This window comes from Hyphomonas sp. UBA4494, assembly GCF_002388935.1.
Classification (GTDB): domain Bacteria; phylum Pseudomonadota; class Alphaproteobacteria; order Caulobacterales; family Hyphomonadaceae; genus Hyphomonas.
In genome coordinates, this window is sequence record NZ_DGNK01000024.1 from 101,596 (window position 1) to 159,266 (window position 57,671).

General features: G+C 55.3%; 51 protein-coding genes (1 of these 51 running past the window's edge). 27 read left to right on the plus strand and 24 right to left on the minus strand.

What is annotated here, in order from left to right; translation table 11 throughout:
• Positions 1–275: TCP-1/cpn60 chaperonin family protein (locus tag B2P82_RS09485; RefSeq protein ID WP_290496894.1), on the minus strand; the 275-nt coding region annotated here is incomplete at its 3' end.
• A gap of 55 nt (positions 276–330) precedes the next feature.
• Positions 331–621, minus strand: coding sequence for a co-chaperone GroES (gene groES / locus B2P82_RS09490; RefSeq protein ID WP_034811607.1), 291 nt, complete (start codon positions 619–621; stop codon positions 331–333).
• Between the two features lie 404 nt (positions 622–1,025).
• On the opposite strand from groES, the gene B2P82_RS09495 reads away from it, so the two are divergent.
• Both B2P82_RS09495 and B2P82_RS09500 read left to right on the plus strand, forming a co-directional pair.
• A complete protein-coding gene (locus tag B2P82_RS09495; protein ID WP_290496826.1) occupies positions 1,026–1,778 on the plus strand; it encodes a GGDEF domain-containing protein in 753 nt (250 codons plus the stop codon).
• 47 nt (positions 1,779–1,825) lie between these two features.
• A complete protein-coding gene (locus B2P82_RS09500; RefSeq protein ID WP_290496829.1) occupies positions 1,826–2,971 on the plus strand; it encodes a DUF3137 domain-containing protein in 1,146 nt (381 codons plus the stop codon).
• A gap of 4 nt (positions 2,972–2,975) precedes the next feature.
• On the opposite strand, the gene B2P82_RS09505 is transcribed toward B2P82_RS09500, so the two are convergent.
• Genes B2P82_RS09505 through B2P82_RS09530 form a run of 6 tightly spaced genes read right to left on the minus strand, consistent with a single transcriptional unit; the run spans position 2,976 to position 9,182 of the window.
• Positions 2,976–3,920, minus strand: coding sequence for an RDD family protein (locus tag B2P82_RS09505; protein WP_290496831.1), 945 nt, complete (start codon positions 3,918–3,920; stop codon positions 2,976–2,978).
• The gene (locus tag B2P82_RS09510; protein WP_290496833.1) at positions 3,917–4,918 is read right to left on the minus strand and encodes a stage II sporulation protein M; all 1,002 of its coding nucleotides are present in this window, start codon (positions 4,916–4,918) and stop codon (positions 3,917–3,919) included. Before B2P82_RS09510 ends, B2P82_RS09505 begins: the two co-directional genes overlap by 4 nt.
• Positions 4,915–6,228, minus strand: a complete 1,314-nt coding sequence (locus tag B2P82_RS09515) for a DUF58 domain-containing protein (RefSeq protein WP_290496835.1) — start codon at positions 6,226–6,228, stop codon at positions 4,915–4,917. Before B2P82_RS09515 ends, B2P82_RS09510 begins: the two co-directional genes overlap by 4 nt.
• Complete coding sequence (locus B2P82_RS09520) at positions 6,225–7,181, minus strand: AAA family ATPase (RefSeq protein ID WP_290496837.1); 957 nt, start codon at positions 7,179–7,181, stop codon at positions 6,225–6,227. Before B2P82_RS09520 ends, B2P82_RS09515 begins: the two co-directional genes overlap by 4 nt.
• Positions 7,168–8,394 (minus strand): DUF4350 domain-containing protein, encoded by a 1,227-nt coding sequence (locus B2P82_RS09525; protein WP_290496839.1) that lies wholly within the window; start codon positions 8,392–8,394, stop codon positions 7,168–7,170. The genes B2P82_RS09520 and B2P82_RS09525 overlap by 14 nt, the downstream gene beginning before the upstream one ends.
• Positions 8,391–9,182 carry a hypothetical protein gene (locus B2P82_RS09530; RefSeq protein WP_290496841.1) on the minus strand — a complete coding sequence of 264 codons (792 nt, stop codon included), beginning with the start codon at positions 9,180–9,182 and terminating at the stop codon, positions 8,391–8,393. Before B2P82_RS09530 ends, B2P82_RS09525 begins: the two co-directional genes overlap by 4 nt.
• Before the next feature lie 144 nt (positions 9,183–9,326).
• Here B2P82_RS09530 and msrC point away from each other — a divergent pair, with 144 nt between their 5' ends.
• Positions 9,327–9,794, plus strand: coding sequence for a free L-methionine (R)-S-oxide reductase MsrC (gene msrC / locus B2P82_RS09535; RefSeq protein WP_206990733.1), 468 nt, complete (start codon positions 9,327–9,329; stop codon positions 9,792–9,794).
• Here the strand turns inward: msrC and B2P82_RS09540 are convergent.
• The 6 genes from B2P82_RS09540 to B2P82_RS09565 all read right to left on the minus strand — a co-directional run bounded on the left by B2P82_RS09540 (position 9,759) and on the right by B2P82_RS09565 (position 17,033).
• Positions 9,759–11,549 (minus strand): carboxylesterase/lipase family protein, encoded by a 1,791-nt coding sequence (locus tag B2P82_RS09540; protein ID WP_290496845.1) that lies wholly within the window; start codon positions 11,547–11,549, stop codon positions 9,759–9,761. The genes msrC and B2P82_RS09540 overlap by 36 nt on opposite strands.
• A gap of 68 nt (positions 11,550–11,617) precedes the next feature.
• Positions 11,618–12,733: a cystathionine gamma-lyase gene (locus B2P82_RS09545; protein WP_290496847.1), complete on the minus strand. Its 1,116-nt coding sequence runs from the start codon at positions 12,731–12,733 to the stop codon at positions 11,618–11,620.
• 101 nt (positions 12,734–12,834) lie between these two features.
• A complete protein-coding gene (locus B2P82_RS09550; RefSeq protein WP_290496849.1) occupies positions 12,835–13,827 on the minus strand; it encodes a glutathione S-transferase family protein in 993 nt (330 codons plus the stop codon).
• Complete coding sequence (locus B2P82_RS09555) at positions 13,824–14,246, minus strand: DUF1330 domain-containing protein (RefSeq protein WP_206990729.1); 423 nt, start codon at positions 14,244–14,246, stop codon at positions 13,824–13,826. The genes B2P82_RS09550 and B2P82_RS09555 overlap by 4 nt, the downstream gene beginning before the upstream one ends.
• Positions 14,247–14,256: 10 nt before the next feature.
• Positions 14,257–14,817: an NUDIX hydrolase gene (locus B2P82_RS09560; protein ID WP_290496856.1), complete on the minus strand. Its 561-nt coding sequence runs from the start codon at positions 14,815–14,817 to the stop codon at positions 14,257–14,259.
• A complete protein-coding gene (locus B2P82_RS09565; RefSeq protein ID WP_290496859.1) occupies positions 14,814–17,033 on the minus strand; it encodes a S9 family peptidase in 2,220 nt (739 codons plus the stop codon). The genes B2P82_RS09560 and B2P82_RS09565 overlap by 4 nt, the downstream gene beginning before the upstream one ends.
• 169 nt (positions 17,034–17,202) lie before the next feature.
• Between B2P82_RS09565 and B2P82_RS09570 the strand changes: the two genes are divergently transcribed.
• The 3 genes from B2P82_RS09570 (at position 17,203) to B2P82_RS09580 (ending at position 20,821) form a co-directional block, all read left to right on the plus strand.
• Positions 17,203–17,862, plus strand: coding sequence for a tetratricopeptide repeat protein (locus B2P82_RS09570; RefSeq protein ID WP_206990726.1), 660 nt, complete (start codon positions 17,203–17,205; stop codon positions 17,860–17,862).
• Between the two features lie 149 nt (positions 17,863–18,011).
• Positions 18,012–19,676, plus strand: a complete 1,665-nt coding sequence (gene ettA, locus B2P82_RS09575) for an energy-dependent translational throttle protein EttA (RefSeq protein WP_206990725.1) — start codon at positions 18,012–18,014, stop codon at positions 19,674–19,676.
• Between the two features lie 281 nt (positions 19,677–19,957).
• Complete coding sequence (locus B2P82_RS09580) at positions 19,958–20,821, plus strand: sulfotransferase family protein (protein ID WP_290496863.1); 864 nt, start codon at positions 19,958–19,960, stop codon at positions 20,819–20,821.
• A gap of 69 nt (positions 20,822–20,890) precedes the next feature.
• On the opposite strand, the gene B2P82_RS09585 is transcribed toward B2P82_RS09580, so the two are convergent.
• Positions 20,891–21,520 (minus strand): MlaC/ttg2D family ABC transporter substrate-binding protein, encoded by a 630-nt coding sequence (locus tag B2P82_RS09585; protein ID WP_290496865.1) that lies wholly within the window; start codon positions 21,518–21,520, stop codon positions 20,891–20,893.
• A 35-nt stretch (positions 21,521–21,555) separates the two neighbouring features.
• A complete protein-coding gene (locus B2P82_RS09590; RefSeq protein ID WP_206990723.1) occupies positions 21,556–22,311 on the minus strand; it encodes an MlaA family lipoprotein in 756 nt (251 codons plus the stop codon).
• A gap of 164 nt (positions 22,312–22,475) precedes the next feature.
• On the opposite strand from B2P82_RS09590, the gene B2P82_RS09595 reads away from it, so the two are divergent.
• Genes B2P82_RS09595 through metH form a run of 5 tightly spaced genes read left to right on the plus strand, consistent with a single transcriptional unit; the run spans position 22,476 to position 28,469 of the window.
• The gene (locus B2P82_RS09595) at positions 22,476–23,432 is read left to right on the plus strand and encodes an ArsR/SmtB family transcription factor (protein WP_290496869.1); all 957 of its coding nucleotides are present in this window, start codon (positions 22,476–22,478) and stop codon (positions 23,430–23,432) included.
• The gene (gene metF / locus B2P82_RS09600) at positions 23,429–24,337 is read left to right on the plus strand and encodes a methylenetetrahydrofolate reductase [NAD(P)H] (protein WP_290496871.1); all 909 of its coding nucleotides are present in this window, start codon (positions 23,429–23,431) and stop codon (positions 24,335–24,337) included. The genes B2P82_RS09595 and metF overlap by 4 nt, the downstream gene beginning before the upstream one ends.
• A 3-nt stretch (positions 24,338–24,340) precedes the next feature.
• Positions 24,341–25,414, plus strand: coding sequence for a homocysteine S-methyltransferase family protein (locus tag B2P82_RS09605; protein WP_290496874.1), 1,074 nt, complete (start codon positions 24,341–24,343; stop codon positions 25,412–25,414).
• Complete coding sequence (locus B2P82_RS09610; protein WP_290479620.1) at positions 25,411–25,839, plus strand: gamma-glutamylcyclotransferase family protein; 429 nt, start codon at positions 25,411–25,413, stop codon at positions 25,837–25,839. The genes B2P82_RS09605 and B2P82_RS09610 overlap by 4 nt, the downstream gene beginning before the upstream one ends.
• Positions 25,836–28,469 carry a methionine synthase gene (metH, locus tag B2P82_RS09615; protein ID WP_290496875.1) on the plus strand — a complete coding sequence of 878 codons (2,634 nt, stop codon included), beginning with the start codon at positions 25,836–25,838 and terminating at the stop codon, positions 28,467–28,469. Before B2P82_RS09610 ends, metH begins: the two co-directional genes overlap by 4 nt.
• Here the strand turns inward: metH and B2P82_RS09620 are convergent.
• Positions 28,466–29,305 carry a DUF5694 domain-containing protein gene (locus B2P82_RS09620; RefSeq protein ID WP_290496876.1) on the minus strand — a complete coding sequence of 280 codons (840 nt, stop codon included), beginning with the start codon at positions 29,303–29,305 and terminating at the stop codon, positions 28,466–28,468. The genes metH and B2P82_RS09620 overlap by 4 nt on opposite strands.
• A gap of 158 nt (positions 29,306–29,463) precedes the next feature.
• Here B2P82_RS09620 and pyk point away from each other — a divergent pair, with 158 nt between their 5' ends.
• Positions 29,464–30,888 (plus strand): pyruvate kinase, encoded by a 1,425-nt coding sequence (gene pyk / locus B2P82_RS09625; RefSeq protein ID WP_206990716.1) that lies wholly within the window; start codon positions 29,464–29,466, stop codon positions 30,886–30,888.
• Here the strand turns inward: pyk and B2P82_RS09630 are convergent.
• Together B2P82_RS09630 and B2P82_RS09635 are read right to left on the minus strand one after the other, a co-directional pair.
• Entirely contained in the window at positions 30,875–31,411 is a 537-nt protein-coding gene (locus tag B2P82_RS09630; protein WP_206990715.1) for a retropepsin-like aspartic protease family protein, read from the minus strand. The two genes, pyk and B2P82_RS09630, sit on opposite strands and share 14 nt — an antisense overlap.
• A gap of 9 nt (positions 31,412–31,420) precedes the next feature.
• Entirely contained in the window at positions 31,421–31,615 is a 195-nt protein-coding gene (locus B2P82_RS09635; protein WP_206990714.1) for a DUF1289 domain-containing protein, read from the minus strand.
• A gap of 200 nt (positions 31,616–31,815) precedes the next feature.
• Between B2P82_RS09635 and B2P82_RS09640 the strand changes: the two genes are divergently transcribed.
• From B2P82_RS09640 to B2P82_RS09670, 7 genes are all read left to right on the plus strand, one after another.
• Positions 31,816–32,757, plus strand: coding sequence for a nicotinate-nucleotide--dimethylbenzimidazole phosphoribosyltransferase (locus B2P82_RS09640; protein ID WP_242517322.1), 942 nt, complete (start codon positions 31,816–31,818; stop codon positions 32,755–32,757).
• A 109-nt stretch (positions 32,758–32,866) separates the two neighbouring features.
• Positions 32,867–34,063 (plus strand): acyl-CoA dehydrogenase family protein, encoded by a 1,197-nt coding sequence (locus B2P82_RS09645; RefSeq protein ID WP_206990712.1) that lies wholly within the window; start codon positions 32,867–32,869, stop codon positions 34,061–34,063.
• Between the two features lie 26 nt (positions 34,064–34,089).
• A complete protein-coding gene (locus B2P82_RS09650) occupies positions 34,090–35,244 on the plus strand; it encodes an acyl-CoA dehydrogenase family protein (RefSeq protein ID WP_290496877.1) in 1,155 nt (384 codons plus the stop codon).
• 361 nt (positions 35,245–35,605) lie between these two features.
• Positions 35,606–36,898 (plus strand): outer membrane beta-barrel protein, encoded by a 1,293-nt coding sequence (locus tag B2P82_RS09655; protein WP_290496878.1) that lies wholly within the window; start codon positions 35,606–35,608, stop codon positions 36,896–36,898.
• A gap of 72 nt (positions 36,899–36,970) precedes the next feature.
• Positions 36,971–39,367, plus strand: coding sequence for a GumC family protein (locus B2P82_RS09660; protein ID WP_290496879.1), 2,397 nt, complete (start codon positions 36,971–36,973; stop codon positions 39,365–39,367).
• A gap of 59 nt (positions 39,368–39,426) precedes the next feature.
• A complete protein-coding gene (locus tag B2P82_RS09665; RefSeq protein ID WP_290496880.1) occupies positions 39,427–40,572 on the plus strand; it encodes a glycosyltransferase family protein in 1,146 nt (381 codons plus the stop codon).
• Positions 40,569–41,870, plus strand: a complete 1,302-nt coding sequence (locus tag B2P82_RS09670) for an O-antigen ligase family protein (protein WP_290496881.1) — start codon at positions 40,569–40,571, stop codon at positions 41,868–41,870. The genes B2P82_RS09665 and B2P82_RS09670 overlap by 4 nt, the downstream gene beginning before the upstream one ends.
• Before the next feature lie 30 nt (positions 41,871–41,900).
• On the opposite strand, the gene B2P82_RS09675 is transcribed toward B2P82_RS09670, so the two are convergent.
• On the minus strand, positions 41,901–42,071 hold the full coding sequence (locus B2P82_RS09675) for a hypothetical protein (protein WP_290496882.1): 171 nt from the start codon (positions 42,069–42,071) through the stop codon (positions 41,901–41,903).
• Positions 42,072–42,527: 456 nt separating this feature from the next.
• Here B2P82_RS09675 and B2P82_RS09680 point away from each other — a divergent pair, with 456 nt between their 5' ends.
• The 4 genes from B2P82_RS09680 (at position 42,528) to B2P82_RS09695 (ending at position 48,316) form a co-directional block, all read left to right on the plus strand.
• The gene (locus B2P82_RS09680; RefSeq protein WP_290496883.1) at positions 42,528–44,003 is read left to right on the plus strand and encodes an oligosaccharide flippase family protein; all 1,476 of its coding nucleotides are present in this window, start codon (positions 42,528–42,530) and stop codon (positions 44,001–44,003) included.
• Positions 44,004–44,057: 54 nt separating this feature from the next.
• Complete coding sequence (locus tag B2P82_RS09685) at positions 44,058–45,029, plus strand: glycosyltransferase family 2 protein (RefSeq protein WP_290496884.1); 972 nt, start codon at positions 44,058–44,060, stop codon at positions 45,027–45,029.
• 198 nt (positions 45,030–45,227) lie between these two features.
• The gene (locus tag B2P82_RS09690) at positions 45,228–46,976 is read left to right on the plus strand and encodes a type I secretion system permease/ATPase (protein WP_290479610.1); all 1,749 of its coding nucleotides are present in this window, start codon (positions 45,228–45,230) and stop codon (positions 46,974–46,976) included.
• Positions 46,973–48,316 (plus strand): HlyD family type I secretion periplasmic adaptor subunit, encoded by a 1,344-nt coding sequence (locus B2P82_RS09695; protein ID WP_290496885.1) that lies wholly within the window; start codon positions 46,973–46,975, stop codon positions 48,314–48,316. Before B2P82_RS09690 ends, B2P82_RS09695 begins: the two co-directional genes overlap by 4 nt.
• Positions 48,317–48,325: 9 nt before the next feature.
• On the opposite strand, the gene B2P82_RS09700 is transcribed toward B2P82_RS09695, so the two are convergent.
• The 3 genes from B2P82_RS09700 to B2P82_RS09710 all read right to left on the minus strand — a co-directional run bounded on the left by B2P82_RS09700 (position 48,326) and on the right by B2P82_RS09710 (position 51,519).
• Positions 48,326–49,555, minus strand: coding sequence for an acyltransferase family protein (locus B2P82_RS09700; protein WP_290496886.1), 1,230 nt, complete (start codon positions 49,553–49,555; stop codon positions 48,326–48,328).
• Between the two features lie 63 nt (positions 49,556–49,618).
• On the minus strand, positions 49,619–50,062 hold the full coding sequence (locus tag B2P82_RS09705) for a hypothetical protein (RefSeq protein WP_206990701.1): 444 nt from the start codon (positions 50,060–50,062) through the stop codon (positions 49,619–49,621).
• Positions 50,059–51,519 (minus strand): GMC oxidoreductase, encoded by a 1,461-nt coding sequence (locus B2P82_RS09710; RefSeq protein WP_290496887.1) that lies wholly within the window; start codon positions 51,517–51,519, stop codon positions 50,059–50,061. The genes B2P82_RS09705 and B2P82_RS09710 overlap by 4 nt, the downstream gene beginning before the upstream one ends.
• Before the next feature lie 429 nt (positions 51,520–51,948).
• Between B2P82_RS09710 and B2P82_RS09715 the strand changes: the two genes are divergently transcribed.
• The 4 genes from B2P82_RS09715 to B2P82_RS09730 all read left to right on the plus strand — a co-directional run bounded on the left by B2P82_RS09715 (position 51,949) and on the right by B2P82_RS09730 (position 56,835).
• Positions 51,949–53,484, plus strand: a complete 1,536-nt coding sequence (locus B2P82_RS09715) for a lipopolysaccharide biosynthesis protein (protein ID WP_290496888.1) — start codon at positions 51,949–51,951, stop codon at positions 53,482–53,484.
• A complete protein-coding gene (locus B2P82_RS09720; RefSeq protein WP_290479605.1) occupies positions 53,481–54,500 on the plus strand; it encodes a hypothetical protein in 1,020 nt (339 codons plus the stop codon). Before B2P82_RS09715 ends, B2P82_RS09720 begins: the two co-directional genes overlap by 4 nt.
• A 224-nt stretch (positions 54,501–54,724) precedes the next feature.
• The gene (locus tag B2P82_RS09725; protein WP_290496889.1) at positions 54,725–56,437 is read left to right on the plus strand and encodes a hypothetical protein; all 1,713 of its coding nucleotides are present in this window, start codon (positions 54,725–54,727) and stop codon (positions 56,435–56,437) included.
• Between the two features lie 11 nt (positions 56,438–56,448).
• Positions 56,449–56,835 (plus strand): DCC1-like thiol-disulfide oxidoreductase family protein, encoded by a 387-nt coding sequence (locus B2P82_RS09730; protein ID WP_290496890.1) that lies wholly within the window; start codon positions 56,449–56,451, stop codon positions 56,833–56,835.
• A gap of 41 nt (positions 56,836–56,876) precedes the next feature.
• Here B2P82_RS09730 and B2P82_RS09735 read toward each other — a convergent pair whose 3' ends face one another.
• Positions 56,877–57,671, minus strand: the 3' portion of a protein-coding gene (locus tag B2P82_RS09735; protein ID WP_290496891.1) for a glycosyltransferase. It continues 306 nt past the right edge of the window; 795 of the gene's 1,101 nt are visible here — the last part of the coding sequence; its start codon lies off the right edge, out of view — the gene reads right to left on this strand; the stop codon is at positions 56,877–56,879.

Genomic DNA, 57,671 nt, shown 5'->3' on the forward strand with positions numbered 1-57,671 from the left:
GCGGTCGTGGTGCCGTCACCGGCAACGTCGTTGGCCTTGGAAGCCACTTCGCGCAGCATTTGTGCGCCCATGTTTTCCAGCTTGTCTTCAAGCTCGATCTCTTTTGCGACGGTGACGCCGTCCTTCGTGGTGCGCGGAGCGCCGAAGGATTTCTCGATGACGACGTTACGGCCTTTTGGACCGAGCGTGACTTTAACGGCGTTGGCAAGCGTATCGACGCCTTTCAGCATCCGTTCGCGGGCCTCTGCGCCGAAAACTACGTGTTTGGCTGACATTGTGGATTACCTCTGTTGAGAATTCTGTCTGATGAAAAAGCGAAAGTGTGGGGGCTTAGCCCTCCAGGACACCCATGATGTCGCTCTCTTTCATGATGAGCAGTTCTTCGCCATCGACGGTCACTTCCGTGCCGGACCATTTACCGAAGAGCACGCGATCACCAGCTTTGACGTCGAGCGCGACACGCTCGTTGTCGTCACCAATCGCACCAGCGCCGACGGCGACGATTTCGCCTTCCTGCGGCTTTTCCTTTGCGGTGTCGGGAATGATGATCCCGCCCTTGGTTTTCTCTTCTTCCTTGACGCGGCGCACGACGACACGGTCGTGCAGGGGACGAAGTTTCATTGGATTTAGCCCTCTTGTCTCTTTGACGAGTTCAATTGAAAACGGTCGTCAGCAAGCAAATGTCAGGGGGCTTTAGCACTCACCCGGCACGACTGCTAACGATGCTGCGGAGTTAAGAGCTGCGAACCACAGCGTCAACCGCGCCATTGCGAAATTTTTTGTAATTTCAGAACGCGAGAAAGGCTGTTGGACGGCTCGGGAACGACGGCTTCGGAGCGCTAACAATAAAAATTCAGCCAGTCCCATGCCTGATTGGGTGAGCATTGGCGCAACGTCAAGCCGTAGCGACCGGCTTGTCTGCTTGTTTCCAAAAGATGAATGGTCAGACGCTAAAATTCCTCAATCGATTGACGATAAAATATACTTCCTATGTCACAACCGCTACAGCAACCGGGAGTCGGGACGTGCAGGGTAAATTCGAAGATGTGGTCGAATCGCTGACCTTTTTCGCTTTTGTGGCGATTACGGCGCTTTGCCTATGCTTCACCTTTTCCGTCATTGTCTATTCAATGGGGTTCCCGTCTGATCCCCAGAATTTCATTGTCGCGAACCTTTTCATTGCGTCCTGTGTGGCCGTTCCGACGGCCGCAATTGCTGCCCAACACGAGTACAGAATGAGAATTTACCAGCGCACGCTGGAAGATATGGCCTCTACTGACGCACTGACGGGACTGCTAAACCGCAAGTTCTTCAAACAATTTGCCTGTGAAGAACTCGCGCGTATGAGCCGGACGGAGATGACATCGGCGGTGGCGTTGTTCGACATCGACTATTTCAAGGCGGTAAACGACCAGCATGGTCATGCAGCGGGCGACCGTGTGCTGCGAGAAATCGCGGCGGTCGCATATTCTGAACTTCGCGGTCCATTCGACCGACTTGGGCGCTGGGGCGGTGAAGAGTTTGTTGTCCTGCTCAGCAATGTCGATATGGAGAAGGCGCTTAGCGTCTGTGACCGTCTTCGTTCTTCCATTGAAGACCATATTGTCATCGTGGACGGACAACCGGTGAGTGTCACTGCGAGTTTCGGCCTGGCCATGTTACCGCCCAACTCGGATTTCGACGACATGCTCGAACAGGCGGACGGCGCGCTTTACGAGTCCAAGGCCAAGGGGCGCAATTGCGTCACGGCCGTCAAGGAACTTACGCTCGCGGCTTGATCCCAAATTGTCGGGTCCCTAAGCCTGATACCTGAGGGGGACTCAGTATGTCAGACATTAGTCCAAACAGGTTGAACGACGCTTTGACGCGCGCGCCATCCCTCGCGGCGTTATCGGGTCGTCGTACAGAGTTTGCTCAGGCTGAGCGTGTTTGGTCGGATGTACTTGAGCCCGAACTGTCCCGGCGGGAAGAGAGTCGGAAAGCCACAATACGTGCAGCGATAACGCGTTCAATTATCGGTGCTGGCATCCCGATCTTCATCATAATTCTGTTGATGATCTCTACGCTCGTGAGTGTTGATATCATCTCACCCGGACTCATATTTCTGGTCTTGGTGTCAGGCGCGATTGTGTCGGCGACCGCCTGGGTCAAGGTTTTTACAATGAAGTCGCAGACCAAGCAGTTGATCCTTTCAGCTGCCTGTGAACCGTTTGGCTTCACCTATGACACATTGCATCCAGACCTGTCCGGTATTGTCGATTTGAAGACGCTGGCTTCTCGGGCGAAGGAGTTGAATGCGGCCTATTCTGGCAAGATGAACTCGACAGTGAATACGCCGTTTGGCGCGATCAACATGAGTTCCACGAACGGTCCTGACGCGCCGACGCCAGCTTTTGAAATACTGAAAACTGTCAAATTGCTACCGGGTCACTCGCGTCTCAAATTCGAGGATCTGATTTCGGGTGAGCGTGCGGGGACTCGCTTTGCATTGGTTGAAGCCAAACTTGAAACCGGTGGCAAGAATAGCAAGACCGTATTTCAGGGCATACTGGTTCATGTCGAATACCCGGAGCGCTTTCTTGGTCGAACCGTGATCGCGCGGTCTGGATGGTGGAAGCGGGGCAGGTATTCGGGTGACCTGAAGAAAGTGGATCTGATTTCCCGCGAGCTCGAGGAAGCTTTTACCGTCTATTCGACAGACCAGGTGGAGGCCCGGGCGTTGTTGTCCCCAGACCGTATGGAGCGCCTGATCGCATTGGAGCGGCACTTTTCCGGGGGCAAGCTTCGCGGTGTGTTCGAAGATGGTCACATGACTCTGGCGCTGGAAGCGGAGGATCAGTTCGAAGCAGGTTCGATCTTCAAAACATTGGTGGATTCACGTCGCTATGCGTCTGCGCTGGTTGAATTGGGTCTCGTGTGTGACCTGATCGACGGCTTTCTGACCCGGGATTGGGTGCAGGGGCGTTTGTAGTCAGTCAGCGCACGTCGAATTTGTCGGTTTTGCGTTCGCCCAAAATCATGCGTTGTTCGAGTCGCCTTCGAAGGGTTGCGTAATAAGCTTCCAGAAAGGCGGTATCGGTCTCGCCCGGCTGCGCCTGCCATCCGATCTTTTGCCGAATGCGAAGCGCGACCTGCGCCTTCACGTCTTGCGTTGATTGGCGAAGGACATCTTCCAACACGTGCAATTCATGAATGCCATAAGCTTCCGCTTGTTGGGGTGTGAAGGCAAATCGCTCATGTGTGGTAGTTTTGGCCGACGACGAGATATCGCCCATCAGCTTGGTTTTGGGAGTCTTGATTACCCATGTGCCGGCAATCAGGTCGCCAACGCGCATCTTGTCCTTGTTGAAGATTGGGAAGAGCAGGAAGATGCCGGACCAGACCAAGCCAAGCAGGGCTATCCAGCTGGTCACTTGATCCCCGTCCATCATAAGGAACTGAAAGGGTAGACCGATTTCGATTTCACGAATGAAATTCCGGGCTAGAACCGAGTTCGCAGTCAGACGCCCGCCATTGCGAGAGGTGACCCGGATGCCAAGGGCGCGCTTGCCGGGCGTGGCGGCCTTCGTACCGAGCTCGAAGAAGATGTAGTAGAAATTTCGGACGAAGAAGAAAAAGACAATCCAAACCGCCCAAGCGATATTGGCACTCTCGCGGTCCATGGCCCCCATTGCAAAATAGAGCCCCAAAGCGGTCGCGATTACGATGGCCCATTGTATTGCAACATCGATCAAAAACGCGCCTGCACGCTCGGATGCATTAGCCAGTTTAAGCTGTATCGCGGCACCTTCCGGCGTAACCAGTTGCCGTACAAGTTTCGACTGACGTTCTTGCTCTTGCATGCGGGCGCGGCGACGGCGCGCAGCTTCAACATTCGCAAGGTTCACGGTGCCTGGTGCCGGAGGAACGGTAGAGCTCATACGGTGTCCGTTCGTCTTGGCAGATAAAAATATGCGCACCACAATCCGAGAATGCTCAGAGCGATCGTATAGCGGATCGCGTCACTATTGATCATCTGCCGCCCGAAGCCTTCTAGCAAAGCCGCGACGATCAGCATGATGACGCATCCCATTGCAATCGTGGCGGCTCTTTGCCCGGCATGGCGCGCCGAGTTCAACCTGGTCATCTGGCCGGGGAAAGCGACTGCGCCCCCAATCACGAAGCCCGCTGCTCCTGCCAGTATGATGGCAAACAACTCGGTTGTTCCGTGGATCAACAGCCAACCGGTAAATTCGTAGCCAAGCCCCTTGTCCCAGAATACGGCATGAAGTGAGCCCATCATGACGCCGTTGTACACGAGCAGCCATGCGGTGGGGATACCAAATGCAAACCCAAGTGCGAAAGCAAACAGAGCAACCCGGGCATTGTTGTTGAACAGGAAACTCGCAAAGGAGGTCAGCTGGCCGTCGCCGAGATCTCCTTCGTCGGTATAGATTGTGGAACGCAGATAGTCGACGGACGCATCCGGGTTGCGCCCGTCCCAGAAGTTCTGGCCATGAAAAGTCCAGAACCATTCCATGTCCTGCATGCACAGAAAGAATGCGAGCGCCCATCCGCCAAACAGGAACAGAGCTGCCAGCAGAGTTGGCCCGATGGCCGAGGAGACACAGGCAGGCCAGTCGCTTCGCAGGAAATCCATCATGCGCTCGCCGATGGAGGTCCGGGCGCCGTAGACGAAGAAATAGGCCCGTGTGCAGAGGCTTTCGAGGTAGGCGATTACATTTTGGTCGAGCGAAATGGAGCGCGCCACCGACAAGGAAGAAACCGCCTGCCTATATAGACGAGGCAAAGCTGTCATATCGTCATCGCTGAGCGCTTTCACGCCGGAGTTTTCAGCTCGTGTCAGGATCAGGTCCAGCTTGCGCCAATCGGACTCACGTTCTTCGCGGAAGCGGTAAGATTTGAGAAGGTCGCTCACAGCATGTCCCTCTGTTTGATCTGAAGATACCGGGAGATCAGCTCCGCGCCGAATTGTTCCGGTCTCGTCTCAATCACTTGTACGCCCATGCGCTGAAGCCGAAGCAGGACGGTGTCGCGTTCAGCCATGAGCGTGTCTGCAATCACGGCGCGGGTCACAGATTCCGTTGAACTTGGCGGCGCATCTATCATTTCTGCGAGCGATTCATCCTCGAATGTGGCAAACATCACGAGATGCCGATCAGTCAGGCGCTTCACATTTTCGAGCATAAGCTCGGCTGATATCGTGTCGACGAAGTCAGAGAAAATGATGATGAGGCTGCGTCGCTCAAGCTTGCTCGCGAGCGAGGAGAGTGCCAGCGTGAAATTGGCCTCCTCAGCGGAGTAGTCCAGTTGAGCCGCCAGATCCTGAGCTTTTGTGAAACTGCGTTGACCAGACATGAACCCGCTCATGAAACCGGGCTTGGCATCAAAGCCATAGATCATGGCGCGGTCGCCGCTGCGAAGAGACACAAAGGACAGGAGTAGTCCGGCATTGATGGCGCGATCAATCTTGGGCACGCCGCCAAGCGGCTCGCTCATCAATCGCCCCGTATCAAAAGCGAAGACGATATTATGGTTGCGTTCAGTTCGAAATTCCTTGGCAAGCAGGTTGCGGTGGCGTGCAGAGTGTTTCCAGTCGATCGCGCGTCGATCCATGCCGGTCGTGAACTCGCGCAAAGCATCGAATTCGCTGCCATCGCCGCGCTCGATCTGCATCTTCACGCCGAATTCCGCATCACGAGAATAGATACGGATAGCTTCGTCTTTCACCCAGCGGATATTGGGTGTGATCGGAATATCTCTATCCAGCACGGTAGTGTGTTGTTTTTGTATCAGCCCGAGCGGACCTTTCCAGCGGCTCCAAAGTTTGACCAGCCTGGCGAGACCCCGTCGTGTTGGCGTGAGCGGCAACGAGTATGACCGGGCCCGGTCCTGCCAGCCTCTTAATCCTGCGGGTGGAATGGTCTGCAGGAAAGCGTTCACTTCCAATAACACCTCTATTCGTCTGGGAAGCGGACCTCGCGCGAACCGCAGCGTCAGGTTCGCTGGATCAGACCCGCCGACATAAAGCAGTGCCGGCGCGTCTACGTCTGCCTCATAGGCTCGCAGGGATGCGGCCAAGACGGCATCCGCAAAGATCAGGCTGGCGATGCCGCCGACCCAGCCAGCGGATATTACCCAGAGTTCAGGACGCAGCAGAGCTATAGCTACCATGAGCGGCACGCCGAGCAGCATCAGGAAGATGGCGCGAGGTGTGGGTGAAATCACCGCGGTGCGGCCGTCTGTTCGATGATAGCTGAAAGAGTTTCGTCGGTCGTCTTGCCTTCGATTTCTGCGGCGGGGGATAACAAAACGCGGTGGCGGAGTGCTGGCAGGGCCAGCAATTTCACGTCGTCTGGAATAACAAAGTCTCGGCCGTCGAGCGCGGCGCGGGCACGGGCCGCAGTGGCCAGCGCGGCAGCGGCGCGCGGCGAAGCGCCAGTTTCCAGGGCCGGGGTTGTCCGGGTCGCGCGAATAATATCCACGATGTAGGCAATGATATCGTCCTGCAGCCGGGCTTCAGCAACCGAATTGACAGCTTCACTGAGTTCTTCTGCCGAGACAACGGGCTCGATGCCGAACGCTGCTGCGGTTCTCATGCCCGTGCGTGTGCCATGCTTGGACACAATTGCGAGCTCTTCTTCACGACTTGGATAGTCCAGCGTGTGCTTGAATAGAAAGCGGTCCAGCTGCGCTTCCGGCAGGGGATATGTGCCTTGCTGTTCGATAGGGTTCTGGGTCGCGATCACCGTGAACCGGTCATTCAACGGGTAGGTGTCGCCATCAATCGTCACCTTGCGTTCCTGCATGGCCTCTAGCAGCGCGGCTTGTGTTTTCGGAGGTGTTCGATTGATCTCGTCCGCCAAAAGGAGATCTGTGAAAATTGGACCCTTGGTGAGGGCAAACTGATTGGTTTGAAAGTTGAACAGGTTCGTGCCGAGAACATCTCCCGGCATCAGGTCGGGTGTGAACTGAATGCGACCGAAGTCGAGTGAAATCGATCTCGCAAAGCATTGCGCCAGTAGGGTCTTGGCTGTTCCCGGTGGGCCTTCAAGAAGGACGTGCCCTGACGAGAATATCGCAGTCAGAAGAACATCAACCGTTGTGTCCTGTCCCACGACTGCCTTGCGCACTTCGTTGCGGATCCGGTCCGCCAGCGCCTTGATGTCATTCACGTTCATTCATGGATCTCCCGATAATTCCCTTGCGCCAGCGAAACAGCTCGCGCGCCTTGTTCATGAGGTCTTCACGGCTGGTGGCAGGACCGCGCAGTCCCGACGCCATGTCTGTGAAGTGTTTGCCGGACTCTTCTTCCGGGCCAAGCCGGTCGAACAGGGCGGTGAGTTGGGTTTCATTCAATGTCTTCGGAGCGCCTATATCCCGGGATACACGACGGCGGATCATGTGGAGATATGCGGGTGCTATACGAGTCTCCCGGCGCGCCATCGTAATCAAGCCTGCGGAGTTGTCAGCCAGCGCCTGTTTTCCAAGCGCAATGGCGCGTCCTTCCTTCACAGGTGGCCCAAATCGTATGAGCGCGGCCCAGCCCAGCAGGAAAGCGGCCGCCAACGCAGTCAACGTCGCGCCGATAAAAGGGATGTCGAAAATCATCTGCAGCAGATTCTCGGACCGAACGAAACCATGGAGAGTCGCATCAAATACAATGGGCTCGTCGTAGTCATTACGAAGAAAGTCGATCATCTGAGTCGCAAAGCGAGCGTTCTCAAACTGCGACAAACCGAAAGTGTTGATCATGTCGGGGTCGGACAGAACATACATGTCCGCATCGGGCGCCCAGGCGAGCAGGATCCCATCCTGTGTCTCAACAATCGGCGTAAGCGAGTCTCCGCGTAGCACTTGCATCTTCACGTCTGGTTTAAGCGCGATTGATCCGAAGGGGGTTGAGGTTTCACTTGGCACATCGATACGTCCGATTTCCGCATCGATAGCTATCGTCTCCAGTAAGTCGTTCAGGACGCGCGCATTCATGAAGCGCGTATCCTTTTGATGGGTCTTGTTAAGAGGATCAGTCATGCCGGTCCATTTCGGCAGGACGAGCAAAGTAGTCCGCTGTGGCTCGAAGTCTTCGAGCGCCTTTGCTGCACCCCATTGGGGGAGTGTTAAGACGAGTAGGCCCCAATCACTGTCTTCAAGCGTGCGCTCCAGCCGGGAGACTTCCGCCGGATAGCCTTGTTCCTGAAGGAGTTGCACGAAGCCATTATAACCGAGCGCCGAGGTTGAGAACGGGTGCGCACCGGCCACATTCCGGTCCCGCAATTCGGGTGCCCAGCCTGCGAGCACCATGATTGCCCCAAAGGAAAAAAGCGCCACTGCCAGCAATATGCCGACGATCTTGCCACTGAACGGGGAGTCGACGTGAGAACGATCCTTCATGTCCACTGCTCCCCAAATGCGAAGTCTTCGTAGGAAGCCCGCGCCGTATGCCAGCCGCTTTCGTCGACATCCCGGCCGCCAAAGAAGCTACGTTCGACGATGGCGATGATCGGGCTGAGGGCGGTCCGCGCGCGATCTGGCAGGAAGCCAAGCTTGCCGATCTCACGTGCCGTGAGTGAGCGAGGCACTCCAATCTCGATGCGCGTCTGAATGTCCTCGATTGACCGGAACAAGAGTAAGTGCACGGCCTCTGCGAATTTTCCTGCGCGGGCCAGCGCATCGGCCTCTTCCAGTAGAGAGCGGGCGACGGATTCTTCCGGGCGGAAGTCCGGGATGACATCGTCGCCCACTTTGTCGGCTTTGCTGCCAACTTTGCCAAACCGGATACGCAGCGCCTCTCCGAAAAGGAAGTACAACACGCCCAAAATCAAGGCGGCGATAGCTACATAGAAAATGAGCGTTAGAAGCGGGCCCAAATGACTAAGGAACTCAAACAATCCTCGTAGCCAGTTAGGCGGAGGAGAGGGCGGATCGAACTCGACAGGATCGGCTTCCGGTCGTTCGAGCTGGAGGGTCGATTTTCTAAGATAGTCCCGATGCGCCTGTTCAAGTGTTTCAATGTCTGTTTCGGGATGGTGGGTGACCTCGCCCCAATCATTCGAGTCGGGAATCTCGATTGGGGCGTCCAACGTGAGGTCGTCATAGTCGTCGCCTGTCTGCGCCCCCGCAGGGACGGTGAGACAGGCTGCGATCAGCAAGGCGGCGCTTAGGCGTCCCGTCAGGCTCAATGACTGTCTCCCTCATGGCAGCGGCCCCGTCCACCGCCTTGACTGCTCCGACTATTTCAGAGGTTGGTGTCAGCTTCAACGCCCTATTGCGAAGTGCCTGCATCCAGCCGATATAGCCCGCTCAAGGCACAGATGAGGCAGAATATGGACAGGGCAGAACGCTACAAGGAATTGAAGGCGGAAATTGATAGCGTTGTTGCGGGAGAAACATCGATCACTGCGCGTTATGCGACAGCGTCCTGTATCCTGTCACAGGCCTTTTCACCCCGCTTCTTCTGGACGGGATTCTACATGGTTGACCCCTTGAAGGAGTCCGAACTGGTTGTTGGGCCGTATCAAGGCACGCTTGGTTGTCTGCGCATCCCCTTTGGCAAAGGGGTCTGCGGGCATGTGGCGGCGACGCGCGCGCCGATTATTGTTCCGGATGTTCATGAATTTCCCGGGCACATCGCGTGCGACTCAGCGAGCAATTCTGAAGTTGTCGTTCCGGTGTTCGACGCAAATGGCGATCTCGCTGCCGTACTGGATGTCGACTCGACAGAACTGAATGCTTTTGACGCTGTCGACCAGGCGGGCCTAGTCGCTATTTGCGAAACGCTCCTCACCGCCTAGCCCGGCGGCAGTCGATAGAAGTGCGGTATTCTCGATCAGCTCAAACGGTGTTTTTGATCGCTTGATCGCGTCGATCCGCAAATTGAGATGGTCTTCCAGTATGTCGAGTTTGCGCGCGCGAAGGCCGCTGATGCGTTTGATTTCATGGTCCAATTCCAGCCAGATATCGGCGTCCGGATCATAAGCTGGCCACTCAGGCAGGTCTTTGCCATTGGGGTCACCTGTCTTGGCAAAATTGGTCCAGTACGAAATCATTCTGTCAGTCAGGATTTCATCGTCATCAGCTGCCGGAAGGAAGCCGTTGTGGCTATCGAAGACAAACGCGATCTCGGCCCCGTGATATGCACCGAGCGTTTGAGACTTTCCTGGCGGCGTCCGGCTGAATTGGTAGAGCCAGGTTGGCTGGCCAGCAGCTACATTGGCTTTGGCCAGAAAACGCGTATGGACGCCGAACAAGTCATCGCCCAGCATTTTTTCGGCGCCCCGATCCCACGTTTCCAAGGATGTCATGCCATAGAGGGCTTGCAGCGCTTTCGATGAGTTCACACCAAACACGCCTTCCAGCATCGCTTCGCGTTGTGTGATGGAACCAGAGATGTTCGCCAGCAGGGCTGTCGGCGATTTGCGCCGACTGTAAAATAGAGTGCCTTCGTCAGCATTATAGCCTGCAAGGACTGGAACCCGATTGGCGCCACCGTCCCGAATAGCTTCGCCGATTGGCACGGGCAGGACGTTACCATCCACTGTCGGCAAGAAGTACTTGACCAAATCCTGCCTCAACAGAACACGGTCGATGATCGCCCCCGACGGGATGGCGCGAAGCCGGTCTGCGGTAGCGGTGCCATCGGCCAGCGATGAAAGGAACTCGACACCGACTTCTTCGGAGCTTTGCACATTGGGCAATGGCGAGTGGGACAGGTGAAGCGCATTGTAACTGCTGACGCCACTCTGCAAGATGGCCTTGTCATACAGGCCGTCAGCAAGAGGCGTTGCCATCAGCTCACTGACAGATTGCGCGCCTGCGCTTTCGCCAAATATGGTGACATTGTTTGGATTGCCGCCGAAGCGCGCAATATTCATTTGAACCCAGCGGAGTGCTGCAACTTGGTCCAACAGGCCGTAATTGCCGGATGTTCCGGCTTCTTCGGTCAGGGCAGGGTGTGCCATGTAGCCGAATGGTCCGAGCCGGTAGTTGATTGTGACCAGAACGACGCCTTTATCCACAAGGCCATTTGCCTGGTAATATGGCGCCGAACCCGCCCCAGCCTGATGAGAGCCGCCGTGAATCCATACCATTACCGGCTGTAGCCGAGGCTTGCCGCGATTTGCCGTTCGGACATTCAGGAACAGGCAGTCCTCAGCTTCAGCGGGCTCAGGCTGGGCAGCGAGGTATTGCCTGGCGGCCAATCGTTTCCACCAGGGCAAGCCGTTACCATCGATGATACGGTCGACAACCTCATTCATATGTCCGCGGGGTTGCAGGCATTGCGGGCCGAATCCCCTCGCATCCCGGGTAATGGCGCCCCATTGCGGCGGGGAAGTTGGCGCTGACCAACGACGGGCGCTGGCATAGGGAATCCCGTTGAAAACCTGGATTTCCGGATTGTCTGGATCAACACCGCCCTGGATCTCGCCTTGATCGATCCGCAGGGGCTCAGTCAACGCCATAGGCGGCTCAGGCTGGTTCAGACGGAACCAGCCCCAAGCGCCAAAGCCCAGCAGGGCGAAGAAAAGGACTATACTCAGTCGCTTCATGAAACGAGACCCCTGCTCGTTGAGAGCAAACGCTATACCACTTGTCCGTGAAAGTCACTTCCCCAGCATCAAACCGGACTGATATCTCGTAAAGCATTTTCCGTAGCTTTTACAAGGTCTTCACTGGGCTCTATTCCGCACGCTAAGCGGACGAATCCGTCGGCGACGTGGTCTCCCCAGCGGACTCGGCACTCAGCAGAGGTGTGAACACCTCCAAAGCTCGTGGCGGGCACTATTAGTGGATTGTTATCAATAAACTTTTCTGCGCTTGCGCGATCTTTTAACGTGAAGCTCACGATTGGACCAAAGTCTCGCATCTGGCGAGACGCAACTGCGTGGCTCGCGTCTCGCGGGAGACCGGGATACCGGACGGTCTGCACAGAGGGGTGCGAAAATAGGTGATTTGCCAGAATTAGAGCATTCTGGTTTGCCCGCGAAACGCGCAATTCCAGGGTCTCAAGCCCGCGATGCAGCAGATACGCGTCGAACGGGCTTACCGTGGCGCCGCCCAAACGACGGTAGCCACGCACCTGATTCATCAGGGATGTGTCCCGACTTGCTACATGTCCGCAGAGAACATCTGAATGGCCTGCCATGGCCTTGGTGTCAGCCATCACGACCATATCCGCCCCAAGATCGAGAGGTTGCTGGCACAGGGGTGTTGCAGTCGTGTTATCAGCCACCAGCAAGGCTCCGGCTGATTTTGCCCGATCAGCCACAGCCGCGATGTCGCAAACTTCGAGGCCCGGATTTGACGGTGTTTCAATCATTACGAGCCGGCAGCCCGACAGGTCAGCATCCGCCATCTGGGCGGTAGGACAAGTCTCGACGGTTATGCCCCGGGGTGCGAAGTGTTCATTCAACAGGGCTCGAACATTGTAGTAGCCGTCTGCATGCACCAAAACCTTGTCTCCCGGGCGCAGCACTGTGTGAAACATTGCGGCGATAGCGGCCATGCCGGATGGGAACAGCACCGTCTCGGCATTTTCCAGAATGCCTATCTCCGCTTCGACGCTTTCGACTGTGGGATTTCCATTGCGCGCATAGAAATGGCTGCCGTCCGGATCTCCTGGCAACAGGAATGTCGTACTCGCCATGATAGGAAGCGATACCGGTGCACCCTTGGAAAGGTTGCGGGCGCGGTGGTGCAGCAATTGTGAGATGGGAGACGGTTTCTTCGTCACGGATAATATGCCTCGCAGTGGGATTAGCGCTGACTCTGCGTTGAGCCGAGCCACAAGAAAACAGAATATTGTTCTTCAGGCACAGTCTTGTACCCGAGTTGCTAAACGTTTGTTGAAAGGATGCTTGCGTTTGGTCCAATCCACTCAGCAAGTTTGTCTCGCGAGACAACATCCAGATCTTTCCAGGCATCGCCCAAGGTTTGCAGGCATCTTGCCTGATACTTGAATACGCCCTGTTCATAGCGCCCGCGCTCTATTTCAAGCGAAAAACTGTCTGATCCGGAATTGAGCGCATCAAGATTGGCTTTCAGGAATGGCAAATAGGTTTCCCCTGCTATTGCGAGAAGGTCGTGTACAACCGGGCTGATACTATCAGACCAGCTACCTTCGACACCGCTCGCATCATCGGCGTGATCAATCCAGCGATACAAGTACGGTGTGTCCGCTCGCAGCCAGGTCATGGGAGTGGGGTCAACACTCATGACTTTCAACTGACCGTAAAAGCCAAGATCCGCGAGCGAAATGCGATCTCCGAACAAGAAGCGTGTTGGCCCGGTTGCCATCGCCTCCAGAACTTTGCAGATGCGCTTCCAGCTGGCCTCTATCAGAGGGGCAGTCTGGGGTGTGCAGCCAACAAGAGCCATGCGGCTGATTTGCCGTTCACGGATGGTGGCAGCGGCTTCTTCCACGCCAAGGCGACTTGTGTTGGGAAGCGTGTCATAGATCAGCCAATTGGCGCACCATTCCGCATCCAGGTCATATGCCCATCTGTAATGGAACATGGCTTTCATGAACCATTCGTCGGCCATGTCCTCAAGCAACAGGCAGGCAAACCGGGCCACCGGATCGGGTGGCAAGAGGTCTCGGCCTTCGCCTTCGAGTGACAGCAAGAAGGGGGTTGAATCATTCACCCAGCTGCCGTCAGGCTGGCGGATGACAGGGATCACGGGTGCCCGCACATTTGGCATGACGCTTTGTCGGTCGTCGGCTGTCATACCGGTCCAGGTATGGACAAGGCGTTTGGCCCGCAGGGCGGCGCGCACTTTCATGGAATAGGGCGAGCCGAGCGCGCCAAAGATTTCGTAGCGGCTCACAGCTTTCTCCCGTTTATCCAAGTGGGACGGGTCACGATCAATTCCTGGCAAAGCAGGCCTGCCTCGCGATGGCGAGACATGGATTTGTAGTCCGGATGGTTGAGCGTAGCGATGAAAGCCTGTCGATCTGGGAACTGGTTGACCAGCACGCCATCCCAATCGCCCTGACCGATGAAATAGCGTTCGGTCGATGCAAGGAGCAATGTGGAGCCGCCGACCTTTTTTGCCGCGAAAGTGAAGGCTTCGGAGTAACGAATATAGGCGTCTTCCCCGCTGATCTCTTCCCCAAATTCGGGGTCATCCGGCTGATACTCAGCTTTAACTCGAAACTTCAGCAAATTTACCTGGGTAATGGGGCCATCGTTCGGGTCGTCACGAAACGCCCTGAATTGGTCGGCAGTAGGCTGGAAGGCAGGCATGGGCATTTCCTCACGGTCGTTTTTCGGGATGTTTCCCGAAATACCGCTCGGTGTAAAACAGTGCCGCCGCGTGAAGGCCGTGTTGAGTCTCGAATGCTTCGTATTCCAGGAAGTCTTTGTAAGGCATCTCGACGACCTCGATTTCCTCGTTTGCGTCAAGAGACTGAGCATCTGTCTTCTGGCAGCCCGTGGCCAAAAAATAATGAAGCTGATTATTCTGGGTTGCCGGGTTCGGATAACAGGTGCCAACGGGGATCAACTCGCGCGCCGTGTAGCCGGTCTCCTCGCGTAATTCCCGCCGGGCTGCTATTTCCGGATCGGATTCTCCGGGATCCAGGACGCCGCCGGGTACGCCCAAGAGGACGATCTCGCCGGCGTGCCGATACTCGCGGACCAGCACAATATTGCCTTCGTCAGTAATCGGGATAATCGTGGCCCAATCTGTGAATTCCAACACATGATAGGCGGGCACTACATGGCCGTCTTCACGTTGGCAGACATCCGTGCGCACCGAAAGGAAGTCGTCTTTGTAAGTTTGACGGCTTTCCAGGACTTTCCAGGGTTTGATCATTCTGATGGTCTCTTCAGTTTGCGGTCCAAAAAGGCCATACGCGTTTGCATCAGGTGGCGTTGCAGCGCTTCTCCCCGAATGCCGTGGCGTTGGCCCGGATAGGTCATCAATTCAAACGGTTTGCCCAATTCCTGAAGTCTGGCCATCAGTCGTGTGGCATTGTCGAAGGTGACGTTGTCATCTGCCATGCCGTGAATGAGGAGGAGGGGGGTCGAAAGCGCGTCGAGGTTTGGAAAAACACTGGAGGCTTCATAGCCGCCTGGGTTGTTTTGTGGTGTCCCCATATACCGCTCCGTGTAGAATGTATCATAGAGGCTCCAGTCTGTAACCGCAGCTCCCGCGACAGCGCACGCGAATGTATCGGCTGGCGCTTGCAGAATGGTCATCAGTGTCATGTATCCGCCATAGGACCAGCCCTGAATGGCAATTCTGCCGGGATCGACAAATGGTTGTGTCTTGAGCCAGTCCACGCCCATCATCTGGTCGCTGACCTCATGCAGGCCCGTGCGGTGATGGATCACATCCTCAAACTTCTTGCCGCGATTCCAGCTGCCTCGATTATCGAGCCTGAAGATGAGGTATCCCTGACGGGCGAGATATTGATCTGACAGACTCCCCCAACTGCGCGTGACAGTTTGGACATGTGGCCCGCCATACACTTCCACAATAACCGAGTAGCATTTCCTAGCATCGAAACCGGGCGGTTTCAGTAGGGAATAGTGTAGAATCTGACCGTCATCGGCGGACAGGACTCCGAACTCTGGTGTGACGTGATCCGGCAGAAAGGAGTGATATGGATGGTCTGCGTCGAGCGCATTCTCCGAAATCCAGGAAATCAAACTGCCGTCAGAAGCATACAGACCCGTTTGAGGGGGGTGGTTTGGGGATGATGATGTTCCGACAAAGGATCGCCCGTCTGGCGCCATGGCAATGGACCATGTTTGGCCTATGGAGGTGATGCGCTCGACCTCTGGAGGAGTTGCTGAGCCAGAAGTTGCTGGCTTGGCGCGATAGAGGTGGCATTCAAGCGAAGTATCCAGAAACCCTGTGAAGAGTATTTCGGACATGTCGGCTTTTACATGCTGCAGCTTGTCGACAGCCCAGTCACCGCCAATCAGTTGTCTGGGGTGGGTTGTCGAAGGCGGTAACAAACTGATTTGGCGGTAACCACGAGATTCTTCCGTGAGAACAATGCCTGTATCCCCCAAGCTCACGAAATCTGAAGAAAGATTGATCCAATTGGGTTGCTCATCAAGCTGAGCGACGGTGGCTTCATAAAGGCGCAACCCTTTCTCGGAATGCTTGAAGGCCATGAATTGGACCATTTCGAGCTGTGTCTGAGCCCGATTGACGCGCTGGACGTAGAGGCTGCTCTCAGTCCAATTGACCCGCGCGAGATATTGGTCGGTTGCATGTCCCCAGTCGTTGCGCCGCCATCCAATCTCCGTGACAATGCCGGTTTCCACCTCCAGAACGAATAGGTCCACAATGGCGTTGGGGCGACCCGCGCGAGGATAGCGCTGCTCAATAACGGCAACATTTTCTGCGGCGATATCAAAGCGTGGAACGATGTCCACGGATGTCTCATCCACACGCGTATAGGCGATGTACTTATCGTCCGGGCTCCACCAATATCCGGTGTATCGGCTCATCTCTTCCTGTGCGACAAATTCGGCGACGCCATACGACAGTGATTTTGACGGCTCGGCCGGGGGAGAGGCGCGTTTCTCGTCGCCCGTCGCAAGATCAACTATCCAGAGCGCCCCGTCGCGAATGAAGCTGGCATACGTGCCTTTGGGTGAAATGCGCGCATCATAGTCAAAGGCATAGGTATCGGTTAGTTGCCGAACTTGCGGACTGTCTTCAGTAAGGGTGACCAAGTGCAGGTTTCCCCCTAGTGGGACGAGTATCGTCGTGGCTGTACCCCATGAGTAGTCAAGGATGCCTGTTCTCCCCGCAATTCGCTTGCGCTCGCGTAGGGCTATTTCTTCCTCTGAGAGAACGATTGCTTCTGGTTCAAGCAATAGGGAATCCACAAGGAGGGACGGCGCGCCTGTCTTAACGTCGAATTGCCAGAGATCGTGTCTTTGCTGGTCGTCGGGCCGAGGCTTGAGGAAGGTCACCCGCGCAGCATCGGGAGAGTACTTGATGCCCAGTGTTGCTTGGCCAGTTAGGGAAGGCGACGCAAAGAGGCGATCCAGGGTCAATTCTGTCATGGATGGATAGTGTCCTGAGGAAAGTTCGTTGAGATTGATCGAAGTGTGCCCTGAGTATTCGTGCTCGCCACTCATGCATGCAGATTCAGTGACTATCGGACAGCTAACCAATCGCCAAAACTAAACACTTGTTTCAACTTTTGTGAGGCAAAAACTGCCAAAAGTCGCTATGCAAGTAGTGGTTTATGCATATCGTGCACTTATGGCGGAAGGGGATGTTCTGTTCGAACAAGCGGTCGCCTTGCTACTCGATAGCGAGGGCGGAGAGAGCTTGATGAAATCCGCGGCGTTGATGCGCCGGGCTGCGGATTCCGGACATGCTGCGGCTGCCAACAATTTCGGCGCAATGCTACATCACGGGCGGGGCGTCCATCAGGACTTTGCCGCTGCCAGAGCATATTACGCACAGGCTGCGGAGGCTGACCTGCCACCCGCATTGTTCAATCTGGGGTTCATGAAGTTACGAGGCCTTGGTGGCGAACGTAACGAGACGGATGCGCGCCGTTTGTTTGAGCAGGCCGCGCATATGGGCGAAGTGAACGCGATGACATACCTCGGCGTGATGATGATGACCGGCGCTGGTGGCCCTAAAGAGTTCAAAACCGCGCAATCGTGGTGGGACAAGGGCGCAGAGCTCGGCGACAATCGCTGCGCATTCAATCTCGGAATTGCTCATGCTGGTGGGCATGGCCAGGACCAGCCCGACTTTGTCGAAGCTTGGCGCTGGTTCAGTCGGGCTCAGGATATGGGAAATCAAAGTGCTGAAACCGAGCTTGAGCGTCTCGCAAGTGTGCTGACCGACGACGAGCGCAAACGCATCGAAGGCTAATCGACAATTTGGTAGAAGAGGAGGTTTCTGGCTGAGCGAGGTTTGCCAGAGATGTTTCTCAGAACAGGTTGCGCTTACCCGCTTGATTTTCGGCCACGTCCGCGTAACTGAGGCGACATATTCCCCCAAAGTTTCAGGAGACGCTTTCAATGGCCGGTCCCCAAATCGTATTCCAAATGCAAGGCCTGACCAAGGCATATGCCGGTGGCAAGAAGGTGTTCGAGAACATTCACCTGAATTTCCTGCCGGATGCCAAGATCGGTGTCGTCGGTGTCAACGGGTCTGGTAAGTCCACGCTGCTGCGTATCATGGCGGGTGAAGACAAGGACTTTCAAGGCGAAGCCTGGGCGGCCGAGGGCGTGAAAGTCGGTTACCTGCCGCAGGAGCCGAAACTCGACCCCAAACTTAGCGTGTTCGACAATGTCGCTTCAAAATGCCCTGAAAAGCAGATGCTGGACGAGTTCAACACCATTTCAGAAAAGCTTGGCGAAGACTATTCCGACGAGTTGATGGAGCAGATGACGGCGCTGCAGGAGAAGATCGATGCGGCTGACGCATGGGACATCGACTCCAAGATTTCGATGGCGATGAACGCGCTGCGCTGCCCCGATGATGACGCCGATGTGGAAAGCCTGTCCGGCGGCGAGGTTCGCCGTGTCGCGATCTGCCAGCTGCTTCTTTCAAAGCCCGACATGATCCTGATGGATGAACCGACCAACCACCTCGATGCCGAAACCGTCGCGTGGCTGCAAAATTATCTGATCAACTTCCCGGGCTGTGTGATCCTCGTGACCCACGACCGATACTTCCTTGATGATATTACCAGCTGGATCCTCGAACTCGACCGTGGCCGCGGTGTTCCCTTCCAGGGCAACTATTCCGGCTGGGTTGAGCAAAAGGCCAAGCGGATGGAGCAGGAGGCGCGTGAAGAGTCCGGTCGCAAGCGCACCCTAGCGAAGGAACTTGAGTGGGTTCGTTCTGGTCAGAAGGCGCGTCAGGCAAAATCCAAGGCGCGTATCAACGCCTATGAGGAAATGGCATCGCAGGCTGAGCGCGAGAAGGTCATGACCGCACAAATCCGGATTCCCCCCGGCCCGCGCCTTGGTGGAGTCGTTCTGGAGGCGGAAGGGTTGCGAAAGGCATTCGGCGACAATCTCCTGATCGAAAATCTGGACTTCAAATTGCCCCCTGGTGGTATTGTTGGTGTCATCGGCCCGAATGGTGCGGGTAAATCGACTTTGTTCAAGATGATCCTTGAGCAGGAGAAGCCAGACCAGGGTAGCCTGCGCATCGGTGATACGGTGAAGATTGGCTATGTTGACCAGAGCCGCGACAAACTCGATTCCGACAAGAATGTCTGGGAGGAAATCTCCGGGGGGACGGATGTCATTGACCTGGGAGGAGTTGAGGTTATGTCGCGCGCATATGTTGGCGCGTTCAACTTCAAGGGCACAGATCAACAGAAAAAAGTCGGGCTCCTGTCTGGTGGTGAGCGTAATCGTGTCCATCTCGCCAAGATGCTCAAAGGTAGCCACAATTTGCTTCTGCTAGATGAACCGACCAACGATCTCGACGTGGAAACCTTGCAGGCGCTCGAAGAAGGTCTCGACAATTTCCCCGGCTGCGCGGTGATCATTTCGCACGATCGCTGGTTCCTGGACCGTATGGCAACGCACATTCTCGCATTCGAGGGCGATTCCCATGTTGAATGGTTCGAAGGCGACTTTTCTTCCTACCTTGAAGACAAGAAGCGCCGCTTAGGTGAGGATGCCGTCAATCCCAAGCGTCTGAAGTTCAAGAAATTTGCCCGCTGATTGGCAAGATTTTCGGCCCGCTGGAAGTCGGGCCGTACTTGTTGGCCCAAACTAAAAATGAATTGTCATCGCATTACTGATGAGCGTTTGCTTTGCGGGTAGTGAGAAGTGTGATCGAATTTTGGTATAAATTCGAATTTTGTTAACATTGGTTAACGAAATGCTTGCGCATTGTCATTCCTTTGCCGATAAGAGGCTCACCCTTTGAAGGGTGGGGACAGAATGTGCGTATATGCTCGAATTGGGCATTTGTGCCCATGACAATGCGGGAATGTTCGACGATGATCCAGACCGGCGAACCAGGGGACAAGACTGCGGCTGACGCAATCGTCATTGGGGCGATGCGAGCTGGCACGACCGCCCTGTACCGAGTATTCCTTGAAAGCGGTCTAGTGGCCGTGCCGGAATGCAAGGAAACCGACTTTTATCTGTCCAAAGAAAATTTTGCGCGAGGCCTCGGCTGGTATCGCAAACAGTTTGGCAATTCGGACCTTCCTTGGGTGGATTTTTGTCCGAACTATACAAAGCGGGACATGTTTCCAGGCGCACCAGCGCGGACCTATGAAAATGCTCCGAACTCGAAGCTGATCTTTATCGCCCGGGATCCCGTTGCGCGGGCCGAGTCCCAATACAAGCATACATTCATGCATTCAGCATCTCTCGCTGAGCCGGCTGATGTGTTCGACACACATGAGGGTGAGCACATACTTATGGTTAGCAAATATGCTTACCAGTTGGAGCCCTACTTTGAGTATTGGTCTAAAGACGACATTTTAATCGTAGATTTCAACGATCTGCTTGCCAACTCTTCCTCCGTGCTCAGGCGGATCGCAGAGCATATCGGTCTGGCACCTTCGGCCGTCGAACATTTGAGCAATCTGCCCGAGGCAAATTCGGGAGAGGAAATTCGCAAAATGCCTCGTTGGTGGGGGCAAATGCGAGATACAGGTATAGGGAGATACGTCCGTTCGCGCACGCCGCGAGTCCTCATCGACTCCCTGCGCGCAGCGGTCAAAACGAGGAAACCCGTCGAAGTTCCAGAATTCGACGACAGGATTCGTTCTAATCTGGCGCAGAAGCTGAAAACTGATGCGAGTCGCTTTCGGGAGCTGACTGGAAAACCGTTCCGCAGCTGGAGCGTGTAAGCCACACGTAAAAAAGCCCCCAACCAGCCGTCTGGTGGGGGCTATTGATCTTTGGCTGATTTCAGACGACTAGCTTCGCTTCTCGGTTTCCAGCTTCCGCTTCATGCTTTCGATCTTGTCAATCAAGGCCTCGGCCGAGCCGTTCGAGCGGTCTAGCAAAGCGAGGAATTGGGCGCGCTGTTCGATTGCGAGCCAGATCAAATTACCGTCCAGATTCAGGGCAACGTCTACGACCTGATACTTGCCGTCGCGGGTCAGAACGCGCCACCGCACATCCATGTCTTTGCCGTCCTGACGCTTAATGACCGTGTTGACGATCGAATCGGTCGCAGATCGATCCACCGAATCCTTTACGATCACGGCTTCTCCGCGATAGGCGTCGAGTTCATTCTCATAAACTGCGAGTGCATACTCCCGAAAAACTTTCCGGTAGCGAGCTAACTCATCTTCGCTGAAGCGGCGTGCATACTTGCCAATGGCAAAGTTGGACACCGCAGTCATGTCGGTGAACTCATCCATGTAAGTATTGAATTTTTCTGTGCGCTCTTCTGAGTCCAGGGACGGATCGTTCAGCGATGCCAATACGTCACTGGCATTCTCCTGAACATAGGATTCTGTCTTTGCGTCTGCCCGGCTGGTTGGGGCAAGCATCAATACTGCAGCGCCAGCCAATGCAAAATATCGGTAGTAGCGTTTCACATTTCGCTCCTGTTGGTGGTCATCACGCCCCGGACCTACTCTTCAAATTCGTCAAAATCAGGGAGATCCTCGTAAGCATCTTCCTCGTCTATGCGACCATTACGTATTTCTGCCTGACGCTGGGATGAATAAAGTCTCCGCAAAGCGATGTAGGGCTCTGGCTGAGCATTCAGTTGCTCCAGCGCATCATCGAGGGCGACGCGGGCATTCAGCCCTCCGAGAATTCCACGACCCATTTCGATGTGATCGTCGAGGTCGGGATTGTTATCGAACTCTGTCCAGACAAGCGGATCTAGCGCACGATCCACACCGCTACCGAACAGGTCACGCGGCGTTGTTGGACCCATGAGGGGCAGGATCAGGAAGGGGCCGCTGTCGACACCCCACACAGCAAGGGTTTGTCCAAAATCCTCATTGTGCTTCTCAATACCGGTATACTCAGCAACGTCCCAAAGTCCGGCGATACCCAGCGTCGAGTTCAGAAAAAATCGAGCAAATGTTTCGCTAGCGCGATCACTCTCGCCCTGCAGGACATCGTTCACAAAGATCACTGGAGACTTCAAGTTGTGAAGGAAGTCGCTCAGTCGGTCGCGACCGTACTCGGGGGTCACCGTCTCATACACGTCTGCTGCGGGGCCGAGCGCATACTTGTCTACGCCACTATTGAAGGCGAACATCTGACGGTTGAAGCCTTCGTAAGGATCGGGAACGGTGCCGGATTCAAGGTTTTGTGTGGACGCACAGGCTCCTAGCCCCATGGCAAGAACCGCAGCAAAGAGTCGCTGTGTCATGTGTGGATAACCCCGTTGTGGAAGCCGGTAGATGGTAGTTAAGCGCTGGCGCTTCAACTCTCAATCTCTACCGAAACACGCATAGGTGATATTTCTGTAAAGCTGTGTTGCAAAAACATATAAATCAATGTTTATATCATTAAATGACTTCACGGCTGTCATCCATGATTGAGGCTCTGCGCGCAGCAGGGGAGCCCACTCGTTTGAGGGTGTTGGCCCTGTTGCGCCAGCGCGACCTGTCGGTCGGGGAACTGGTGCAGGTATTGGAGCAGTCCCAGCCTCGCCTGTCTCACCACCTGAAGGCGCTCACGGCTGCAGGTTTGGTTGAGCGTTTGCCTGAAGGTTCATTTGTCTTCTACCGCGCTTCAACCGGGTCGTATGGAAAAGCATTTCTGGATTCCTTGTTTGCGCAACTGGATCGAGACGAGCCGGAACTAGCTCGTGATGCAGCACGTCTGGACGAAGTGAGCGCTGCGCGTGCGGAATCAGCTGAAGCTTACTTCTCAAACATCGCTGAGACGTGGGACCGCTTGCGGTCTCTTCACTATCCCAACGATTTGATCGAGGGGGCTCTAGTCGAACTCGCGGGGAAGGGACCATTTGGGCGCGTCCTGGATTTCGGAACCGGTACCGGACGTATGCTGAGCCTATTTGCACCTTTGGCCGAGGAAGCAGAGGGCATTGACCTAAGTCATCATATGCTCACTGTCGCGCGGGCAAATCTGGAACAGCAAGGCGTGCTTGGTGCCCGCGTGCGTCAGGGGAACGTGACAGCTGTACCGTTTGACGACAACTCTGCTGATTTGGTGATCATTCATCAGGTTCTTCACTATATGGACGCGCCAAATCGGGCGATCGCGGAGGCTAGCCGTGTGCTGAAGCCCGGCGGCCAGCTCCTGATCGTGGATTTCGCACCGCATGATCTGGAGTTTTTGCGCGCCGAGTATGGCCATCACCGGTTGGGTATGGCGCACGAAGCTATGGCTGTGTGGTCTGCCGATGTGGGCCTCGACCTCTTCGAGCCGCGTTCCTTTGCGCCTCCCGAAGGTGAACAGGATGGTCTCACCGTAAATATCTGGAAGGCGGTCAAGTCCGCCAAACCCAAGGAGCATGTCGCATGAGCTCGCTCGCTACCCCTCGGCAGGCAGGCTCGCCGTCTGTTTCATTCGAGTTTTTTCCGCCGAAATCCGAAGCGATGGCTGATCGCCTGTGGGAAACGGTTGAGCGCCTCGAGCCGATGACTCCGAATTTTGTTTCCGTCACTTATGGCGCCGGGGGATCTACGCGTGAGCGTACCCACGACACTGTTCGCCGGATTGCTCAACAGACCCATTTGCGACCGGCTGGTCACTTGACGTGCGTCAGTGCAACCAAGGATGAAGTGCTGTCCGTTGCGGAAGATTACTGGGACGCTGGGGTAAGGCATATTGTTGCCCTTCGCGGTGATCCACCGAGTGGCATGGGCGAGAAATTCGAACAGCACCCCGGTGGGTTCAGGGATTCAATCGATTTGATTGAAGGCATTCGTGCCCATCGGCCCGATCTCGGTCGCTGCTTCGAGATTTCTGTGTCCTGTTATCCTGAGCTTCATCCTGAGAGTCAGGGGTGGGACGCCGAAATCGCGTTTCTGAAAGCAAAGCAAGACGCAGGTGCGGACCGAGCAATCACGCAATTCTTCTTCGAGCCGGAAATCTATCTGAATTTTCTGGAAAAGGCTCGTGCAGGTGGTGTTACCATGCCCATTGTGCCGGGCATCATGCTGCAACCGAATTTCAAGGGCTTGAAGCGTATATCTCAACTGTGTGGCGCATCACTGCCGACCTGGCTGCATGAGCTCTATGAGGGCCTTGAGGATGATCAGGAAACGCGGGAACTAGTAACAGCTAACGTTGCGGCGGACCTTTGTCGGAAATTGTCCGATGAGGGGGTCTCCGATTTCCATTTTTACACGCTGAACCGGGCTGGGTTGGCTTTGTCCACCTGTCGCCTGCTCGGACTGAAACCCAAACCAGTTGAGGCCGCTTGAGCCATGAACAGACAAGATCGCATCAGCGCCCTGAAGGCAGCCGCCAAGGAACGAATTCTCATTCTCGATGGATCGTGGGGGGTCATGATTCAGAGGCGCGGCCTGGAGGAGGGAGATTACCGAGGGACTCGGTTCAGCGAGTCTGATTATCCCGGCCAGATGAAAGGAAACAATGATGTTTTGTGCCTGACGCGGCCGGATATCGTGACCGACCTGCATGATGCCTATTATGGAGCAGGTGCCGACATTTCCGAGACCAACACGTTCAGCGCAACGGTCATCGCGCAGGATGACTACAAGCTGGACCCGCAATCTGTCTGGGACATCAATCTGGAAGGGGCGAAGCTCGGCCGGGCTGCGGCCGATGCGTGGACGGCGAAGACGCCGGACAAGCCGAGGTTCCTGGCGGGCTCCATCGGGCCTCTAAACAAGATGTTGTCCATGTCATCGGATGTGAACGATCCAGGCGCTCGGTCTGTGACCTTTGATGAGGTCTATGAAGCCTATCGCCAACAAATCCGTGCGCTGAACGAGGGTGGGGTCGATCTCTACCTGATTGAGACGATTACAGACACTCTGAATTGCAAGGCGGCGATAAAGGCGATCATGGACCTTGAAGAAGAGGGCATGGACCAACTGCCCATCTGGATTTCCGGCACGATTACTGACCGGTCTGGTCGTACACTGTCCGGCCAGACGGTCGAGGCGTTCTGGAACTCGGTACGTCACGCGAAGCCTTTTGCTATCGGATTCAATTGTGCGCTTGGCGCTGACTTGATGAGGCCGTACATTGCGGCTCTGTCACGCGTAGCGGACACGCTTGTCGCTGCCTATCCGAATGCTGGTCTGCCGAATGAAATGGGCCAGTATGATGAGCAACCTGAAGAAACATCCGGTTCTGTAGGTGGTTGGGCGAAGGATGGTCTTGTGAACATTCTGGGTGGTTGTTGTGGTACCACCCCGGAACATATCGCGGCGATCGCCAACGCAGTCGACAGCATAAAGCCACGTGACCCGGCGCCGAGCAAACACACGATGCGCCTGTCGGGGCTGGAGCCATTCGAGGTGGCCTCATGACGGCCAGAGCCGTGGAGGTCGGAGACCTTTTCGTTTTCTATGGACTGCTCAAGCTGGGCGCGGCCGGGCAACCCGCCGATCTGCCGCTGGACAGTGCGGGTGTCTTCGGGGCGCCCTGCCGCTTTCGAGGGCGGATGATCGATCTTGGAGGTTTTCCGGGCGTCATCGAGGGTAATGAGCTTTGCCGTGGTATTCGCTGGCGGATCGGCGATACAGCGATCATGTCAGCAATGGATGCCTTCGAGGACGTAACCAACGACCCGGTGACCAGTCTATACTTGCGTAAACGAATTTCCCTGTTGGATGACACCGGGGCTGAGTCAGGCGAAACCGCCTGGATTTATTGGTATAATCGTCCTGCAGACGGGTTTCCCTCTGTGGTCGATGGCAACTGGCCGCTAGACGCCGGGAAAACGAGAAAATGACAATTGCAGCTTCCCAATCTTTTGTGAACATTGGTGAACGTACCAATGTGACAGGTTCTGCGCGTTTCCGGAAAATGATCACCGAAGGTCGTTACGCGGATGCCGTTGAGGTCGCGCGACAGCAGGTCGAGAGCGGCGCGCAGGTGATCGACGTAAACATGGATGAAGGCATGCTGGATGGCGCCGAGGCCATGCGCACCTTTCTGAACCTGATCGCCGCCGAGCCGGACATTGCCCGTGTCCCGGTCATGATCGACTCTTCCAAATGGGAGGTGATCGAGGCTGGCCTGAAATGTGTTCAAGGCAAGGCGATCGTCAACTCCATTTCCATGAAGGAAGGCGAAGAGACGTTCCGGAAGCAGGCGCGAGCCTGCCTCGCTTACGGCGCGGCCGTCGTGGTTATGGCGTTTGATGAAGTGGGTCAGGCCGACACCAAAGACCGCAAGGTCGAGATCTGCCAACGTGCTTTCAGAATTCTCACTGAAGAAGTCGGGTTCCCCGCTGAAGACATCATCTTTGACCCGAATGTCTTTGCCGTCGCAACGGGCATAGAAGAACATAACAATTACGCGGTCGACTTCATTGAGGCGACGCGCGAAATTCGCAAAACATGCCCGGGATGTCATATATCCGGTGGGCTCTCGAATGTCTCATTCAGCTTCCGAGGCAATGAGCCCGTTCGGCGCGCCATGCATTCTGTCTTCCTCTATCATGCCATTCCGGCAGGCATGGACATGGGCATCGTCAATGCCGGCCAACTCGATATCTATGATGATATCGAGGCTGACCTGCGCGAGCGCGTCGAAGACGTGATTCTGAACCGTCGCGAGGATGCCACTGAACGGCTGATCGAGATAGCTGAAGGCTTCAAGGGCCAGAAAGGAAAGACGGCCGAGAAGGATCTGTCCTGGCGCGAGGCGCCTGTCGCGAAGCGGCTCGAATACGCGCTCGTGCACGGCATTACCGAATACATTGATGCGGATACCGAGGAAGCGCGCCAATCGGTCGAGCGTCCGCTGCATGTCATCGAAGGCCCCCTGATGGACGGGATGAATGTCGTTGGCGACCTGTTCGGCTCCGGCAAGATGTTCCTGCCGCAAGTGGTGAAGTCCGCGCGCGTCATGAAACAGGCTGTCGCTTGGCTCGAACCTTACATGGAGGAGGAGAAGCAGCGCCTCGGCACTGTGGATGTTTCGAATGGTAAGGTTCTGATGGCGACTGTGAAGGGAGATGTTCACGACATCGGCAAGAATATTGTGGGCGTGGTTCTGGCCTGCAACGGTTATGAGATCCTGGATCTTGGTGTCATGGTGGCCGCAGAAACCATTCTGGATACGGCCGAAAAAGAGGGTGTCGATATCATCGGGCTTTCAGGCCTGATTACACCAAGTCTTGATGAGATGGTCTATGTTGCTTCCGAAATGGAACGGCGTGGTATGAAACAGCCACTCCTGATTGGTGGTGCTACGACCAGTCCCGCTCATACGGCGGTCAAGATTGATCCGGTCATCCGAACAGCCCCTGTTGTGCATGTGTCCGATGCGAGCCGTGCCGTCGGCGTCGTCAGCACGCTATTGAGCGAAGACGACAAACCGGCCTTTGTAACGCAGACCAAAGCACGCTATGAGCGGATGCGCGAAGCGCGCGCGGGCGGTCCGCCGAAACCGCGACTGCCGATAGGTCAGGCGCGCGAGGCCAGGCTCAAACTAGATTGGAAAACTTACACGCCGCCACAGCCAACGTTTGAGGGCGTGCGGACTTTTGAAGATTTTGATCTCGCGACGTTGGCGCGCTATATCGATTGGACTCCCTATTTTTCGGCATGGGACCTGGCGGGTCAGTATCCCCAGATATTGGAAGACAAGATTGTCGGCGAGGCTGCGACCGGCCTTTGGAATGACACTCAAGCCATGATGCAACAACTCGTCGGGGAAGCGTGGTTGAAGCCGAAAGCTGTGGTGGGCTTCTGGAGGGCAAATTCTGATGGCGATGATATTTGCCTCGATTCAGGGGATGTCTTTTATACGCTTCGCCAGCAAATGGTGAAGGATAATTCCCGCGCCAACTTCGCATTGTCCGACTTTGTTGCACCGGAAGGCGATGACTGGATCGGAGGATTCTGCGTTACTTCAGGTCCGCACGCGGAGGAAATTGCGCAAGACTTCATTAAGAGAGGCGACGATTATTCCTCCATTATGGTCAAGGCGCTGGCTGACCGGTTTGCAGAGGCGATGGCGGAATATATGCATGAGCGTGTCCGCAAGGAGTTGTGGGCTTATGCTCCCGATGAAGACCTGTCCAATCCTGAACTGATCAAGGAGAAGTATCGCGGCATCAGGCCGGCTCCCGGCTATCCGAGCCAGCCGGAACACACCGAGAAGGAAACCCTGTTCCGCCTGCTCGAACCTGAGGCGCGCATTGGCGTTTCGCTGACCAGCAGCTTCGCCATGACGCCTGCAGCCAGTGTTTCGGGACTCTACTTCGCGCATCCCGACAGCGTATATTTTGCGGTTGGACGTATCGAAAAAGACCAGGTCGAGGATTACGCGCGGCGCAAGGGGTGGGAGACGCGCAAGGCGGAGCGTTGGCTTGCGCCGATTCTCAATTATGATCCGTTTGCTGTCGACTAATCGGTGAGGTAGGGGGTGGCTTCGACCAGTTCGAAGCCGGGCGTTTCCTGCGCGAAGTGGCGCAGCCAATAGTTGTGTCCTGATCCGTATACGATGAGGATCCGATCTCCTGGTTCTGCAATTTCGGTGATGTTTGCGAAGATTTCGGCATTGCGAGCATACCAGCCATAGTTCAGAACGGCACCCGCAGCATCTTCGATATCCGACATGTCGAGCAGGCCATAGTAAAAGTCTGAATGCATGGTGCGGATCACAGCCGGGTCATTCTGTCGGGCCAGCAATTCTGCGATGGGGGTTGAGGGCTGGTCTTGCATAAGGAGTTCGGCTTGGGTCTTGATTGTGTCGATCAGACTGGTGATCTTGTCTTCCCGGCCCGTGCGTGCAGCAAAGGCTTCCACTCGATCGAAGGGAAAGTAGGCGATTTCACCATCCTGAGTGTCGACTGCGTAGACCCGGTCAATTCCGGTCTCGTGCGCGATGCGGTAGCCGATCTGGACCCTCTCGTTGCGCTTTCGGGTCAAATCCTCGGGGACGAAGTCCACAAAGTTCGGGTCGAGCGCATCATCGGTCTGGCGGATGCGCTCCAGGGCGATGGCGGTGGGGCGAAACGCGGTCAGCCGCTCGGCCAGGTCTTGCAGTTCCGCCTGGCGGTGCGGCGCCAACACATCATCTGCATCCGTGTTCACCAGATCCAGGCCCGGATTTTCGAAATGATAGGTGCCGAGCACCATGACCTGGACAGGTTCGACCCGATCTTCGGTGGGCGGCGTTTCGGCTTGTGACAGGGGCACGGCGCAGGCGGCCAGGACAGACAGGGCCAAGAGGGCTGATTTCATGCTCGATTTCTCCTTTTGCATAGGAAGATGCATCGACTTGGTCGATTGGATGCACGCACATGAAGTTTTTGTGTATTGAGCGGGGGAAAAACAGATCGGCTGGCATACCCGAAGGGACTCGTATAGGACCGGTGTCAACCTTGTCATAGGAGGGCGGAATGACTGAAAATCGGCTAATTGGTGAGAACGCAAAGATTGTCGCAACACTCGGTCCGGGCAGTCGCTCGCCGAAGGAAGTTCTGGCATTGGCCTATGCAGGCGTTGACGTCTTCCGCTTGAACTTCAGCCATGGCGAGTACAGTGCACACAAAGATGCCCTGGATGCTGTGCGCGCCGCTGAAAAAGAAACGGGTCGTCCCCTCGCTACGCTGGGAGACCTGCAGGGGCCCAAAGTACGCGTCGGATCGCTGCCGGGTGGAGAGCTGCGACTGCGGTATCAGAAGGAATATGCGGTCGTTGCCGCTGAGACGACCGAGGCGGAAGATACCATTCCAGTACCGCACGCCGAGATTGTCGAAATCCTCGAAGAAGGCGACGTTATCCTGGTGGATGACGGCAAGCTGATGTTCACCGTAACTCAGGCAGGCAGCAAGCCGATGGTGCGAGCTGACGTGCCTGGCAAGTTGACCGACAAGAAGGGCTTCACGGTTCGCGGCAAGGCCCTGCCGGTGCGAGCATTGACCGACAAAGACCGCGCCGACCTTGATTTCGCGCTCGAGATTGGCGTTGATCTCGTCGCATTGTCCTTTGTGCAGACAGTTGAAGACATCGAAGAAGTGAAGGCCATCATTGCTGGTCGGGCACCGCTTGTCGCCAAACTCGAAAAGCCTGCCGCCATTTCAAACCTGGAGCCTATTGTTGCCGCGGCCGACGCTGTGATGGTCGCGCGAGGGGATCTCGGTGTTGAGTATGCGCCTGAAGACGTGCCTGTCATCCAGCGCCGGATCGTACGTTGTGCTCGCGGACTGGGCCGGCCGGTAATCGTGGCGACGCAGATGTTGGAATCCATGATTGAGAATGCCGCCCCGACCCGCGCCGAAGCTTCCGATGTGGCCACGGCCATCTATCAAGGCGCAGACGCAGTCATGCTGTCAGGTGAGACCGCAGTCGGACGCCATCCCGCCACCACGGTGGCCATCATGTCCCGGATCATCCGTGCCACAGAGGGCGCTGAGGATTATCGGCGGTCGCTGGAACAGTTTTCGGGTGACATACCTGCGCAAAGCGCAATCGATGTTGTTGCAGAGACGGCCCAGGGTATGGCCGAGGCGGAAGGTGCGACAGCGCTGGCCCTACGTACTGGCGCTTTTGATCGGCTCGCCCGTTTTGCCAGAGTCCGAGGAACGGCACCGATTCTTTACGGGTCATTGGACGATCAGCGCTTGCGCACGGCCTGTCTGCTCTGGGGCGTGCATCCGCAAAGGCTGAATGCCGGGGCTGACTACTGGTATCGCGACCTGATGGATGCAGCGGGACTTGAGGGTCGCGTGGCCTATGCCCGATGGGCCGGCGATGCAGAAAGGTTCGCGTGGGAAGTTGGTGTCGGAAAAGGCCAGAACGGTGAGAAAATTACCGGCGTATGATCAATTGGCTTTGCTTGAACTCGTATGAATAGAGTTCGCCAAGATAGGTCATACCCAAGAGCGATTGTTCGAGCCCGTCCTTGAGGATCATGGCATCGACACGTTCGATTTCGACTTGGCCTATGCGAATATTATCCAGCGTGACGGCAGCGCCATATGTGATGCCGCCAGCCGTACGAATTTCCCATTTGTAGTCCAGCGTTTCCGGTTTCAAACCAATCCGCTGAGCATCACGAAAGGTCAAGGCGACGGTGCTGGCTCCGGTATCGACCATGAACTTGACCGCTGTTCCATGCACTTCGGCGCGGGTCCAGTAATGGCCATCTGACTCGCGATCGATAATGGCGGCATCCGCAAAGTTTACCGATGTGCGCTTCTCGGACGGGGCCGGTGCCGGATCCGGTTGCATTGTGGCAATCTCTGCCTGATGCTGCTCCAGCCTAGGGACGAGAAAGAAAGCGACAGTTGCGGAAATCAGCACAGCTGCGCCAAATCCGGATACGAGGGTCTTTCCTATGGACATCGAGAAATCCTAGCGTTTGCCGAGCGCTTCAAGCCGGGTGATCCGCTCAGGCAATTCGGCCATTATCTTCTCGCGTCCGTCTGGTCCCAGTCTTACCCAACTTCCGATTTCCTTAAGTGACCGTGCACAACCGAGACAGAGTCCTGTAGAGGCGTCTACAGCGCACACTTTGATGCAAGGGGATTTTATGGGTTGAGTGGTCATGTATTTAGGTTAGTCAGCTCACGAGAGGACACAAGTATCTCATAAACGAGGTAACAAAACCTTGTCGCAGTTAACATGTGTTGTCTGCTATAAGATGAAATCGATTTCAAATGCATTGGGAGCAACCTGCTTTGAGTGAGCCGGCACAACAAACTTCACCATTGGCGGATGCCAGGTCTCTAATTAAGGCGTCGGTGGATGTGGATCCGGCCCCTGGCCAGAAAGTGCGTGCGGCATTGCTCGAAATGGGCCGTGAGGGAGATTTCGGTCGTCTCGGCAAGGCCGCAGAATGGCTTGCTAATTGGCAGCATCGCTTTCCTCCACGTATCGAAAACCCGGTGTTGGCAGTGTTCGCCAGTTCACACGGCCTTCAGTCAGAGGGTGTCTCGCTCTCAAGTCAGACGGATACGCGCGCACATGTTGATGCACTGCGGGAAGGCAAGGCGCCGCTGTCGGCAATAGCAACACAGGCCGGAGCCGCCATACGCGTGTTCGATCTTGCCATCGACAAGCCAACTCCAAGTATTGCGGAGGAGCCGGCCATGACCGAGCGGGAATGTGCCGCGACCATCGCATACGGGTTTGAGGCCACCGAGGAAAAGCCGGATCTGCTCGCGCTTGCCGTCTCCGGAGCAGGGGTCGGCACCGCCGCCGCGGCTGTCGCGTGCGCATTGTATGGCGGAGCGCCGGATTACTGGGTCAGGCCGGACAATCAATCCACGGCCAATTTGGTAGAGCGGCGAGTGGACGTCGTATCGCGCGCGCTGGCTTTGCATCGGGGGCATCTGGCTGATCCGTTACAAGCTCTCAGATATCTTGGCGGTCGGGAATTGGCGGCCTGTGTCGGCGCAATCATTGCGGCGCGGCATCAGGGAATCCCGGTGGTTCTGGATGGATTTGCAACCACTATCGCCGCCGCGGTTGTGCATTCAATCGAACCAAAGGCCATCAGTCACTGCATAGCATCGCACGTGACACGGCGACCAGCTCATGAGGCGGCAGTCGAGCGGTTGGGCCTGCAACCCCTCCTTCAACTCGAGTTTCAAACCGGGGGCGGACTGGGTTCCGCTACGGCAATTGGGTTGCTCAAGACAGCGTGTGCCCCTTTCATTGCTGAGCCTTCAGCGGCAAATGCGACCTGACGCGACGAGAACCTGACGTTTACGCTCACGTCACCTTGCCTTTAGCCGAAAATGGCTGAATTAGAGGGGATAAGTACGATGCGCATCAAGCGCACAGTGAGGAGCCGTCATGAATCTCGATTTTTCGCCGGAAGAGATTGCCTTCCGCAATGAGGTCCGCGAATTCATTCGCGAAAACTATCCGAAAGAACTTGAGGGTATCGGGTCGCGTGAGGATCTTACGCGCGAAGAATTCCTCGCCTGGCACAAAGTGCTCGGTAAAAAGGGGTGGTCAACACCTGCATGGCCTGAAAAATACGGCGGCACCGGCTGGACCTCTACCCAGCGTTATATCTGGTCGGAAGAGAATGCTCGCGTTGATGCGCTGATGCCTCTGCCATTCGGTGTGTCGATGGTTGCGCCAGTTATCTACACATTCGGCAATGAAGAGCAGAAGGCTCGTCACCTGCCAGGCATTCGGTCCGGCGAAGTGTGGTGGTGCCAAGGCTATTCCGAGCCAGGCGCAGGTTCTGACCTTGCAAGCCTCAAGACGACAGCGGTTCGCGACGGCGACCATTATGTTCTGAATGGCCAGAAGACCTGGACCACACTGGCGCAGCACGCGGATTGGGGATTCTTCCTCTGCCGTACGGACCCGACGGCGAAGAAACCTCAAGAAGGCATCAGCTTCATCCTTGTCGACATGAACACGCCGGGCATCGAAGTGAAGCCGATCAAGTTGATCGATGGTACGCACGAAGTGAACGAGACGTGGCTGACAGATGTCCGCGTTCCGGTTGAAAACCTCGTCGGCACGGAAAATGAAGGCTGGACCTACGCGAAATTCCTGCTTGCTCATGAGCGCTCCGGTATCGCTGGCGTTGCGCGCTCCAAGCGGGGCGTTGAACGCTTGCGCAGTATCGCGTCAGAAGAGCTGGTTGATGGTCAGCCATTGCTTCAATCGCAAGATTTTGCGCGCAAGATCAGCCAACTCGAAATCGACCTGACCGCTTTGGAATTCACTGAACTTCGCACGCTGGCTTCCGAGGCAGCAGGCAAAGGCCCCGGGCCCGAAAGTTCGATCCTGAAAGTGAAGGGAACCGAGATCCAGCAGCGCTTGACCGAGCTTACGCTCGAGGCCGTTGGAAACTATGGTGCTCCGTATGGCTATGGCATGGAAAATACGGGGAATGACGGATTTGGCGTCGGTCCCGACCATGCGAACTTTGCGGCTGAAACGTATTTCAACATGCGCAAGACATCGATCTACGGTGGATCCAACGAGATCCAGCGCAACATTATTTCAAAGATGATCCTCGGCCTTTAGGGCGCACGAGGCAGGGAGGATAGAAGATGGACTTCAATTTCACCGAAGAGCAGAACATGATCCGCGACAGCCTCTCGAGGCTGATCCGCGAGCAGTATGATTTCGACACGCGCCGCAAGGTGGTCGAGTCCGAAGCGGGCTGGCGTCCTGAAATGTGGGCACAGTTTGCTGAGCTTGGTCTCTTGATGGCACCGTTCAGCGAAGAAGATGGCGGCCTTGGTGGCGGCCCGATTGATGCGATGGTTGTTATGGAAGAGTTCGGCAAGGGCCTCGTGGTCGAGCCTTACGTGCCGAGCGTTGTTTGCGGTGGTGGTTTCCTCAAGCGCGGCACGGATGCGCAAAAGGAAGAATACCTTAGCGGCATCATGTCGGGCGAGAACATCTTTGCATTCGCTTACGCAGAACCGCGCGGTCGCTATAATCTGGCCGATCTTGAGACGACCGCCAAGAAAGACGGCGCCGGCTTTGTCCTGAATGGGCACAAGGCCGTGGTCATTGGTGCGCCTTGGGCAACCCACTTCGTTGTGACAGCGCGCACGTCAGGTGATCGCCGTGACAGCAATGGCGTTTCAGTCTTCGTCGTTGCCAAGGATGCGCAGGGGGTAAGCACCCGCGATTATCCGACGGTCGATGGTCGCCGCGCGTCGGAAGTCTACTTCGAGAACGTCGCGGTTGGCGCAGAAGCGGTGATTGGCGAAGTCGACAATGGTCTGCCGTTGATCGAAACCGTTACCGACGAGGCCATCGCCGCGATCTGCGCCGAAGCCTGCGGCGCCATGAAGGTGGCACACGCCATGACGGTCGAATATTCACGCCAGCGTAAGCAGTTTGGCGTTCCGATTGGAAAGTTCCAGGTGCTGCAGCACCGCATGGTCGATATGTTCATGGAGCATGAGCAGTCGATTTCCATGACCTACATGGCCACGCTCAAGCTTGATGAAGACCAAGTCACGCGCAAGAAGGCGGCATCCGCTGCCAAGGTGCGTATCGGTCAAGCCGGTCGCTTCATTGGTCAGGAAGCCGTGCAGATCCATGGCGGCATGGGCATGACAGACGAACTGGCTGTCGGACACTATTTCAAACGCCTGACGATGATCGATTCCGAGTTCGGCAATATCGATCACCATCTGAAGCGGTACACCGGACTGACAGAGATGGAACTTCCGGCAGCGGCGGAATAGACCACAGAGTCCAGTAACTGTGCAGGCTGAATATTGGGCCTAGGGGCTTTTTAATAATTAATATTCTGCCGAATTAGTCTGACGAGACGGCCCGGGACGCGAAGACAGCGTCCCGGGCCTCTTCTTATGTCTTGATTAATTGAGAAATTATTGCCGACAATCCGCCTCTCGGTCTTGCGGGCCGCTGAAACCTTCCAATAATTCGCTCGAATTTGCCTAACTTTGATTACTTGACTGACACCGTATTCCCCTATGAAGCCCTCACTCTTTGTAAGAAAAGTGGTATGGGTCTTGCTTTGGGACCTTTGGTAAACATGGCGGTTCGAGCAACCGGAATACATAATCCAGGGAAGAGGTGGAAATGTTGTATACTAAGCGGGTTAGCCTTGCAGGAGTCGCGACAGGCGCTCTGATTGCGGCGATGTCTGGGACGGCGTATGCGCAGTCGAGCGACTATTACAGTCGGGACAAGTATGAGGCGGTTACAGACCGCCGTCAGCCCGAATATGATCCGGAGCCCATCCGGCTCGGAGCATTTACGGTAAATTCCAGTCTGTTCGCTGGCCTTGGTTATACCGACAATGCGTTGGGAACGAGCGACAACGAAGAATCGGATGTCATCGCCCGCATCGGCGCTGATATTGCGGCTCGTACAAACTGGAGCGTGCACGAAGTGGCCGCCTCCGTGTCTGTCAGCCGTGACGAGTACCAGGATTTCAGTGACCAGTCAGCCAATGATGTCAATACGCGGCTGCGGGGCCGTCTGGACGTCACGCGCGACGTCGCACTTGGCGGCGCGGTCTTCTACCAGCAATCTACGGATCAGCGGTCCGACCCATCGAACACATCCGGACTGGGCGAGCCGATCGAGTATACCCGTGCAGGCGTCGAGCTGAGTGCCAATTATACAAATGACCGTATTCGCTGGACGAACTCTGTGACATTTGCGGAAGTCGACTATGACGACACGGTCTCCCTTGACGGTACGCCGATCGATCAGGACTTCCGTGACCGGTCTGACACGCTCTTCAATTCGCGCCTCAGCTATGCGATTTCGCCGAACGTAGCTGTTTTTGGCCAAGGCATGATCCAACAGCGTGAGTACGATAATCTGCTGGTCGTCGACGGTGCGGAACGGTCCAGGGATTCAGATTCCTACACTGTTTACGGTGGTGTGGACTTCGAGCTGAACACGCTGATCCGCGGTGACGTGGCCATTGGCTATCTGAGCGAAGAAAAGGATGACAATTTCTACGAAGACACTGACGGTCTGGCCGTCGATGCGAATGTAGAATGGTTCCCGACCCGTCTCACCACTGTGAGCTTCAATGGTGCACGCCGTACAGTCGATAGCGGCATTCGGACCAGCGCGAGCTCCATTCAAACGACGCTAGGCGCCCGTGTTGATCACGAACTGTACCGCAATATCATCCTGTCAGGATATGGCGAGCTCACCAGCTATGAATACGATGAGACCGACAGGGATGACGACATCACCGAATTCGGTGTGATCGGTACGTACAAAATGAACAAGCGGGTGCACCTGAACGCCTTCGCACGTCGCGTTGATCGTGACCGGAGTGGTACGGCGTTTGCGGCCGATGAGAGCTTCTCTGCGAACCTTCTCGGTATTTCGGTTCGTATCCACCCTTAATTTCCATACCAGGCGACCGACCATCCGGCCGGTCGCCTGAAAGCTTCCAACCCCAACGCGCGGTATATTATCTTGACCAAGACATTCAGTTTTGAACTTCCGTCCCAGGTTCCCGCAGAAGCGGAGACCGAAGGCAACAACATGCCGACAGATCTGAAGTCGCTGTTGGGGGCTGTGTACCGGCGCTTCTGGCTGATTGCGCTGAGCTTCCTCTCGGTCTTCACGCTGGTCGCGTACATGACGTTCAACCAGACGCCGCTCTACCAATCGAGTTCTGTGGTCCAGCTGGATACTGAGCAGCAAAACGTGATCGACCTGGGCAGTGTTCTCAGTGGTTTGGCGGTCAGCACGGCGGTGATCGACACCGAAGTCATGATCATGAAGTCAAAGTCACTTCTGACGAAGGTTGCCGTCAAACAGAAGCTCATCGAGGATCCTGAGTTCAACTGGACACTGCGCGAGCGAAAGACCAGCGCACTGGGCAAGCTGAAGAACCAGGTCAAATCACTGGTCGGCATGGATACGCGCGTGATCGACCCGTTTGAAGGCATGAGTGTCGATGAGCGCGAGAGCGCCATTCTGGATAGCGTCGTCGGCACGTTGATGGGGCGTGTTGGTGTTTCGCGTATCGGCACCACCTATCTTATCAACGTTGAGGTCACGAGCACCTCGCCAGAAACATCTGCCCGCCTCGCCAATGCCATCGCAGATCAGTATCGGGTTCAACAGCTTGAAACGAAGCTGGACGCCACACGGCGCGCTACCGAATGGTTGTCTGATCGTGTGTTTGCCCTTCGTGAGGAAGTTGAGGAAAAGGAAAACCGCGTTGCCAAATTCATTGCCGACAACGACATGGAAACGGCGATGGGTAACACGCTCACCGAGCAGAACATTGCCTATCTGACCACGCAGAAAACACAGGCTGAAGTCGAGCTGAACCGTGTCCGGTCACGCTTTGACAGTATGCGCCGGCAGATCAATAGCGGCGCTGGCGTGGATGGGATTTCCGAAGTTCTGGAATCTCCTCTTATCACGAGCTTGAAACAACAGCTCTCTACTGTCCGCGGCCGGGTGGGTGACCTCGAAACCCGTCTGGGGCCGCAGCACCCTGAACTGATCGGTGCGCGCGCCGAACAGGCGGATATCGAGCGTCAGATCCAGAACGAAATGACCCGGATCGCCACAAATCTTGAAAACGAAGTTCGTGTTCGTCAGGATCAGGTTGGCCGGCTCCAGTCACAAATCAGCAACTCGAATTCCAAGCTTCGCGGCAACAGCCTTGCAATGGTACGCCTGCGCGAGCTGGAGCGCGATGCGGAAACCAGCCGCGTATTGTATGAAGAGTTCATTGCGCGCTCCAAGGAGACCCGGGAGCAGGACGGTCTCGTCCAGCCGGATGCCGTCATCCTGTCCAATGCCTCAGTGCCAAAGTTCCCGAGTTCACCTCGTACGACGCTGAACCTCTTGATTGGTGCGATACTTGGCTGTTTGCTGGGTGGTGCGCTCGCCATCATGGCCGAAATGTTCGACATGAAGATTTCATCTTCGGAAGACATTGAAAAGAAGCTTGCTCAGAATGCCCTTGGCACGGTGCCACTGATCCGCACCGGCAACGCCCTTGGCTTCGCTCAGACCAATCCCGCCGATTATCTCATAGAAAACCCGTTATCAGCGTTTGCCGAAAGTATTCGCTATCTGCGAGCAGCAATCGCTTTCTCGGACTTGGACAGCGAAACGAAAACCGTGGCGATCACTTCATCCCTGCCGGATGAAGGCAAGACAAGCCTGACCCTGGCGCTCGGTCGTATGTCGGCCATGTCGGGTGCGCGGACGCTGGTCATTGATGGTGATTTCCGCCGTCGCCAGTTGACTGACGCAGCTGGCTTGAAGCCTGAGATTGGTTTCATTGAGTATCTCTTCGGCGCAGGACAGCTTTCTGATGCGATCTCCAAGGATCCCAAGAGCATGCTGGACATTCTGCCGCTGTCTCTGACGGGCCATACACCGCATGACGTGTTCGGGACGCGTGCCTTTGACGATCTTCTGGTTCGCTTGCGCTCCATGTACGATCTCATCCTGATCGATACGGGGCCACTGCTGCTGATGGCTGAGGCGCGGGTTGTTGCAGGCAAGACAGACAAGGCCATTCTGGTTGTGCGCTGGCGTCACACGAACCGCTCAGCAGCACGTCAGTCATTGGCACTCTTGCGATCCTTCAAGGCCGACCTGCTGGGTGTCACGCTCAACATGGTGAACCTCAACCGCCGCCGCCATTATAGCGACCCGGGTGCAGGATATGATGCCTATCGCAAATACTATCAGATGGAGACGAAGCCTTCTCTGTTCAGCTTCATGCGCCGGGATCCGAACAAGCCGAAGAAAGGCGAAATTCGCCCTACAGCGATCCAGACTCCGCCAAGCCTCGCGGAGCATAGCACCGAGTCTCCTGAAAAAGTTGACGCAAACTAAGGTGTGAGACGAAGCGCTCATGCGATGATCGCTTCCCTTACCCTGAATTGGATCGAGCGATGACGACAATTGCATTCTTCGGACATGATGCGGCAGATGCCGCTGTGCGCCGACGTGTGAAGTCGTTCGTCGGCGACGGAATGGATGTTGTTGGCTTCATGATGCGCCGCCGTGATGTCTCTCCGGAATGGAAGAATGTCGATCTTGGCATGACGCGTGATGGCGCCTTCATCCAGCGGATCAAGCAGGTGTTTGCTGGCGCGCGGAAGGCGGCTGAGCAACGTGAGCTATTAGCTGCAGCTGACGTCATATATGCGCGAAATCTCGACATGCTGGCATGTGCGTTCCTGGCAAAGCGCCATACAGGACTGAAGACGCCCGTCATCTACGAGAGCCTCGATGTGCATCGCTTGCTGACGCGCTCCGATTTTGTGGGTCGGATATTTCGCAGCCTCGAACGCGCTCTGCTGAAGCGGACACGAGCGCTTGTTGTGAGTTCTCCCGGCTTCTTGCGGAATCATTTCGAACTTCACTACGGGGGCGACTTCACGGCCTATGTCGTAGAGAACCGTTTGAGTGCTGACAGTAACTTTGGCCCACGGCCGGATACTGCGCTCCCGGTGGAGATTCTGGAAGACCGAAAACTTGTACTCGGATGGGTCGGCATGTTGCGGTGCCAGCGTTCGCTGGACCTGCTATGCGCTCTGGCTGACGCGTATCCCGATACATTGGAAATTCGGCTACATGGAATCCCGGCACGCACCGAAATTCCTGTGTTCGAACCCGAGATTGAGCGTCGACCAAACATGACCTTCTTTGGAAAGTTCCGGTCACCAGAGGATCTATCCAGCATTTATGCCTCGCTGGATGTGGTCTGGGCAGGGGACTTCATGGAGGCTGGGTACAATTCGGTCTGGCTGTTGCCGAACCGGATCTATGAGGGAGGCTATTATGCGACGCCCTCGATCGCGCCGGCCGGTACAGAGACAGCGGCCTGGATCGCACGGAATGACTGCGGGTTCGTGATTGAGGAGCCCCTTGAGCGCTCGCTGTCGAAACTGGTGGGACATTTGTTGACAGATCGCCGGGAGATTGCCGCTTACGCCATGCGACTTGCAAGCTTGCCAGAAGACCTGTTCGTGCAGCCGGCTGGATTCATGCGCGACATGATCTCGACCAGTCTTGGCCAGGAGGCTGTCGCATGAACATTGTAAGTCGTATTCCGACTGACCGCGATTCATCTCTTGTCATGGCCAAAGTCTATGAGGAGCCGCGGAAAATCCCATACTGGGAGCAGGCGCTTATCTCGGTTTGGTTCCTGAATTCATTCGTGCCACTGCCGCTTGAAACTCCACTACGCTATCTGATGGTTTTGTGGTTTCTGTGGCTTCTCGCCTTGCATAAGGAGCAGGTCATTCCGATCGTGCTCAAGGCGTGGCCTCTTTTCCTCCTGCCGATATTCGGTTTCATTTCGATTCTGTGGTCACCCTATATGGGGGCAGCCATCCGGAGCGGCGCACTTTACCTTCTAACCCCTCTGGTCGCTGTCATTATCATTACGCGATTTGATATCACCACTATCCTGCGATGCATGTTCTTCGCAGGTGTGATGGCGATCATTGTGTGTATTCCATTCTATGATTCAATGCCCTCCGGCGGGCCGTATCCGCAAAAGAACTATTTCGCCCAGCAAATGTTGTTCGTGGCATTGCTCAGCTTCATGACATTGTTGAATGAAAAGTCATGGCCTTGGACACGGCTATTGGCCGCGCTCATTTTCCCAGTTGCTTTAATCTTTATGCTACGGGCGCCGTCGGCAACGGCACTCGTGTTTGCCGGAGTGGGGATCATCGGCCTGTTTCTGGTCAAGTTCGCGTGGCAATCCATTAGCAAGGTGCGCCACTTGCGATCCATCATATTCATTGCTGGCGTCAGCGTGGTTTTGATAGGCGCCATGATTGTGCTGAACCAGACTCACCAAGACTATGTGGCGGACTTCCTGGGCGCGCTAGGTAAGGATACGACTTTCACTGGGCGAACTCATATCTGGTCTGCTGGGCGCTTGGCAGCGGAAGAGCACCCAATTATCGGTTTGGGGCTTGAGGGATTTTGGAACCCGTCAAATGGCGCGGCACAATCGATCAATGAGATGGATTTCAAGCCATACGGGACTAAGCTGACCTTCCACAATGCGTATCTCGAAGTGCGCGTGCATCTCGGATACATCGGTCTCGGACTTTACATGTTGATGTGGGCGTGGTGCGGTTATCGTCTGCTAATGCAGTTCTTCCGAGATTCGTCTTTGGAGATGTCTGCGCTGCTCGTCTTCGGCGCGATCGTATTCATTTCGACGTTTACGGAGTCTTTGGCGTGGGCGAGTTTCAACACCCCCCTTAACTTGCTGTATCTTGGCGCCTTGGCGACACTATCGCCGGTGCGTCGCACATACGTAGGGAAGGCGCCTGTTTACCTGAGTTCCAGCCCGGGCTACGCCAAGGCGTAGCGACCAGGTAACCACTTTTTGGGGGCTGTATTACAACAGGGCGCCGATGGCGAAAATGATGCCTGCCCACAGCGAAGCGCTAAGACCAACGATCAACGTGATGCGCAGCCAGACGGGCCATTTGCCGAAATTCTCGATATCGGTCTGGACGTCACTCTGATAGTGGCGAATTGTGGTGGGCTCTGCAGTCAGATGCATCATGGATGTATTCCTTGCCAGAGACGAATTCGCATTGCGCATACTTCTTTTTTGGCGACCAACTATTAAAGGTGACTTAAGCCGACACGTGATTTCACCCATAATCATTGACTCAGTCTCGACGTCGAATCCGGCATCAATGTGGTTGGTTTGGGACGGTATCCCGCCGTTACTGGGGATTTGAGCAGGCTGACGAAACACCAACAGGCTGCAATGGGCGACCAGTATATTAACCATCTGCGCAGATAGCTGAATTCTCTAGGAATTTTCTCTCGTTTGTTGAGCATTGCGGGACAGTAATCTTACCGCTCGCCGGTACTGCAATTGGCAAAATCTGCCCTTTCAGGCACCATCCTTGCAAGGTTAAAAGCCGAATCCAGCTTTTGAGTGCGTTCAGCTTCCATGGGAATAGCAGCCATTTCTTCCGACGAAATTCCCTCGAGCCCATCGCAAGGCCTGATGAGGTCTGCTGGCAAAGCCGCCATCTGGGTAGCTTTCAGTAAGTGGTTGGGCTTGCTGAGCGGTCTGGTGTCGCTTGTTGTGGTCGCTCGGTTGCTCACGCCAGAGGATTTTGGCGTCTACGGGTTTCTTTTGATTGTACTTGTCATCCCGGAAGTCTTTTCGAGCGACAGTCTCAATGAGGTTCTCATTCAGAGGACCGATTTGAAAACAGAACATTCCAACTCAGTCTTTCTGTCCTCGCTGTGCTTCGCAGCCCTGTTTTTTGGACTGATCCAACTGAGTGCTCCCTACATTGCGGTGCTCTTTGATGTGCCGCCCTTGGTCGACTACCTGCGGGTCATGTCGTTGGTTCTGTTCATGGGCGCGCTGAGTGCGGTTCCAGCTGCCTTGCTACAGCGACATATGCAGTTTCGCGAAATTACCATTGTGGATGTCGTGGGTTACATCGTTGGCGCAATTGTCGGCGTAAGTTGCGCGATCCTGTTTCAGAATGCCTGGGCGCTGGTCGCGATGGAAATGTCCCGTCGTTTCGCGAGGATGCTGGCTTTCCTGTATTTTGCCAAATGGTGGCCGTCTTTCCGGACAAATCTGATTGAGTTCAAGTCCTTGCTCCGATTCAAGATGGCATCAATCGGATTGAGGCTGGTAGCAGCAGGGGATTTGGGTCTGCCGCGATTGTTTGTGGGTTTGTTTCTCGGGCCGGCGGCGCTCGGTATGTTCAATCTTGCCATGCGGATACAGAGTCAGGCGATGCAGGCGCTCGTGTCGCCGTTTGGCGCAGTCGCATTCCCGGTAGCGTCGAAAACTCAGAACGATCTTCCGACGCTCTACAAGACGATGTCTACCGCGATCTGGCTCGCCGGATTTATTGCGTATCCGGCATTCATCGGTGCCGCCGCTGCCGCTCCGGTCATTGTGCCGGTCGTGTTTGGTGACCAGTGGAATGATGCGATCATCGCGATTCAGATTTCCATGTTGATGGGTATTCGCCTTCCGTCTTCCGCGTTCAATGGCGGGGTGCTTCGCGGTGTCGGACGACCGGGCCTTTTGCTGAAGGTCAGTGTTTTTGCGCTGCTGGTTCTCCTGGTGATGCTGCCTTTCGCATCGCGGGTGAGTTTGGAGGCCGTAATGATTGCCTTGGCTTTCCAGAAATTCCTCGGCTGGTTCCTCAGCAGTTGGGCCGTTTACCGTGCTGTGAAATTCCCTATCACCCGTCAAATTCTTGCGGGGTCGTCAGTTTTAATTGCCGCACTCGTAATGGGCGGCGGGATATGGTGGGCCGCTGGCCACCTTCCTGATGACTGGTCCGACCTCACCAGGGTTGCGGCGATCATCGGGCTCGGAATAGCGCTCTACGTCGCAGGCCTTTTGATTGCGGCCCCTGCAATGGCGAAGCGCGGCATGTCGTCTATGGTAATGCTGCTGAAGGGGGACCGGAAGATGGCGATCGCGAATCTCCGGAAAGTGTCATGAAAATCTATTCGGACACTGAATATTTTCAAGGGTTTAGATATGGAGGCAAGACCAATGCTTGATGAAAACAAGATTGCGATTGTTATTCCCCTCTACAATGACGCCCCCAATATTGAACGTGCCATTCGTAGTGCCGTCGAACAGAAGGTTCCGGACACTGTTGCGGTTGAGGTGATCGTCGTGGACGATTGTTCTTCAGACGATGGACCAGAGATCGCCAAGCGAATGGCGCGGACAATTCCGAACCTTACATTTGTCCAACAGGCTCAGAATTCCGGGCCGTCGGCCGCTCGAAATTGCGCGATACGGCAAACAGATGCGGCCTGGTTCACGCCGCTCGATAGTGATGATTTCATGTTGCCGACGCGCATTGCCGGCCTGCTGGACGAAGCGCGCGCGAGAGATCTCGACTGGGTGGCAGACAATCTCCTGATGAGTTCCGAGGACACTCCGGAAGAGGTCGAGCGTGTCTTGTGGCCCGATAAGCCGGAAGGGGCTGTCCGGTTGACGACTGAGTTGTTCGTCAAACAATCCTACGATGTAGACATTGAGCGGTCGGAACTCGGCTTCATCAAGCCCCTGATCAATCGACGCTGTCTTGGCGACGCCTCGCGACCTTACAGAGACCAGTTGAGGTTCGGCGAAGACTTTGAATTGTATACGCGGTTACTGATGTCAGGTGCCAAGGCGGATCTTGTCGATCCCGAGGGCTATTACCTTGTTCGCCGGAGAGGATCAGCTTCCCATTCCCAGTCGGGCAGGGATCATCAGCGCTTGGTTGAAATCAGTCGGGAAATGCTGAATTATCCGAGCCTGACGCGTACGGACCGGCGCGCGCTTCTGGGTCACTTGAGATACTCGGAAAGAGAGCTGGCCTGGTGGACAATGATCGAGGCTGTTCGCGAAAGAAATCCGGCCAAAGCCATCAGAGCTCTGGTGATTTCACCATTGGCAACGCTTCACGTCATCGGGAATCTTGCAAGACAGGCCGGCGCGCGCGTGAGTTCACGAACTCCGACAGCGTAAAAATTAAGTAACATCTCCGAGAAGTCGTTGTTTTCAAAGGCTTGGTAAATAGAGATTCAACCAAATTCCATGTATGGTGAATAGTGCCTGGAAACTCGCGCATTCGTGCGAACCGGTGGGCACAAGATCAGCGAGACGGTGCATGTCTGCTTGATAGAGCGCTGACGTGACGACGTCTCGCACGGAAGAGGTGGATGCGTGTCCAATCAAAGACCGAACCAGTTGGGTCATGAAGAAACCCTGATCGAGACGGCGCGGAAATCCCGCAGGGCTATTCTCGCAGTCGGGGGCTTCAGTGTTGCCCTTAATGTGTTGATGCTGGCAGGTCCGCTTTACATGCTGCAGGTTTACGACCGGGTGCTGGTCAGTGGATCCCTGCAAACGCTGATCGCGCTCACAGCTTTAATCGCCGTACTGTTCATTGGATACGCGCTCATTGATGCGATCCGGTCTTCGATGCTGGTTCATGTGGCTGCCCGGATTGAGCGCGAAATGGCCCCCTTGGTTTTCGATGCCATTCATCGTCGGTCACTCCAGGATTCAGGGGCCAAGGACGGTCGGGCAATGAAAGACCTGGCGGAACTTCGGCAATTCATGGCTGGCCCGACGGTCAAGGCGGCTTTTGACCTGCCGCTGGCGCCACTCTATTTTTTGATCCTCTTCCTCATGCACTGGACGCTCGGTGTACTGGCCCTGATTGGTTCAGCCGTGATTTTTGCGCTGGCTCTATATACTCAAAAGGCAAGCGAAGCCTCGTTGCTGACCTCTGGTGAAGTCAGCAATACGGGCGCTGTCTTCGCCCAGAATGCGTGGCGCAGTTCTGAATCGGTTCACGCGCTGGGCATGCAAAAGACAGTCCGTGACAAATGGGTTGATGCCACCACCGAAGCGGATGCCACAGCTATTCGAGCATCTGACACAATCAATACCGCCGCCGCCGCTACACGTGCTTTCCGGATGTTTTTGCAATCCGCCTTGCTTGGTGCCGGCGCCGTGCTCGCCATTGCTGGTGTTGCAACGCCAGGTGTGATCATCGCAGGCTCTATCATCGGCGCGCGGGCCATCACTCCAATTGAGCAGATAGTTTCGCAATGGCGTTCGATTGTTCGTGCCAGGGCCGCGCGAAAACGGCTTGCGTCTTTAACGGGCGCTACCGAGCAGAAGGCAGCGCCGATGACCCTTCCGGCCATCACCGGGAAGCTGTTGGTAGAGAATGTTTTTGCAGCTTTGCCAGGCCAGCAAAAACCTTTTCTTCAAGCAATCTCGTTCTCGGTTGAGCCGGGCGAGATTGTCGGTGTGATCGGAGCGAGCGGCTCGGGCAAGACGACCTTGGCCCGGGTGTTGACCGGAGTCTGGCCCTATGCGCTTGGGGCAGTGCGACTTGATGGTGCCGAGATCAAGGAGTACCAGCCGGACCAGTTGGGACAACAGCTTGGCTACTTGCCGCAGGCGGTCGAACTTTTACCCGGTACCATCAGTGAGAATATTGCCCGCCTTCGTCCAAACGCCGACCCAGAAAAAATCGTGGCTGCGGCCAAACGTGCGAACGCCCACGACATGATCCAGTCTTTTGCAGATGGCTACAACACTGAGTTGGGTATTGGTGGCGAACGTCTTTCGGCCGGTCAACGCCAACGTATTGGGTTGGCGCGCGCATTGTTCTCTGATCCCAAGCTGGTGATCCTGGATGAGCCGAATGCCAATCTCGACCATGAGGGCGATGAGGCGCTGAATGACACACTCAAGCTGCTCAAGGATGAGAAGGTGGCTGTTGTGATAATCGGACACCGCCCAACCACACTGCGCCATGTCGACAAAATTGTGTTGATGCATGAGGGTAAGGTGCAGGCGCTCGGGCCGCGAGATGAAATTCTGTCGAAGGTTCTGAGAACTCAGAAGCGGTCTGCTACCGGCATCAAGCTGATAGAGAAGGGCAAGACGCAATGACCACGGGTCCGATCGTATTCGAGGATAGCGACCGTCTGACGCTGATCGACCTGGGCCTGCGTAGGCTCATGGTACAGGGCCTTGTAGTAGTTGGTGTGTTGTTTGGTGGCTTGTTCATCTGGTCGGCGGTCGTGCCACTCGAAAGCGCCGTTGTCGCTCCGGGCACGGTGCAGGTTTCGGGTGCCAACAAGACGGTCCAGCATCTGGAAGGTGGGATCGTGAAGGAGATCCTGGTCGCGGATGGAGATACTGTTGAAATCGGTCAGCCACTGATCCGCCTGGATACTTCCGGTGTTGCGGCCTCTCTTGCCAGCCTTGAGGCCCAATTGTTCACCCTGGCAGGAGAAGAGGCGAGGTTGCTGTCGGAGCGGGAGGGACGTGACGTCGTTGTCCGGACCCCCACAATCGAATTTCTGGAAACTCTAGAGGACGGCAAGCGACGCGTGGCGCGCGTTATTGCAACTCAGCAGGCCATCTTGGATACGCGTACTCAAGCACTCGAAACCGATGTCCAATTGCTCTCATACAAAATAGATCAACAGGGTGAACGCGTTGCGGGTCTGAAAGACCTCATGAGTTCGAATTCCCAACAGATATTGATCCTTGAAGACGAGCTTAACGGGCTTGAGGCATTGTTCGAAAGAGGGCACGCGCCAAAGAGCCGAATGCTGGCGCTGAAGCGCGAGAAGGAACGTCTTGCTGGCCAACAAGCATCTCATAGAGCGGAGATCGCTCAGATACGTACGGCGATGGCGGAAGGCCGGCTGCAGATATCGAGATTGGAAACCGATACGCGTGAGACTGTGCTGACTCAGTTGAAAGAGATCCAGTTGGGTATTGAAGACCTTATGGAGCGTCGCCAGTACGCGGCTGACCAATTGGCTCGTACTGAAATTGTTGCGCCTTATGCAGGGCAGGTTTTTGGTGTGAATGTGCATGCGGTCAATGGCGTGATTGGTGCGGGCGCGCCTTTGCTATCCATCGTCCCGGATGACGAGGAGTTGGTGATGATCGTCCGAATATCCCCAAGCGAAATCGACCGGGTGCAGAATGGGGATTCCGTGCGGATACGCTTTCCCTCGCTCAATGCGTCTCGCACGCCCGAAGTCAGAGGCACTCTGAAGACCGTGTCGGCTGATGTCCTAGTCGAACAGGATGGCATCGCGCCGTATTACCGCGCTGTCGTCGAGCTGACTGAGCAGGAGAAGGCGCGCGTCGGCACCGAGCTGACGCCCGGGATGCAAGCGAACGCCATGATCCAGACAGGTCAGCGCACGGCTCTGTCATACTTGACCAAGCCACTTGCAGACTTCACGGCCGTATCGTTCAAAGAAGAATAGGCGAGCATTTCAGGGCGTCTCGACAGCGGGCCGGGTGTTTGCCGCCGACAGTTCTGCGGTCTTGTCAGCCGATTGAATTTGCTTGGAATATTTTCTTCCGAGGTCCTGCAGCGGGCGTTCGAGATAGTGATAGCTCAGCGTTGCAAGCGGAATGGTCACTGCCAGCGTCAAGGCTGCAATGAACGCCATCATGGCAAGTGCAGAGACAGGTGAAGGATCGGCACCAAGCATCGGCCCAAGCAATTCTGCGAATGCGAACAAGATGATGAAATGCAAGAGGTACAGCCCGTAGGAGATATCTCCGAGGAAGACGAGCTTCTTGGAGGCCAGCCAGCCTTCACTACGACCATAAAAAGTTATGGTGACAAGAAATGTTGCGGCAAGAGATACGACCAGAACAGAAGACGGGTCCACGTGAACCCATGGCCGGAAAATCCGCTGGACGAACATGCCAGCGAAAAGTGCACCGGCAATGAGAAGGTAGCGAAACCATTTCGGAAACCGAAAATATAGGTCGGCGACCATGCGTCCATAGTTCGGTATCAGAGCACCCAGAAAGAATGCGATCAGATAGACATTCACATGGCCGATGTGCAGCGGTGCGTACATTAGCGCCACCAGCACAACAAGCGTAGCGGCTATAAGGGCCGGCCGACGCGTCAGAACGACAAACAAAGGCATCAAAAATGATGCAATGATCTCTGTCCGGATGGTCCACGCCGGAGAGTTCAGGCTATTGGAGTAGCCGACGGCATTGAGAAGCGTTTCTATGAAACCGGGGTCCTGGTTGAAATATCCATTCATCCAGCTCGTGGCCCCAGCCGTGGGCGCATCACTGAAATACAGCCAGTGCATGGCCGCAGCAAACAATGTCACCGCGATCAGTAGCGGATACAGGCGAAAGAGACGTCGAACATAATAGCCAGCCAGATGAGCAAGTCCTTTGCCCTTCGACCGGCGCAGGGAAAGCGTGAGAACTGTCCCGCTCAACACGAAGAAGAGAACAACTGCGGCAGGTCCGTTGAAAAAGCCGATCAGGCCGTGAACCAGCATGTGGAACGGTTCTGAAAAATTGAGACCGTGCCGTTGCGGTGTATCCAGTCCAGAAACCTTGAACAACAGGAATGCATGATAAATCACGACGAAAGAGGCGGCAGTGCCTCTCAGGCTCGCAAGACTGTTTGAGAACGTCACCTGCTCAGACGAAGAAGGATTTGGGAGAATTGGTTGTGAAGTCATAACGCAAATCTTTTCAAGGTATTGTGCAAGCACCGCATGAGCGCCAGCATACAGGTGCCTGCCCTAGGCAAACTCGGCATATGGATTGAAGCAAGCCGTCATGGAGCCGAGATAGGTCGTGGGTTCAGTGGCGGGCTCATCAAGCAACGTATAGTCGGTGCGCACGATAAAGGCGGTGAGCAGGGCGCGTTCGAAATCGGCTTGATGATCAGACAATTTCGGAATTCCGCCCCCGGATACAGTTGATCCGAGTCCAATCAATTCCAGTCCGCGCAGCGTGGCCGACTTGATGAAGGAAGGTGCAGCCTCAGCCTCCCGAAAGTCTCGTACGAAGGTCTCAAATTCCGCTTTGTCCATTTTGAACGGACCGACCAGCCGTCTCAGCGTGCGCCGGATATGCCCCTGATCGGTCGTCAGCAGAACCGTGCCAGCCCCAGCTGCTGCGGCCACGCCAACCCCACCCAAAATCATGGCCCGGCGAGAAAGTGAGAGTCTGTTCCGGGTCATATGGTCACCTTCGCTGTCAGCTTTTCAGCTGCCCTCAAGCTGAGAGCGGCAACGGTCAGGCTGGGGTTGCCGGTTCCACATGTTGGGAACACAGACGAGCCGACCACAATGAGATTTCGGTATTTGTGGTGAATGAGATCTCCATCCACCACAGAGCTTGCCGGATCGGATCCCATGCGCATCGTGCTTTGCAGATGCGACTCCGTCCGGCGTATCCGGCGGAACACAACCTCTTCGACGGGTAGGGGTTGAAGGATCTCGTCCAAACCGTCGATGGCTGCCTGCAAACCTTTCTTGGCGTAGTCGCTGGCGCCCATGAAGTGAACGATTGGCTCTCCGTTCTCGCCGAGTTCGACGCGATTTCCGTCTTCAAGCATCTCTTCGACAACGATAGAGATTGGAAGCGTTTGCCGCCATTTCGAGCGCTCTGTCCGAAGGCCAAACTTCCAACGATTTTCAAAGTAGATAAGCGCTGCGCCGCGATCGGCGCGGAAGTTGCCATCTGCGAAACTATAGTCCAAGCCAGTCGTGATAGTGGAACCGTCGAAATTCTCCATACCATCCAGCAGGATTTCTAGATCAGCCCCATAAGTCTCGTTTAGGCCGGCACCGGTCAGCGCATCGGCCATTCCAGATGCCTGCATGATAGCAGGGCTATGAATGGCATTTGCGCCGAGTACAAACACGTCTCCGGTAACCGAGAATGTCTTTCCCGCGGACTCGAAACTCGCGCTCTTTACCGTATTATTCGTCGAGTCAAAGCTGGTGACGCGGCTGTTCAGGATCACCGTCACGCGATGGTCGTTATACACATCCATCAGGCCGTTCTGGGCCGTGAACTTCGCATCGGCCGGGCAAATCATGCATCGCAAGGAGGCGCAGCAGGGGCCGCGTCCTTCCGTGGCAACTCGGGCACGAGCAGTGGGAATAATAAAGTGTGTGTCGGGTCGCGCTGCCTTCATCACCTGATCGGGCGTAGAAGGATGATGCGGTGGTTGTGGAAACGGTTTCGAACGTGGCGCGATGCCGTGCATGTCCGGATCGCCTGAAACCGACATGATGGTTTCTGCATCGCAATAGTAGGGTTCCAGCTCATCATAGCTGACAGGCCAGTCCTGGCCGACGCCGTACTTGGACTTCAGCCGGAAATCATTTGGCAGAAATCGGGGCGATTGGGCGAACCAGCAATTCGTCCCGCCGCCAAACCCGATGGTGAAGTTCCACGGCTTGTCGCTGTCGGAATGATAAGTCGTTGCCCGGTCGATCGAGCTGTTCCGGTTTTCGTTCACTTGCCACGAATGGGCATTATAATCCCCGCGTTCGATGACGAGCACTCGACCGGTTATTGTCTGCAGTAATTTCGACAGAAAGAAACCGGAGCCAAAGCCGGAGCCGACCACGACAAAGTCGTAATGCTGTGAATTCACAGTTTCCGGCTGTGCCAGATTTTTTAGCATGACCCCACCTTTGATCCCCATTCATGCAGCGCTGCAGCATGGGTCTGAAAAGAGACCCGATAGCGCCGGTATTCTTTATTCATCTGGCGCTATATTTGCAATTCGCATGCTAGAGGGGATCGTCCCCAAATAGTCAGGCTCTCCATCTAACATTTCTACACGGGGGCGTCTCCCGAAACCCGGGCGTGTTCGCGCCGGAAACTTGGGACATGACCGAAAAAGGGGAATTGAGGCAAGGCAAGCGCCATGGGTGCACAACAAGCGAGCATTCCAATGACGAGTGCAATGAAAATCAACCGGATCAAATTATCAAAATCTAGATAGAGATCCGGCAGTGACGTCTTTGTACTATTAACCAGCCACAATTTCGCACTGTACCAGCCTGCAACAGTATCGAGAACGAGCCAGAGAAAGCCTCCATTTCAGCACATGTCCAAGAACGACACGCCTCCCGAGGATGACGACCTCAATAATATCAATACGACTGCGGCGGGCCTGGCGAGTGGAGCTGCGATCACCGGGGTCGCTCAGGGCTTTCGAGTTGTGCTGGGGTTTGTTCAGGGTATCGTCTTGGCGCGCCTGTTGCTGCCAGCTGACTTCGGTCTCGTCGCCATGGTTGCGCCCGCCGTCGCCTTCGCGGCCATGGTCAAGGAGCTGGGTCTGAACCAGGCGACCGTACAGCGAGACCAGATATCGCAGCAGATTGTGAGTAATCTTTTCTGGCTTAGCGTGTCGATGAGCATTCTGCTCGCCATCATCATGGCGGCGTGTGCACCTTTGCTTGCCGATTTCTATGGAGAGCCTGAAGTTCAGGCGCTCGCGGTCGCGTATGCTGCAACGATCGTGGTCTGGGGCCTGCAATCCCAGCCGGCTGCGTTGTTGGCTCGCAAGCTCGCCTTCAAGACCATTGCGATCATCGAGGTCGTTTCGTTGCTCGCCGGATTCACTGTCGCGGTCGCAACCGCCTATCTGACCCGAAGCTATTGGGCGCTCTTCTGTGGCACGATTATTACGGCGGCTGTTTCCACACTCGCCAGCTGGATGGCCAGCAAGTTCAAACCGATGAAGATAGGCAGTGCGGAAGGCATGAAGGAAATGATCGGGTTCGGCTCCAGTATCGCCGGATTTGACCTTCTCAATTTTGCCTCACGAAATGCCGACAATATTCTAATCGCGCGCTTTCATGATGCGGTCGAACTCGGTCTTTATGACCGGGCCTACAAGCTTTTGCTCTTCCCATTGCAGAAAATCACTTATCCGCTCTCCCGGGTGATGGTGCCGTTCCTTTCTCGTAATGTGAACCAGCCTGAGCGCTACAAGCGTGCTTACTTTGTGGCCGTCACCATTATTCTTGTCGCCGCGCAGCCGGGCGTTCTGGTCGGCATACTGTTCGCCGACGAAATTTTCCTCGTCCTGCTGGGCAAGGAGTGGGTGGCGGCGGCGCCGGTTTTCATGTGGCTCGGAATTGCTGGTCTTGTTCAGGTCATGACCTCGACCATGGGTTGGCTGTTCGTCAGCCAGGGGCGAGGCAAGCACTATCTCATGGTCGGTGCCGTTACTGCCGTGATTTCCATAACCTCCTTCGTTGTGGGATTGCCCCAAGGGGCCGTAGGCGTGGCTGCGGCGTATGCCATTGGCGATCTAGTGTTCAAGACGCCTTATGTCTGGTTCATGGCATCCCGCAATGGGACCGTCAGGTTCGAAGATTTCGTGCGTCTGCTCATGCCGCACCTGTTGGCGTTGGCAGTCGCAGCTGCTGCACTTTATTTCACGGGGCAGTCGTTCCAGCAGATCGGCTTTTTACAAATTGGCCTGCTTCTGGCGCTCTCTTATGGCATATACCTTGCTGTTCTGACCTTGTTCAAAGAAAAGGTTTCGATGGCGCGAGAACTGCTTGAAATGATCTGGAACAGCATTCAGTCCAAGCGACAGGCTCGAGCGGCTCAAAAGGGAATGCAGGAATGAACTATCGCTCTCTCGCAGATATGTATGATGCCATAACGATGGGGCTTGGCCGGTTGCCGGACAACATCGATCTAATCGTGGGCGTTCCGCGCAGCGGTTTGATTCCGGCGAACTTCCTTGGCCTTTTGCTGAACCTGCCCATCACGGATGTTGAAGGTTTGATTGAGGGGCGCGTCATGGCTTCGGGACGCACGCGTCGCGGTGCGGCGGTGAACAAGACCTTCGCCGAGATGAAGAATGTGCTGGTGATTGATGACAGCGTGTTCCACGGCAATTCCATTCGCGCTGTAAAGGAGCGGCTGGATGTCGAACTTGAAGGATACAATCTAACTTATTGTGCCGTTTTCGGTCCCAAGATGACGCACCCGGATATCGACATTGTTCTGGACGCTGTACCCCAGCCGCGAATTTTTCAATGGAACCTCTTCCACCACGGACTGCTTAAGGAATGCTGCATCGATATTGATGGCGTCCTTTGCCTGGACCCCACCGCCCAGCAAAATGATGACGGCGACCGCTATCGCGAATTTATCCTCAACGCGATACCGCTGAATCGTCCGACAAAGCCATTAGGCCATCTGGTAACGAGCCGACTTGAAAAGTATCGCCCGGAAACAGAAGCTTGGCTCGAGAAGTGGGGCATCCAGTACGAGTCGCTTAACATGCTAGACTTGCCAAACAAGGAGGCCCGCCAGAAAGCAAAGGCGCATGGGTCGTTCAAGGCGGAAGTCTATCGCAACAAGAACAGCATTATGTTCATTGAAAGCGAACACGACCAAGCGGTTGAAATCGCCCGTCTATCCGGCAAGCCAGCGCTATGCATTGAGACGCAGCAAATGCATATGCCTGCCAGCGGTGATCTGCGCACAATTCAGCAATCCATGAAAGGGTTGCCTCGGCGGATTGTGCTTCAGAAGACGCCCTTGTCAAACAAACAGTCGATGAAGAATTTTGTTCGTTCAATTGTGGGCGACAGAGGATATGCGCTTATGAAGAAGGCGTCGGGTAGATCCTGACGCAAATCCCTTCGTTAGCGTTATCGTTTCAGATTTTTTTAAGATGAATACGGACTAGTACTTATTTCGCTGAAGCGATCAGTAGTAATTATCAATAAAAACTAGTCTGACCGGGCCGGTTTTCCATTCCGATAAACTCTTCGGCGTGTTAAATGGTCGTAATGTATATTTCTGTTTCCGGGTGGAGGAACGCTGCTTCGGAGACCTAGTGGGGTGACAATAAAATGGCAGGGCTACGGTGGGCAACACTCGGGCACAGATCCAACCTATCCGACGATGACAATCTGACACCAATCATCAAGTTTGGGACAATCGGCATCATTGTGCTGGCAAGCTTGTTGCTGGTTCCGATTTTCAACTTCATTGCCAATTATTCGGCCGCTTGGCACCCTGAACGCGCGCTTGCGATTTACATTGCAATCGCAGTTTGCTGCGCGCTGGCTGCCATCATCAAGTATGATGATGTGCCAAAGTATCTTCGTATAATCATCAAGGGTCTCGCCCTCTTCCTCGGCTTTTACAGCCTGTGGTTGGGCGCGGATTTTTCGAGTGTAAACGAGAACGTTCAGAGCGGCGCTGGAAACTTTATTGTTGTCGTTCCATTCATTGTTTTCGCCGCCACGATTGCCGCCATGTTTCGGCCATCCCTGGCGCTGTTACCTCCCTTGTATCTATTGATCCACAAGGACCTGACACGGGTTCTGTCTGGCGCGAAGGAACTCGGTCGCAATGATTATGCGCCGCTTGTGGAAGTGCTTGTCTTCACGGCCGGCGCGGTTGTGGCGCTTGGCCTGTTCGTAAAAGCGGTAGAGATCGCCAAGCGGAAGCAGATTATCCCGGAGCGCTTTCACACGGGTATTCAGCAGGGCATCACCGCGTTACCACTCATCATTCTTTGCATGGCGGTCGGCGCTCATCTGGGCAACTACTTCATGTCTGGATTGGCGAAGATTCACCTTGATGGAGGTGTCTTTGCTTGGGTTTCTGACAATCCAACCAGTTCTCTGATGTTGGCTGGCTATAATGTCGGTGCCGCACCAGGGGCGTATGCGCCCGGGCTTTTCGGTTTTGCATATTCAGTTCTTCGCGCAGTCGAGCCGTATCTCAACGTCGTAACATTGGCGGCGCAGTTCTTGTGCTTCCTCGCTTTTTTGCGCGTGCGAACCATGTTGGCCTTCACCGTCTTCTTCGACATGATGCACATCGCAATCTTTTTGCTGACCGGCGCGTTGTTCGTTCCCTGGATTTTGTTGAACAGCCTTCTCGCATCGGCTTTTGTCGCGATGAAGATGGATCGACTTCCCAAGGAGGCGATCATTGCTGGCGTACTTGTCACGATCATGGGACATACAGTTTTCTACAATGCACGCCTTGGTTGGTATGATAGCCGGGAATTGCGAGATTCCTATTTCACCGCGATCACCGATACAGGTGAAGAGTACCGGGTCCCCAATAGCTTCTTCCGGCAGTCTTCATATCTCATGTACACACGTAACTTTGGATATCGCGAGCATCGCGGACCGTCTCGTCACGTGCCGACGTCGCAATGGGGGCAGATTGGCATCGGCGTTCGCTCGGACGAAATCGCCAATTACGATATCATGAAAGCTACCAAGACTTGCTCCTATCATTCACCGTACGAAAATGATGCGTCTATCGTCGATTTTGATGCCGGAGCCGCGTCGAGCTTCATCGGCTCTCATCACCAGATGATGCTGCAGCAGAAAATTAAATCGGGCAAAACGCCGTCTTACCACCTATATCCTCACCATCATTATTCCATGCCAGTGAGATACAAGGGGTTTGAAGCGCTGAATCTGGAAAACATCGCAGGCTATCGTTACAATGTCGAAACGGTGTGTCTCGACTGGCAAGATGGCGCATTCAAGCGAGATGTTCTGGTGAGCACAAAAACCGACATCATTCCGATAAACTAGCGGCGATCAAAATGACTGAAAATGTAATCGTCTATGATGGTGAATGCCCGTTTTGTAGCCAGTATGTGAAGATGCTGCGGATACGCGAGTCGGTGGGGACCGTCCGTCTGATAGATGCCCGGTCGTCCGATGAAACGGCTATCTTCGCCCGCGGCAAGTTCGATATGGATCAGGGTATGGCCGCGCGCATCAGTGGCGAATGGTATTATGGGGATGATTGCATCCACATATTGTCGATGATCAGCAGTCCTGTGACAGTGTTCAACAAGTTGAACGGCTGGGTCTTTCGCAGCCCCAAGCGAGCGCGCGTGCTTTATCCCGTTATGCGGAGCGGTCGCAATTTCGTTTTGCGTTTGCTGGGCCGGCGGAAGATCGGACAATCACTCTCGGAAACCTGAGAGTCGCAGAGCTGGTTTCTTTCACCCAACTGTCGTGTCTATTAGTTCGCTATTGCAGCTGCGTCTGGTTCAGCGGCAAAAGCTGCCTTCGCGCGGTTGCACGCATCCAGAAGCGTGTCGATCTGGTGATCTTTGTTCAGGATATCACGCTTGGAATAATCACGCGTTTGTTGTTGCATGGCCGCATAGAATCCTTGGTCATCCCAAAGCTTCCTCACCGCCGACACCCAGTCATCGATTGGTGCGTCCGGGCTGATCAGGATACCGCCCTCGCCAACAGATTCCGACAAGCCTCCAATTTTTGTGGCGACGCACGGAATGCCAGAGAAGTGAGCTTCTGATGCAATGCGCCCCCAGGCTTCCTGCCATTGGCTTGGGATGAGCAGGATCTTGGTTCTGGAATAGACTTTGCGCATATCATTGGTGCGCGGCTTCAGAGTCACATTTCCGCATTTTCGTGCCCACTCGACATTCTGTTTGCTGACATCTTCGGGAAGTGGCCAGCCTTCAACAAACTCGAACGGAATATCAGGGCAGCGTTCAGCGATCTGGAACGCGATATCTCGCCCTTTCTTGGGGTGTGGATTAATAAAGGAGACGACCTCTGGTGCATGATCGCAGGTATAGCGCTCGGCCATGAACATGGGCGGAATGGGTACCGCGTCTATGCCATACTTTTCCTTGTAAGCATCCGCAGTAAATTGGGAATTCGCAACATAGATTGTCGAAGCCGGGAGGTCGGCAGGGCTGGCTTCATACTTGTGGAATTCCACGTCTCGGACGTAGACTACGAGTGGAATGCCAAACTGAGCGAAATGCTTTGCGGTCTTGAAGGG

What these genes read in the sequence shown, in the direction of transcription:
- B2P82_RS09720 (WP_290479605.1), top strand. Translation starts at nt 53,481, where the DNA reads ATGAACTATCGCTCTCTCGCAGATATGTATGATGCCATAACGATGGGG.
- B2P82_RS09645 (WP_206990712.1), top strand. Translation starts at nt 32,867, where the DNA reads ATGAATCTCGATTTTTCGCCGGAAGAGATTGCCTTCCGCAATGAGGTC.
- B2P82_RS09595 (WP_290496869.1), top strand. Translation starts at nt 22,476, where the DNA reads ATGATTGAGGCTCTGCGCGCAGCAGGGGAGCCCACTCGTTTGAGGGTG.
- B2P82_RS09610 (WP_290479620.1), top strand. Translation starts at nt 25,411, where the DNA reads ATGACGGCCAGAGCCGTGGAGGTCGGAGACCTTTTCGTTTTCTATGGA.
- B2P82_RS09705 (WP_206990701.1), bottom strand. Translation starts at nt 50,062, where the DNA reads ATGACCCGGAACAGACTCTCACTTTCTCGCCGGGCCATGATTTTGGGT.
- B2P82_RS09520 (WP_290496837.1), bottom strand. Translation starts at nt 7,181, where the DNA reads ATGAACGTGAATGACATCAAGGCGCTGGCGGACCGGATCCGCAACGAA.
- B2P82_RS09590 (WP_206990723.1), bottom strand. Translation starts at nt 22,311, where the DNA reads ATGACACAGCGACTCTTTGCTGCGGTTCTTGCCATGGGGCTAGGAGCC.
- B2P82_RS09665 (WP_290496880.1), top strand. Translation starts at nt 39,427, where the DNA reads ATGACGACAATTGCATTCTTCGGACATGATGCGGCAGATGCCGCTGTG.
- B2P82_RS09725 (WP_290496889.1), top strand. Translation starts at nt 54,725, where the DNA reads ATGGCAGGGCTACGGTGGGCAACACTCGGGCACAGATCCAACCTATCC.
- B2P82_RS09650 (WP_290496877.1), top strand. Translation starts at nt 34,090, where the DNA reads ATGGACTTCAATTTCACCGAAGAGCAGAACATGATCCGCGACAGCCTC.
- B2P82_RS09580 (WP_290496863.1), top strand. Translation starts at nt 19,958, where the DNA reads ATGATCCAGACCGGCGAACCAGGGGACAAGACTGCGGCTGACGCAATC.
- B2P82_RS09655 (WP_290496878.1), top strand. Translation starts at nt 35,606, where the DNA reads ATGTTGTATACTAAGCGGGTTAGCCTTGCAGGAGTCGCGACAGGCGCT.
- groES (WP_034811607.1), bottom strand. Translation starts at nt 621, where the DNA reads ATGAAACTTCGTCCCCTGCACGACCGTGTCGTCGTGCGCCGCGTCAAG.
- B2P82_RS09700 (WP_290496886.1), bottom strand. Translation starts at nt 49,555, where the DNA reads ATGACTTCACAACCAATTCTCCCAAATCCTTCTTCGTCTGAGCAGGTG.
- B2P82_RS09715 (WP_290496888.1), top strand. Translation starts at nt 51,949, where the DNA reads ATGTCCAAGAACGACACGCCTCCCGAGGATGACGACCTCAATAATATC.
- B2P82_RS09555 (WP_206990729.1), bottom strand. Translation starts at nt 14,246, where the DNA reads ATGCCTGCCTTCCAGCCTACTGCCGACCAATTCAGGGCGTTTCGTGAC.
- B2P82_RS09570 (WP_206990726.1), top strand. Translation starts at nt 17,203, where the DNA reads ATGCAAGTAGTGGTTTATGCATATCGTGCACTTATGGCGGAAGGGGAT.
- B2P82_RS09710 (WP_290496887.1), bottom strand. Translation starts at nt 51,519, where the DNA reads ATGCTAAAAAATCTGGCACAGCCGGAAACTGTGAATTCACAGCATTAC.
- B2P82_RS09525 (WP_290496839.1), bottom strand. Translation starts at nt 8,394, where the DNA reads ATGAAGGATCGTTCTCACGTCGACTCCCCGTTCAGTGGCAAGATCGTC.
- B2P82_RS09565 (WP_290496859.1), bottom strand. Translation starts at nt 17,033, where the DNA reads ATGACAGAATTGACCCTGGATCGCCTCTTTGCGTCGCCTTCCCTAACT.
- B2P82_RS09605 (WP_290496874.1), top strand. Translation starts at nt 24,341, where the DNA reads ATGAACAGACAAGATCGCATCAGCGCCCTGAAGGCAGCCGCCAAGGAA.
- B2P82_RS09560 (WP_290496856.1), bottom strand. Translation starts at nt 14,817, where the DNA reads ATGATCAAACCCTGGAAAGTCCTGGAAAGCCGTCAAACTTACAAAGAC.
- metH (WP_290496875.1), top strand. Translation starts at nt 25,836, where the DNA reads ATGACAATTGCAGCTTCCCAATCTTTTGTGAACATTGGTGAACGTACC.
- B2P82_RS09500 (WP_290496829.1), top strand. Translation starts at nt 1,826, where the DNA reads ATGTCAGACATTAGTCCAAACAGGTTGAACGACGCTTTGACGCGCGCG.
- B2P82_RS09685 (WP_290496884.1), top strand. Translation starts at nt 44,058, where the DNA reads ATGCTTGATGAAAACAAGATTGCGATTGTTATTCCCCTCTACAATGAC.
- B2P82_RS09670 (WP_290496881.1), top strand. Translation starts at nt 40,569, where the DNA reads ATGAACATTGTAAGTCGTATTCCGACTGACCGCGATTCATCTCTTGTC.
- B2P82_RS09730 (WP_290496890.1), top strand. Translation starts at nt 56,449, where the DNA reads ATGACTGAAAATGTAATCGTCTATGATGGTGAATGCCCGTTTTGTAGC.
- B2P82_RS09680 (WP_290496883.1), top strand. Translation starts at nt 42,528, where the DNA reads ATGAGGTCTGCTGGCAAAGCCGCCATCTGGGTAGCTTTCAGTAAGTGG.
- B2P82_RS09675 (WP_290496882.1), bottom strand. Translation starts at nt 42,071, where the DNA reads ATGATGCATCTGACTGCAGAGCCCACCACAATTCGCCACTATCAGAGT.
- msrC (WP_206990733.1), top strand. Translation starts at nt 9,327, where the DNA reads ATGGACAGGGCAGAACGCTACAAGGAATTGAAGGCGGAAATTGATAGC.
- B2P82_RS09635 (WP_206990714.1), bottom strand. Translation starts at nt 31,615, where the DNA reads ATGACCACTCAACCCATAAAATCCCCTTGCATCAAAGTGTGCGCTGTA.
- B2P82_RS09630 (WP_206990715.1), bottom strand. Translation starts at nt 31,411, where the DNA reads ATGTCCATAGGAAAGACCCTCGTATCCGGATTTGGCGCAGCTGTGCTG.
- metF (WP_290496871.1), top strand. Translation starts at nt 23,429, where the DNA reads ATGAGCTCGCTCGCTACCCCTCGGCAGGCAGGCTCGCCGTCTGTTTCA.
- B2P82_RS09505 (WP_290496831.1), bottom strand. Translation starts at nt 3,920, where the DNA reads ATGAGCTCTACCGTTCCTCCGGCACCAGGCACCGTGAACCTTGCGAAT.
- B2P82_RS09540 (WP_290496845.1), bottom strand. Translation starts at nt 11,549, where the DNA reads ATGAAGCGACTGAGTATAGTCCTTTTCTTCGCCCTGCTGGGCTTTGGC.
- ettA (WP_206990725.1), top strand. Translation starts at nt 18,012, where the DNA reads ATGGCCGGTCCCCAAATCGTATTCCAAATGCAAGGCCTGACCAAGGCA.
- B2P82_RS09620 (WP_290496876.1), bottom strand. Translation starts at nt 29,305, where the DNA reads ATGAAATCAGCCCTCTTGGCCCTGTCTGTCCTGGCCGCCTGCGCCGTG.
- B2P82_RS09695 (WP_290496885.1), top strand. Translation starts at nt 46,973, where the DNA reads ATGACCACGGGTCCGATCGTATTCGAGGATAGCGACCGTCTGACGCTG.
- pyk (WP_206990716.1), top strand. Translation starts at nt 29,464, where the DNA reads ATGACTGAAAATCGGCTAATTGGTGAGAACGCAAAGATTGTCGCAACA.